Origin of the sequence: Tumidithrix elongata BACA0141, assembly GCF_036349135.1 — a bacterium.
Classification (GTDB): Bacteria; Cyanobacteriota; Cyanobacteriia; order Pseudanabaenales; family Pseudanabaenaceae; genus Tumidithrix; species Tumidithrix elongata.
Genome location: NZ_JAZBJZ010000038.1, coordinates 1 through 43,213 on the forward strand (window position 1 = coordinate 1; position 43,213 = coordinate 43,213).

Annotated in this window: 46 protein-coding genes and 1 pseudogene; 23 read left to right on the plus strand and 24 right to left on the minus strand. The window is 45.4% G+C overall.

The window, feature by feature from the left end; translation table 11 throughout:
- The first annotated feature begins 640 nt into the window (after positions 1-640).
- Positions 641-2,251: a TROVE domain-containing protein gene (locus V2H45_RS11035; RefSeq protein WP_330483700.1), complete on the plus strand. Its 1,611-nt coding sequence runs from the start codon at positions 641-643 to the stop codon at positions 2,249-2,251.
- Between the two features lie 59 nt (positions 2,252-2,310).
- Positions 2,311-2,871 (plus strand): DNA-3-methyladenine glycosylase, encoded by a 561-nt coding sequence (locus V2H45_RS11040; RefSeq protein ID WP_330483701.1) that lies wholly within the window; start codon positions 2,311-2,313, stop codon positions 2,869-2,871.
- 57 nt (positions 2,872-2,928) lie between these two features.
- On the opposite strand, the gene V2H45_RS11045 is transcribed toward V2H45_RS11040, so the two are convergent.
- The 4 genes from V2H45_RS11045 to V2H45_RS11060 form a co-directional block, all read right to left on the minus strand.
- Entirely contained in the window at positions 2,929-4,272 is a 1,344-nt protein-coding gene (locus tag V2H45_RS11045; RefSeq protein WP_330483702.1) for a BaiN/RdsA family NAD(P)/FAD-dependent oxidoreductase, read from the minus strand.
- Between the two features lie 29 nt (positions 4,273-4,301).
- Complete coding sequence (locus tag V2H45_RS11050) at positions 4,302-4,652, minus strand: hypothetical protein (protein WP_330483703.1); 351 nt, start codon at positions 4,650-4,652, stop codon at positions 4,302-4,304.
- Between the two features lie 88 nt (positions 4,653-4,740).
- Positions 4,741-5,742: a tryptophan--tRNA ligase gene (trpS, locus tag V2H45_RS11055; RefSeq protein ID WP_330483704.1), complete on the minus strand. Its 1,002-nt coding sequence runs from the start codon at positions 5,740-5,742 to the stop codon at positions 4,741-4,743.
- Between the two features lie 41 nt (positions 5,743-5,783).
- Positions 5,784-6,446: a hypothetical protein gene (locus tag V2H45_RS11060; protein ID WP_330483705.1), complete on the minus strand. Its 663-nt coding sequence runs from the start codon at positions 6,444-6,446 to the stop codon at positions 5,784-5,786.
- A 171-nt stretch (positions 6,447-6,617) separates the two neighbouring features.
- On the opposite strand from V2H45_RS11060, the gene V2H45_RS11065 reads away from it, so the two are divergent.
- Positions 6,618-6,989: a ferredoxin-thioredoxin reductase catalytic domain-containing protein gene (locus tag V2H45_RS11065; RefSeq protein WP_330483706.1), complete on the plus strand. Its 372-nt coding sequence runs from the start codon at positions 6,618-6,620 to the stop codon at positions 6,987-6,989.
- Here the strand turns inward: V2H45_RS11065 and hisF are convergent.
- Positions 6,986-7,762 carry an imidazole glycerol phosphate synthase subunit HisF gene (gene hisF, locus V2H45_RS11070; protein WP_330483707.1) on the minus strand — a complete coding sequence of 259 codons (777 nt, stop codon included), beginning with the start codon at positions 7,760-7,762 and terminating at the stop codon, positions 6,986-6,988. The two genes, V2H45_RS11065 and hisF, sit on opposite strands and share 4 nt — an antisense overlap.
- Here hisF and V2H45_RS11075 point away from each other — a divergent pair.
- Together V2H45_RS11075 and V2H45_RS11080 are read left to right on the plus strand one after the other, a co-directional pair.
- Positions 7,752-8,480, plus strand: a complete 729-nt coding sequence (locus V2H45_RS11075) for a hypothetical protein (RefSeq protein WP_330483708.1) — start codon at positions 7,752-7,754, stop codon at positions 8,478-8,480. The genes hisF and V2H45_RS11075 overlap by 11 nt on opposite strands.
- Positions 8,481-8,712: 232 nt before the next feature.
- On the plus strand, positions 8,713-9,231 hold the full coding sequence (locus V2H45_RS11080; RefSeq protein WP_330483709.1) for a gamma carbonic anhydrase family protein: 519 nt from the start codon (positions 8,713-8,715) through the stop codon (positions 9,229-9,231).
- A 110-nt stretch (positions 9,232-9,341) separates the two neighbouring features.
- On the opposite strand, the gene V2H45_RS11085 is transcribed toward V2H45_RS11080, so the two are convergent.
- Both V2H45_RS11085 and V2H45_RS11090 read right to left on the minus strand, forming a co-directional pair.
- Positions 9,342-10,232 carry a LysR family transcriptional regulator gene (locus V2H45_RS11085; protein ID WP_330483710.1) on the minus strand — a complete coding sequence of 297 codons (891 nt, stop codon included), beginning with the start codon at positions 10,230-10,232 and terminating at the stop codon, positions 9,342-9,344.
- A 62-nt stretch (positions 10,233-10,294) separates the two neighbouring features.
- Positions 10,295-12,250: an ABC-F family ATP-binding cassette domain-containing protein gene (locus tag V2H45_RS11090; protein ID WP_330483711.1), complete on the minus strand. Its 1,956-nt coding sequence runs from the start codon at positions 12,248-12,250 to the stop codon at positions 10,295-10,297.
- A gap of 244 nt (positions 12,251-12,494) precedes the next feature.
- Here V2H45_RS11090 and V2H45_RS11095 point away from each other — a divergent pair, with 244 nt between their 5' ends.
- The 9 genes from V2H45_RS11095 (at position 12,495) to V2H45_RS11130 (ending at position 22,081) form a co-directional block, all read left to right on the plus strand.
- A complete protein-coding gene (locus tag V2H45_RS11095) occupies positions 12,495-14,393 on the plus strand; it encodes an alpha/beta hydrolase (RefSeq protein ID WP_330483712.1) in 1,899 nt (632 codons plus the stop codon).
- Between the two features lie 3 nt (positions 14,394-14,396).
- Positions 14,397-15,536 carry a hypothetical protein gene (locus V2H45_RS11100; RefSeq protein ID WP_330483713.1) on the plus strand — a complete coding sequence of 380 codons (1,140 nt, stop codon included), beginning with the start codon at positions 14,397-14,399 and terminating at the stop codon, positions 15,534-15,536.
- Between the two features lie 20 nt (positions 15,537-15,556).
- The gene (locus V2H45_RS11105) at positions 15,557-16,489 is read left to right on the plus strand and encodes an AAA family ATPase (RefSeq protein WP_330483714.1); all 933 of its coding nucleotides are present in this window, start codon (positions 15,557-15,559) and stop codon (positions 16,487-16,489) included.
- Positions 16,490-16,496: 7 nt separating this feature from the next.
- Entirely contained in the window at positions 16,497-17,609 is a 1,113-nt protein-coding gene (locus V2H45_RS11110) for a hypothetical protein (protein WP_330483715.1), read from the plus strand.
- Positions 17,609-19,321, plus strand: coding sequence for a formylglycine-generating enzyme family protein (locus V2H45_RS11115; RefSeq protein ID WP_330483716.1), 1,713 nt, complete (start codon positions 17,609-17,611; stop codon positions 19,319-19,321). Before V2H45_RS11110 ends, V2H45_RS11115 begins: the two co-directional genes overlap by 1 nt.
- Before the next feature lie 185 nt (positions 19,322-19,506).
- Positions 19,507-19,629 carry a hypothetical protein gene (locus tag V2H45_RS25600; protein ID WP_408648768.1) on the plus strand — a complete coding sequence of 41 codons (123 nt, stop codon included), beginning with the start codon at positions 19,507-19,509 and terminating at the stop codon, positions 19,627-19,629.
- 171 nt (positions 19,630-19,800) lie between these two features.
- Positions 19,801-20,148 carry a diversity-generating retroelement protein Avd gene (avd, locus tag V2H45_RS11120; RefSeq protein WP_330483717.1) on the plus strand — a complete coding sequence of 116 codons (348 nt, stop codon included), beginning with the start codon at positions 19,801-19,803 and terminating at the stop codon, positions 20,146-20,148.
- Positions 20,145-21,152, plus strand: coding sequence for a reverse transcriptase domain-containing protein (locus V2H45_RS11125; RefSeq protein WP_330483718.1), 1,008 nt, complete (start codon positions 20,145-20,147; stop codon positions 21,150-21,152). Before avd ends, V2H45_RS11125 begins: the two co-directional genes overlap by 4 nt.
- Before the next feature lie 44 nt (positions 21,153-21,196).
- A complete protein-coding gene (locus V2H45_RS11130; RefSeq protein ID WP_330483719.1) occupies positions 21,197-22,081 on the plus strand; it encodes a formylglycine-generating enzyme family protein in 885 nt (294 codons plus the stop codon).
- A gap of 223 nt (positions 22,082-22,304) precedes the next feature.
- Here the strand turns inward: V2H45_RS11130 and V2H45_RS11135 are convergent, their stop codons facing one another.
- From V2H45_RS11135 to V2H45_RS11145, 3 genes are all read right to left on the minus strand, one after another.
- On the minus strand, positions 22,305-22,745 hold the full coding sequence (locus tag V2H45_RS11135) for a SufE family protein (RefSeq protein ID WP_408648769.1): 441 nt from the start codon (positions 22,743-22,745) through the stop codon (positions 22,305-22,307).
- Positions 22,746-22,790: 45 nt separating this feature from the next.
- Positions 22,791-23,171: a hypothetical protein gene (locus V2H45_RS11140; protein WP_330483721.1), complete on the minus strand. Its 381-nt coding sequence runs from the start codon at positions 23,169-23,171 to the stop codon at positions 22,791-22,793.
- 64 nt (positions 23,172-23,235) lie between these two features.
- Positions 23,236-23,397: a hypothetical protein gene (locus V2H45_RS11145; protein ID WP_408648767.1), complete on the minus strand. Its 162-nt coding sequence runs from the start codon at positions 23,395-23,397 to the stop codon at positions 23,236-23,238.
- Positions 23,398-23,437: 40 nt separating this feature from the next.
- On the opposite strand from V2H45_RS11145, the pseudogene V2H45_RS25605 reads away from it, so the two are divergent.
- Positions 23,438-23,539: pseudogene (locus V2H45_RS25605) on the plus strand (DNA-binding response regulator); the annotation flags it as partial.
- 16 nt (positions 23,540-23,555) lie between these two features.
- Here V2H45_RS25605 and V2H45_RS11155 read toward each other — a convergent pair.
- The 3 genes from V2H45_RS11155 to V2H45_RS11165 are packed head-to-tail and all read right to left on the minus strand — an operon-like array spanning position 23,556 to position 25,291.
- Entirely contained in the window at positions 23,556-24,191 is a 636-nt protein-coding gene (locus V2H45_RS11155) for a pseudouridine synthase (protein ID WP_330483724.1), read from the minus strand.
- A complete protein-coding gene (rsmD, locus tag V2H45_RS11160) occupies positions 24,179-24,730 on the minus strand; it encodes a 16S rRNA (guanine(966)-N(2))-methyltransferase RsmD (RefSeq protein ID WP_330483725.1) in 552 nt (183 codons plus the stop codon). The genes V2H45_RS11155 and rsmD overlap by 13 nt, the downstream gene beginning before the upstream one ends.
- Positions 24,731-24,748: 18 nt before the next feature.
- A complete protein-coding gene (locus V2H45_RS11165) occupies positions 24,749-25,291 on the minus strand; it encodes a hypothetical protein (RefSeq protein WP_330483726.1) in 543 nt (180 codons plus the stop codon).
- 501 nt (positions 25,292-25,792) lie between these two features.
- Between V2H45_RS11165 and V2H45_RS11170 the strand changes: the two genes are divergently transcribed.
- The 4 genes from V2H45_RS11170 (at position 25,793) to mutL (ending at position 29,478) form a co-directional block, all read left to right on the plus strand.
- Positions 25,793-26,410 carry a 7-carboxy-7-deazaguanine synthase QueE gene (locus V2H45_RS11170; RefSeq protein WP_330483727.1) on the plus strand — a complete coding sequence of 206 codons (618 nt, stop codon included), beginning with the start codon at positions 25,793-25,795 and terminating at the stop codon, positions 26,408-26,410.
- Between the two features lie 89 nt (positions 26,411-26,499).
- A complete protein-coding gene (gene queC, locus V2H45_RS11175) occupies positions 26,500-27,174 on the plus strand; it encodes a 7-cyano-7-deazaguanine synthase QueC (RefSeq protein ID WP_330483728.1) in 675 nt (224 codons plus the stop codon).
- Positions 27,175-27,256: 82 nt separating this feature from the next.
- Complete coding sequence (locus tag V2H45_RS11180; RefSeq protein WP_330483729.1) at positions 27,257-27,526, plus strand: hypothetical protein; 270 nt, start codon at positions 27,257-27,259, stop codon at positions 27,524-27,526.
- Positions 27,527-27,735: 209 nt separating this feature from the next.
- Entirely contained in the window at positions 27,736-29,478 is a 1,743-nt protein-coding gene (mutL, locus tag V2H45_RS11185; protein WP_330483730.1) for a DNA mismatch repair endonuclease MutL, read from the plus strand.
- 27 nt (positions 29,479-29,505) lie between these two features.
- Here mutL and V2H45_RS11190 read toward each other — a convergent pair whose 3' ends face one another.
- Positions 29,506-31,458: a PAS domain-containing sensor histidine kinase gene (locus tag V2H45_RS11190; RefSeq protein WP_330483731.1), complete on the minus strand. Its 1,953-nt coding sequence runs from the start codon at positions 31,456-31,458 to the stop codon at positions 29,506-29,508.
- Positions 31,459-31,775: 317 nt separating this feature from the next.
- Entirely contained in the window at positions 31,776-32,504 is a 729-nt protein-coding gene (locus V2H45_RS11195) for a sirohydrochlorin chelatase (protein WP_330483732.1), read from the minus strand.
- A 64-nt stretch (positions 32,505-32,568) separates the two neighbouring features.
- On the opposite strand from V2H45_RS11195, the gene V2H45_RS11200 reads away from it, so the two are divergent.
- Positions 32,569-32,733, plus strand: coding sequence for a hypothetical protein (locus V2H45_RS11200; RefSeq protein ID WP_330483733.1), 165 nt, complete (start codon positions 32,569-32,571; stop codon positions 32,731-32,733).
- A gap of 41 nt (positions 32,734-32,774) precedes the next feature.
- Here V2H45_RS11200 and sigZ read toward each other — a convergent pair whose 3' ends face one another.
- Complete coding sequence (gene sigZ, locus V2H45_RS11205; protein ID WP_330483734.1) at positions 32,775-33,392, minus strand: RNA polymerase sigma factor SigZ; 618 nt, start codon at positions 33,390-33,392, stop codon at positions 32,775-32,777.
- Positions 33,376-34,029, minus strand: coding sequence for a DUF2703 domain-containing protein (locus V2H45_RS11210; protein ID WP_330483735.1), 654 nt, complete (start codon positions 34,027-34,029; stop codon positions 33,376-33,378). Before V2H45_RS11210 ends, sigZ begins: the two co-directional genes overlap by 17 nt.
- Positions 34,030-34,204: 175 nt before the next feature.
- Between V2H45_RS11210 and V2H45_RS11215 the strand changes: the two genes are divergently transcribed.
- Both V2H45_RS11215 and V2H45_RS11220 read left to right on the plus strand, forming a co-directional pair.
- The gene (locus tag V2H45_RS11215; RefSeq protein WP_330483736.1) at positions 34,205-34,798 is read left to right on the plus strand and encodes a MerR family transcriptional regulator; all 594 of its coding nucleotides are present in this window, start codon (positions 34,205-34,207) and stop codon (positions 34,796-34,798) included.
- 38 nt (positions 34,799-34,836) lie between these two features.
- Positions 34,837-35,823, plus strand: coding sequence for an aldo/keto reductase (locus V2H45_RS11220; protein WP_330483737.1), 987 nt, complete (start codon positions 34,837-34,839; stop codon positions 35,821-35,823).
- A gap of 91 nt (positions 35,824-35,914) precedes the next feature.
- On the opposite strand, the gene V2H45_RS11225 is transcribed toward V2H45_RS11220, so the two are convergent.
- From V2H45_RS11225 to V2H45_RS11255, 7 genes are all read right to left on the minus strand, one after another.
- Positions 35,915-36,670 (minus strand): molybdopterin-dependent oxidoreductase, encoded by a 756-nt coding sequence (locus V2H45_RS11225; protein WP_330483738.1) that lies wholly within the window; start codon positions 36,668-36,670, stop codon positions 35,915-35,917.
- Between the two features lie 68 nt (positions 36,671-36,738).
- Complete coding sequence (locus V2H45_RS11230; RefSeq protein WP_330483739.1) at positions 36,739-37,323, minus strand: cytochrome b/b6 domain-containing protein; 585 nt, start codon at positions 37,321-37,323, stop codon at positions 36,739-36,741.
- 143 nt (positions 37,324-37,466) lie between these two features.
- Positions 37,467-38,156 (minus strand): cytochrome c biogenesis CcdA family protein, encoded by a 690-nt coding sequence (locus tag V2H45_RS11235; protein WP_330483740.1) that lies wholly within the window; start codon positions 38,154-38,156, stop codon positions 37,467-37,469.
- Positions 38,157-38,173: 17 nt separating this feature from the next.
- Positions 38,174-38,797 carry a thioredoxin family protein gene (locus V2H45_RS11240; protein ID WP_330483741.1) on the minus strand — a complete coding sequence of 208 codons (624 nt, stop codon included), beginning with the start codon at positions 38,795-38,797 and terminating at the stop codon, positions 38,174-38,176.
- 146 nt (positions 38,798-38,943) lie between these two features.
- On the minus strand, positions 38,944-39,372 hold the full coding sequence (locus V2H45_RS11245; protein ID WP_330483742.1) for a hypothetical protein: 429 nt from the start codon (positions 39,370-39,372) through the stop codon (positions 38,944-38,946).
- A 127-nt stretch (positions 39,373-39,499) separates the two neighbouring features.
- Complete coding sequence (locus V2H45_RS11250; RefSeq protein ID WP_330483743.1) at positions 39,500-40,969, minus strand: glycoside hydrolase 100 family protein; 1,470 nt, start codon at positions 40,967-40,969, stop codon at positions 39,500-39,502.
- Positions 40,970-41,000: 31 nt separating this feature from the next.
- Complete coding sequence (locus tag V2H45_RS11255) at positions 41,001-41,924, minus strand: cation diffusion facilitator family transporter (RefSeq protein WP_330483744.1); 924 nt, start codon at positions 41,922-41,924, stop codon at positions 41,001-41,003.
- 82 nt (positions 41,925-42,006) lie between these two features.
- Between V2H45_RS11255 and V2H45_RS11260 the strand changes: the two genes are divergently transcribed.
- Positions 42,007-42,762, plus strand: coding sequence for a sucrose-phosphate phosphatase (locus tag V2H45_RS11260; protein WP_330483745.1), 756 nt, complete (start codon positions 42,007-42,009; stop codon positions 42,760-42,762).
- Positions 42,763-43,213 lie beyond the last annotated feature (451 nt).

Genomic DNA, 43,213 nt, shown 5'->3' on the forward strand with positions numbered 1-43,213 from the left:
AGTTTTAGGCTCTTTTTTTTCTCCACTTTCTCTCCCTGATGAATTATTCAGGCTATGTCGTCAGTGGATTTACCCATCGTTAACTGTCGTCTCACTCGGCAATTCAGTGAATACAAAGCGTTTGCTTGATGGCGCGATCGCTACAGATTCATAGGATTAACGTGAATTCGGGATAAGGTCTTGAGAACGAAACATAAGGATTAAAAAATTTTGGGTTTGGGGCTTGTAGTATTTGTAGTATATATGCTACATTGAGCGTAGCGAAGTAGTTCAACAGCATAGAACGCTCTGATAAAGAGAGATACAGGTTTAAGTCCTGTCTTTTATTCCTTAATTCACTCCTTGTCTTTTAGACCGAAGGATTGAGGGTTATCGCCACCACAAAAGGGATATTGCGAGGATTCCTTGTAGTATCTCTAAAAATTCATCATCTACTTGGGGTAGGTAGCTCAATTGGTAGAGTACCAGACTTTCCCGCAAGGGACGACAGAATGAAGGTTATCGCTCTTTAAAACGAATACCCCCTTTATTCACCCGAGATACGGGTTCGATTCCCGTTCTACCCCCTTCTATTGGGTATTTGCCGATAGAACGTTCAACGCCATTTATATCTTTCCCGCAAGGGACGGGAGGTTCATCCATGAACTACAAGTTCTTTACCCAAAAAGTAAACCAGAAGCGCACGCCGCAGACCCAAGCGATCGCAGGTCGCAAATCTGAAATGATTCAGGGTCGCTCAGGCGGTTATGCCTTTGATGCGGGCATCTGGGCGATGTTACACCGATGCTTGCTGATTGGAACTGCTAAGAGTGCCTACTATGCAGGTAAGCAAGAATTGACTGAAGACTTTACCAGAACAGTAAAAAAGTGCGTTTGTGAAGATCCTACCCGCGTGGCGCAGGAAATTGTCTATGCTAGCGATGGTCATGCGATTAACAACAGCGCACCTATCCTTGCTCTCGTGCTCTTGTCTATGGGAGAAAGCCCAGAAGCGAAAACAGCTTTTGCCGAAATCTTTGCTCAAGTGGTGAGAACGGGTAGTCATTTTTACGAATGGCTGAGCTACACCAAGTCTTTGCGAGGCTTTGGCAAGATCGTGCGTCAGTGCGGTCGTCAGTGGCTGACAAGTCAGGACGTGAAAGGATTGGCATATCAACTGTTAAAGTATCAGCAGCGGAATGGGTTTACCCACCGCGATGCTTTGCGTCTATTTCATGCGAAGCCAACTAGCGAAGACCATCAGGCGCTCTTTAACTGGGTTGTGAAGGGTTGGCAGGAACTACCAGCCGAAATTCCTACGCCACCACTGGCACAGATCTGGTGGTACGAATGGCTCAAGCGGAATCCCGACCAGACCCATGAAGCGATCGCCAAAGGTCATCTCACCCATGAAATGGCAGCGCCAGTTGGCAAGATGGATAAGCAGGCATGGCAGTTACTCTTTGATGAAATGCCCATCGGTGCGATGTTGCGGAACTTAGGTTCGCTGACTGAACTGGGTGTGTTAAAGGTAGATGGACGCAAGAACCTAGATCGGGTTGAATCTGTGCTAAACAGCAAAGACCATCTCCGTAAGGGACGCATTCACCCTATCGATGTGCTCAAAGCACTGAAGACCTATCAGTCAGGTGGCAGTTTGGGACGCAGCCAAAAGACTTGGATACCTGTGCCTCGGATTGTGGACATTCTCGAACGGGCTGTGGAACTATCTTTTGATACCCAAGAGCCAACAGGAAAGGCGTTCATGCATGCCGTGGATGTCTCTGGTTCTATGTCTGCCTCTACGGTTAGTTCTATTGGCTTGACCTGTTGCGAAATTGCAGCAACGATGGCGTTAGTTACAGCCAAGGCTGAAAAGAACTACATGATTCGTGGCTTTGCTACGGAGTTTCGCGACCTAGGGATTACTGCAAAGGATTCCTTCCAGTCTGCGATAAAGAAGGCCTCAAATCAGAACTTCGGTGGTACAGACGCATCGGTTGCCTACGACTGGATGATTAAGCATAAGTTCAAGGCAGATATTATCTGCTTCTGGACAGATTCAGAATCATGGGCTGGTAACAAGCATCCCAGTCAAGCACTGGATGAATATCGTCGCAAGGTAAACCCTAACATCAAAGCGGTGTATATCACCCTTGCTCCTTATCAGTTCACGCTAGTCGATCCAAAAGATCCGCTATCTTGGGATATGGGAGGCTTTGACCCCGCCGTACCTCGCGTGATTCAGATGCTAGCAACGGATGATATGTAACTTAAAAAGGGATATGGTAGATTGTGCCGTATCCCTTTTTTGTAAGTGAAGAATGCGAAATGGATTTAGCTTGGTATGCTCGCAAAGCTCAGGAAGTCGCGCCCGATTTAGTGGGATGCACGTTAGTGCGTCGCATTGATGGCGTGGACTATCGAGGACTGATTGTGGAAACCGAAGCCTATAGTTACGGCGATCCTGCCTGTCATGGCTATGCGGGGAAGACCGATCGCAATGCAGCAATTTTTGGCGTACCCGGCTCAGTCTATGTCTATCTAATTTATGGCATGTACCATTGCGTCAATATCGTTACCGAAGCTGAAGATGTTTGTAGTGCTGTGCTATTACGTGCTTTGGAACTCGATCGGATTCCTACTTGGGTTTCGCAAACCGAGAAGCCATCTCGAATTGCCGCAGGACCGGGAAAAATCTGTCGCGCTCTCAAAATCGATCGCAGTCTTAACGACATAAAGTTAGAACGCGATTGCCCCTTGTGGATAGAACCTCGCAATCCTAATTTCTCAGAGACCCTCCATCAAACCACTCGAATTGGCATTACTAAAGGTGCGGAGATTCCTTGGCGATGGTATCTCAAAGGACATCCATCCGTGTCGAAGCTATAGTATGTGGGAGCGTTACCCGATCGCTTTCTTGAATTTTATGAATTTTTAGCAATCTGGTTAGGGGGCAAGCTGAGATCTTGCCCCGATCGCTTGTCCCGCTAACCATGAAGTTGTCCAAGCACTTTGAAAGTTAAACCCGCCCGTTACCCCATCAATGTCTAAAACTTCACCAGCAAAGTATAAACCAGGGCAAATGCGGCTTTCCATTGTTTTGAAGTCTACTTCCTTGAGATTCACTCCACCACAGGTGACAAATTCTTCTTTGAAAACGCCTTTACCCGCGATCGCGTAAATACTGGCAGTAAGCGCGATCGTAAGCTCGTTGATCGCTTTATTGGGAAGTTCCGACCAGCGCTTGTCTGATGCGATCTCAGTTCGGGCTAACAAATATTGCCAGAGGCGACGGGGTAAGGCAAAAGGGCAGTGACTACCCAGCGATCGCTTGAAGAATTCTTGTTTGCTGTCTAATAGAGTTTGTCGCACCATCTCGGAATGGAACTGTGGTAGCCAATTTACGCGCAAATTCATTTGATAGCCGCATTCATGCAGCGTTCTTGCCGCCCAAGCCGAGAGTTTCAACACCGCAGGTCCACTCAAACCCCAATGGGTGACGAGCAATGCGCCCGTTTGCTCCAATTGATTTTTTGCTTTCTTTCCAGCTTTTGATTCCACCTCTTGGGGAACCAGTTGTAATTTAGCAGATTCCACGCTAACGCCCGCAAGTTCGTGTAGTTGCGGATCGTTGATGTTGAACGTAAATAGCGAAGGTACTGGAGCCTCAATCGTGTGTCCTAGAGCCTTAGCAATCTGATATCCCTTGGGATTGCTTCCCGTTGCCAATAGGATGCGATCGCACCAAATTTGTTTGCCCGATTTGAGCGTTACTTCAAATTTCTGTCTACCTTCTTCTGTTGTAAAACGTTGGACTTCAAGCACGGGCTTTCCTAGATCGAGCATCACCCCTGCTTTTTTAGCCTCCCAGATCAGACATTCCACAATCGTGTTGGAATCATCGGTAATCGGGAACATCCGACCATCCGCTTCAGTTTTTAATTCCACATCTTGAGCTGCGAACCATGCCACGAGATCGCGAGGTTGAAACCGATTAAACGCACCAAGTAGGGCTTTCCCACCTCTGGGATAGTTTTGAATTAAGGTGGTAGGCTCAAAGCAAGCATGGGTAACGTTACACCTGCCACCCCCAGAGATACGTACTTTCGCTAGGGGTTGGTGAGCAGCTTCTAAAAGAGTAACTTGGAGCGGAGGAAAACTTTGCTTGGCAGCATTAGCTGCCTGAATTGCACCAAAGAATCCCGCTGCACCGCCACCAATGACGACAACATGAAGCGATTCCCTATTTCCTTCGGAAACGCTTTGCGATCGGAATGTGTTCCACTGCACGATTTAATTCTCTGCTCCCATCATTTGCATCAATTACTTGTGTTATTCGTATGTTTAGCCTGACAAGATGTAAAAATTTCTAGAACTTCATTCGGTAGTTTCTTGGTTTCTCTTGCCTCTGCATCAATTTTTCTGAAGTTTTCAAAAGTATAGGTGGTTTGCAATTTGTCTAGGGAGCAACTACAAAAGCTTTTGTCATTCGTAATCTGACACCCCTTCATAAAGGTATTAACGACTTCGTTAGGATAGGGATTTTTGGTTGTCTGTTCGGCGCTTTTGACTGACTGAGTTGGGAGTAGTAAGAGCAAACCCGTAGCAATAGAGAGCGCAAGCGATCGCGTATATTTTTTGTAAATAGATGGAATCGGTTGGATAGACATAATTACTTACGTGAAACCCTCATGTATTTATAGTAGTTGCAATCTGGTTAAAGACCGAGTGAATCTCTGAAAGTTCCTCGTGCGATCGCTAAGGCAGCAAGAAACCTAAGGCAGATTTAGCCGATTTTAGGGTTTGCTCAGCAATTTCACCCGCTTTTTGTTGACCGTTCTTAAGAACGCGATCGAGATATCCCACCTCTTGGATAACTTCAGCATACTTGGCACGAATGGGACGTAAATGCTCGATTACTGCCTCGGTCAAAACGGGTTTAAAATCTCCCCAGCCGCGCATATCAGCACATTCAGCAATCACCGTATCTTTGGTTTTGTTTGCCACGATCGCATAGAGACTCAACAGGTTATGACATTCTGGGCGTTCGGGATTGTCAAATTCTAAACCTCGAATTGCGTCGGTCTTACAGCGTTTAATTTTTTTGGCGATCGCATCGGCATCATCCAGTACGTGAATCCGACTCAACTCCGAAGGATCGGATTTAGACATTTTGCTCGTGCCATCGGTCAAACTCATCACCCTTGCCCCCTCTTTGCGAATTAGGGGTGCGGGAATCTTGAATACAGGCGTTTGGTAGCGATCGTTAAAGCTAGCGGCAATATCGCGGGTCAGTTCCAAATGTTGCTTTTGATCTTCTCCCACAGGAACGAGATCGGCTTGGTATAGCAAAATATCCGCTGCCATCAGCACAGGATAATCGAGCAGACCCACATTTACGTTTTCTCCCTGCTTGATCGCTTTTTCTTTAAACTGAATCATCCGCTCCAACCAATTCAACGGTGTGTTGCAATTCAACAGCCAAGTTAATTCTGCATGGGCTGAGAGGTGCGATTGAATGAAGATTGTGGAGATATCTGGGTCAATGCCACAGGCAATATAAATTGCGGCAACTTGGCGGGTGTTTTCTGCTAGAGCTTTGGGATCGTGGGGCGCAGTGATCGCGTGCAAATCTACCACACAAAAATAGCTCTCATATTCAGCCTGACTTTCTACCCAATTGCGAATTGCCCCTAAATAGTTACCAATATGTAGATTTCCAGTGGGCTGAACACCTGATAGAACGCGTTTTTTTTGCATGGGTAAGTTAGAAAATTGAAGTAAAGAGCGATCGCTAAAATTTAAGAATTTTGGCTACAGGTAGACAAAACATTCAAGGGTACAGGGGAAGGAAAAATAACTGTCCGACAGAAAGGCAGACTGACACGTCCTAAGTCCTGTTTAAAATCATCTGGTATTTTACCAATAAGCGTCTCTACTACGGACTGTCTAGGGTCAGTCGGAATTACCTGATAAATCACGCTGAGTACATCGTCTGGAAACCAAGCTCTCACCAAAGTTAGCAATTGCGGAGCTGTTAGGCTTTGATCGCGCGCATCTCTCGTCAGTCGAATCCCCACCAAACGTCCCTGTTCAAAATAGACATCCGCCACAAAGCCTCTGGCATACACTAACTCTTGGTTTGGCAAAGCATATAGACCCTCTCCACCGGGTTGCAATCTATGCACAGTAGCTTGAGCGCGGTGGGTTGTTGCGATCGCCGCCCAATTATTTTCTCGGGCATAGGCAAAAAACTGCGTTTCCATCATGCCAATATGTAGAGTCTCAGGCTGTAATGGAGGACGGGCACGGGTTTGAAGAGGGGGCAAATTGCGCGAACCGCCAATTTTCTCGTCACTGGGTTCGGCAAACGCTGATTTTGTTAGCCCCAAATTAAGCACCTGTAGCCCTAGCAATAGCAAAAATATGGAAAAAACATAAATAGCCCTTGGAGTTATTTTCATTTCGCTATTGACACCCAACACATGACACCCAAAAATTTCGATCGAAAATCTATTCAATTATAGAATTGTGAATGATATCGCACTGTTTATATTCTAAATCAGCAAAAAATTTAGAGCGATACCTGATTCATGTTATAGGTAGTTTTGGTCAAATAAATTTGTTACAAAGTCATGACAATTGAGTTACAGCAAGAAGATACACGCGGAAAAAACAAAGGTTCATCCAAAAGCTTTGAGGCAATGCGTAAGTTTGCCGAAACCTATGCAAAGCGTACAAATACTTACTTTTGCGTCGATCCGAGCGTGACCAATGCTGTGATTGAAGGTCTGGCAAAACATAAGGACGAATTAGGCTCTCCGCTTTGTCCTTGCCGCTATTATGAAGATAAAGAGGCAGAAGTAAAAAACACCTATTGGAACTGCCCCTGCGTACCGATGCGCGAACGGAAGGAATGTCACTGTATGCTGTTTTTAACCGAAGAAAGCCCGTTTGTCGGGGACAAACAAGAACTGGAAATTGTTGAGATTAATTACGAAGCTTAAATCGCCAGTTTGCGGGTCGGGATATTGTGCCCAGCGAGATATTCTTTAATCTCGGCAATTGTGAGTTGTCCGTAGTGCAACAACGAAGCTAGTAAAGCAGCTTCGGCTTTGCCCTCCGTTAAAGCCGTGCGAATATGCTCGCAGGTTCCCGCACCGCCCGAAGCTATAACTGGAACTTCTACCGACTCGGCAACTTGGCGCGTGAGTTCGAGGTCGTAGCCTGCCTGCGTACCATCAGCATCCATACTGGTCAATAAAATTTCCCCTGCACCCCGCCGCACGGCTTCCTTTGCCCATGTCAAAGCATCTAGACCCGTATTTTCGCGTCCGCCACGCACGTACACGTCCCATCCAGGGCGTTGCGGGTCTAGGCGGCGACGGGCATCGATCGCGACGACAATGCACTGATTACCAAAGCGATCGCTACTGCGATTAATTAAATCTGGATCTTTGACCGCAGAGGAGTTCATACTGACCTTATCGGCTCCCGCTCGCAGCAGTTCGCGAATCATATTCACGTCTCTGATGCCACCGCCGACTGTAAGCGGTATAAAAACCTGCTCAGCAGTACGATAAACTACGTCTAGAATAATGTTGCGATCTTCATGGGTAGCCGTGATGTCTAGAAATACTAGTTCATCTGCACCTGCTTGGTTGTAGACCTGCGCTAGTTCTACGGGATCGCCTGCATCTTTTAAGTCAACAAAGTTGACGCCTTTGACTACTCGACCAGATTTCACATCTAAACAGGGCAAAATGCGCTTGGCTAACATAGTTAATTATCGGAATCTTTTCTGGGTTTTCTATTGTACCTTCTGCGTTCTATTCTCCAGCATTTTATTGCCGATCGCAGAGGCAAGTACAATTTGGAAAATTTCTGGGCAAGAAGTTTTAAAGTTTGAATATAGCGACGATCTGGCAAAGGCTAAGATTAAGCAGCTCGATCGGCGGTTAGCACAAATCGTTGCTACGCTCAACCCCGATCAACCCTGGGCGATCGATATTCTGCCCTATCCCAGCGCTGCGACGAATCCTACAATACCTCCCTCTCCAATTCCACCCGAGCAAGTGAAGTCCGCTGCGATTCGCTTACAGGGGCAGGTGTTGCTCGAAGTGACGGAAGCAGATCTACGCTTGCATCAAGCCAGTTCGGTGATGGAACTTGCGAATACTTGGGCGCGATCGCTGGCAAACCTATTTAGTCAGCCAATCGTCAGACAAGTGCTGGTGGCAGCAGGTGAGATGCCAGCTCAGGTTAACTTTAGCGGCATCACCTATTACCTCAAGCCAGAAATTGCATTAGATCGCGGTCTATTTCGCACGACTGGCAAGCGCGTGGATGGACGATTTGTGTTTTGGGAAGTGCCTCCAGACAAAAAAGCCTACGAAGTCGGAGAGACCACAATTAAAGAACCGAAAGCACCTCTAACAAAAATCTATCTTTTAAATCGATATTTGCAATTCATGCCCTATCTCCATCAAGAGCATTAGATTCGTAAGGTCTAAGAGAGTGTTTGAGAAGTCGAGCATCTCGTATAAATTTCTACTTTTACCCCCCTTAATCCCCCCTTGCAAAGGGGGGAAAATCCTCTTCCTCCCCTGCGGGAGGAAGCTCGGAAATCCAGTTCCCTCCTCTTTGCAAGGGGAGGGCTAGGGTGGGGTAATCCTCTTAAATCTTTAATCCGATCTGAAGTTAACGAATCGCTGACATCTAATTGATTCCATGAGTTCTTCTTTTTTCCCAACTCCTGATTTATCCTTAGCCGCATTTGTCGCACCTGATGCCGTGGTGATTGGAGATGTCAAAATCGCTGCCCAAACGAGCATCTGGTATACCGCCGTAGTGCGAGCTGATGTCAATCCCATCCATATTGGTGAATGCAGCAATATTCAAGATGGTGCGATTTTGCATGGCGATCCAGGCTTACCCTTGGTAATTGCAGAGTACGTTACGATTGGGCATCGCGCTGTGATTCATGGTTTAGAAATTGGTAGAGGTAGTTTGATTGGCATCGGAGCCATCATTTTAGAAGGTGTAAAAGTCGGCGCAGGAAGCATTGTTGGGGCAGGCGCAGTAGTGACCAAAGATGTGCCTGCGGGTGTTGTGGTCGCAGGGGTTCCAGCCAAGGTGATGCGATCGCTTTCTGAGGCTGAAATTCAACACCTGATCGAACATGCGGAGAACTACTATAAACTAGCCCTAGTCCATGCTGGGAAAGGAATTGACAAGGGATTTCACTAACCTAGATTTGGGATAAGGATGTTAGGACGAAATATTTGGCACGCAACATCCATAGCCACTACGGAAATTGGGCAAGACCTGAGTGAATGCCAGTGGGAAATTCCCGAAATTTAGAATAGATGACTGAATTCCTCGACGAGGAACTCAATGAAGCACTTGACTTTGGCTGATTGAAAGCGGCTGCGGCGATAGACGGCTCGAATTGGTAGAGGCTCGGGTTCGTAACGCTCAAGTACGACCTTAACGGTTTGATTTTTAATCTCATTGCAAAAAGCCCAGATCGGAGATGTGCCAATGCCAAGCCCTGCCAGAACTGCTTCGCGCAAAGCTGCCGAATCGTTCACTTGAAGATTTCCTTTTACAGCCACAGCGATCGCTTCGCGCTCGAATTGATAGTTCCAAGCGGTTCCCGTAGCCTGTCTTGTATAGATGATGCAATTGTGCTGCAACAGATCGGCTGGAACTTGGGGTTCACCCGTTCTTTCAAAATAGGAAGTCGTCCCCACAGTAATCAGTCGAGTCATACCAATGGGCTGAGCGATCGTGGTACTGTCGAGAAAATTGCCGATTCTAATCGCCAGATCGATACCTTCTTCGACCAAATCGATATAGGAGTCATTCATCGTGAGGTCGATTTTGATATCTGGGAAGCGATCGAGAAACCTCTTTAGACGTGGCACAACTTGCATTTGTCCAAATGCAACGGAGCAATTGACCCGCAATATCCCAGAGGGCTTTTGGCGTTTCCCGACGCTAGATTCGGCTTCATCGAATGCTGCCAAAATTTGTTGGCAATGCTCGTAAAAACGCATACCTTCGTCGGTCAAGCTGACTTTGCGCGTCGATCGCACCAGTAATTGCACATCCAGATATTCTTCTAGGGCTGCGATCTGTTTGCTAATCGTTGGTTGGGTCGTATCCATCTCTTTGGCCACGGCTGAGAAACTTCCCGTTTCTACTGTTCGCACAAAACTCTTCATGCAGGCAATTCGATCTAGCATTTGGATTTAGACATAGATAGCTTTTGTAGAGTCAAACGTGGATCGCAGACTAAAAGAAGTTTTTACTGAAGTTCGGCAAGTTTTAGCCATCGTTCCGTTGAGGTCTCGATCGCTTGATTTAGCTCGGCTAAGCGTTGCGATAGCTGCTGCACTTGGCTAAAACCTGCGGGTGGGTTGTGATAGATCGTATGCTCGATTTTAGCTTTTTCGGCTTCCATTTCGGGAATTTTTGCTTCTAGGGTCTCAAATTCGCGCTTTTCTTTAAAAGAAAGCTTGCGTGATTTTGCAGATTTAGATTCGGGTTTTATTTCTAGAATAGGTTCGGGAGCTTTCTCCAGAACTGGATTTGATTTGATTGCAGTTGGCTTTGCGAGTTCTTTATTCGCCTCCGCTTCTTCAGCTTTTTTGCAATCCAAATAAACGGAATAGTTGCCTGGATATTTGCGCAGTTTGCCTTCTGCTTCAAAGGCTAAGATCGTGTCAACCGTGCGATCGAGAAAATAGCGATCGTGGGAAACCGCAATTACGCATCCTTTGAAATCTTCGAGATAATCTTCTAGAACCGCAAGAGTTTGAACGTCGAGATCGTTGGTCGGTTCGTCTAAAATCAGGACATTCGGTTCGCCCACCAAGATTCGCAATAGAAATAAACGCCGCTTCTCGCCACCCGATAATTTGTGGATGGGCGCATATTGCTGATTGCCGGGAAATAGAAAGCGTTCCAACATCTGCGAGGCACTAATCTGCATTCCATCGGCAGTTTTGATAAATTCACCTTCTTCTTTAATGTAATCGATCACACGCTGATTCTCATTGCCAGCGTCGAGTAAATCTTCGGAATGCTGATCGAAATAACCAATCTTAATCGTGGAGCCCAGCTCAACCGTACCACTATCGGGTTGTACGTTCCCGATAATCATATCCATCAAAGTGGATTTGCCCATGCCATTGCCGCCGATGATGCCGATGCGATCTTCGGGACCAAAGATATACGAGAAGTCTTGAATTAACGTGCGATCGCCGTATCCTTTGGTCACATCAATTAGATCGATGACTTTTTTACCGATCCGCCGTCCTACGGTCGAGATATCGACTTTGCCTCCGCTCGTCTTAAATTCTTGGTCGCGCATAGCATGAACGCGATCGATTCTAGCTTTTTGTTTGGTGCTACGTGCTTTTGGCCCCTTTTTTAGCCATTCCAATTCTCGGCGCAACATGCCTTTGTGTTTGCGTTGGCTGCTAGCTTCTGATTCCTCTGCTAGGGCTTTTTTCTCAAGGTAATAGGAATAGTTGCCGCTATAGGTAAATAGTTCGCCTTGGTCAATTTCGAGAATGCGATTGGTGACGCGATCGAGAAAGTAGCGATCGTGGGTAATCAGCAATATCGCGCCGCGAAAACGATTGAGATAACTCTGCAACCATTCCACGGACTCGGCATCGAGGTGGTTGGTCGGTTCATCCATTAGCAACACATCAGGATCGGCTAACAAAGCGGTGGCAAGGGCAATACGTTTGCGATAGCCGCCTGACAAGCTGGCGATCGGGGCATGGAAATCATGGATTCCCAATTTGGTCAGAATAATTTTTGCTTGCGTTTCTAATTCCCAAGCTGAGATCTCGTCCATGCGGTGCATTACGTCTGTCAGCCGATCCATCAATTTTTCACTATCTGAGGGGGATAATTTCTGATCGGCTAAGCTCTCGGATAATTCCTCGTATTCGCTGACTAGTGCCATAGCTTCGCCGCTATCGGCAAAAACCTGCTCGATTACGGTGCGGCTCTCGTCTAGCTCTGGCTGTTGAGGCAAATAGATGATTTTCACGCCAGAGTTGACTAAAATTTTCCCATCGTCGATGTGTTCCAGCCCTGCAATCATTTTAAGCAGGGTGGACTTACCCGAACCGTTTCTACCGATTAGCCCAACTTTGTCTGTACTGTCAAGGCTAAAGTCCGCATCCTTGAGAACTTCTTTGATGCCAAAATCTTTCTTGACAGATTGCAGAGTGAAAATGCTCATAGGTTCGTTTTCAAATTGAGTTTGAGAGAATATTTGGAGATCGCTTACCTACTATAGCAATTATGCTGTTAGCTTTTTTGAAAGCCTTATGATATAAAAGGTTCAGGGTCTTAATTCATACACTATTTTGTGCTTTTTAACCTACAGGCTATATTCTTGTGATTGTTGCAAATCTGAAATAGGGTTATTTTGGACTTCAGGTTTGAGTTGTAAATTAAATCAGAGTTGATAGGTAACACCGTTAATGAACTATAACCTTGCTGATATTAGAAAACTAGTCAAAAATGCTTTACCTAATCAGGATTTTGATAATTTTGTTTTTGACTATTTCCCTTCAGTACGCGAACAGTTTACAGATGGACAGCTACTGGATGCTCGGATAAGACTTTTGCTCGACTATGCTAATACACGTAGAGAAATCCCCAAATTATTAAATGCCATTCAGGAATGTAATCCTACTGTCTATCAGGAGTTTGCGTCAAAGTTAGGGAATTCCATAAAGCCAGATACTGATTTAGCTCAAAGCAACCAAGAAGTTAAGCAATGCGATGTTTTGGTTCTTACTGCCAATCCTATCGGCACAAATCTACTGAAATTGGAACAAGAAGCTAATCTAATCAGACAGCGCCTGCAAGAAGGAGCGGTGGGAAAGAATCTTGTGGTTAAGGTTGAATGGGCTGTACGAATAGAAGACCTGTCTAAGCACTTACTTCAATCTGAACCACGCATCATTCACTTTAGCGGTCATAGCAATTCTAGTGGCGACATTATTTTGCATAATGCTCAAGGACAGGCTCAGACAGTTTCTCCAATAGCTTTGGCAGAATTATTGCCGATCGCTTCGGGACGGGTAGAATGTGTGGTGCTCAATACCTGCTTTTCCTTAGAAAAAGCTGATGCCCTAGCAGAACAAGTTGGCTGCGTGATTGGAATGGAAGCTGAAATTGATGATGAATCTGCCGTGAGATTTGCGGCTGGCTTTTATCGAGGTTTGGGATTTGGACGGGGATATTACTCAGCTTTTGAGCTAGGTTGCAGTGAAATTAATTTATTAAATTTGCCCGATCGCAACATACCCCATTTCATTACCCGCGACAGCTCGTATTCTGAGCCAGAAGCTGAAACACCAAGAGTTACGCGCACTTTTCCGACACAACAAAATGCCACGGTATATCCACTTTGGTTTGGCACAAATAGAAGACCAAATGATATGCAAAATCTCGCGAAAGGGTTTTCAAACGATCGCGATCGCCAAATTCACTATGGCACTTGCGAAGTAACGGTTCCTAGGTCTCATAAAATTGGTTCGGTTGGAACTCCTTGGTGGAAGTTTGTGTTAACCGACGATCGCCTCAAACTTAAACGAGACAGTTTATGCTTGCTGAATGCGGCAGATTTTTTAGCTGGCATCAAGCAAGCGCTGCAAAAAGAAGGATTGGACGATCGCTCGGCGCTGGTATTTATTCACGGGTTTAATGTTAGTTTTGAAGATGCGGCTCGGCAAGCAGCTCAGATGGGAGTCGATTTGCAAATGAAGGGAATTATGGCTTTTTATAGCTGGCCGTCTCAGGGAAACCTAATCGGCTATACCGCAGATGAGGCGACGATTGAGGCAAGCGAACAATATATTGCTGAATTTTTGCTTAATTTGGCGCAAAATAGTGGGGTCGAAAAAGTTCATATTATTGCTCATAGCATGGGAAATCGAGGTTTGTTGAGAGCGATGCAGCGAATAATCGCTAAAGTGCAGACTGAGACGAGTACTCTGTTTGGACAAATCTTTTTGGCTGCGCCTGATGTTGACCCTGATGTTTTTCGAGGCTTGGCAGAGGCTTATCAAAAATTAGCGGAACGCACAACTTTGTATGTTTCCGCCAAAGATAAAGCCTTGTTTGCCTCAAGAATTTTGCACAACCATACTCGTTTGGGGTTTTTCCCTCCGATCGCTGTGGTTGATGGCATAGACACCGTGGAGGTCTCTAATATTGATGTCACATGGCTGGGTCATGGCTATTTTGCCAATGCTCGCCCTTTATTAGAAGATATCTATGCGTTGTTGAAGCATAATACCCCACCAGAGCGACGATTTGGACTGCGATCGGTAGTAGATGGAACTCAACATTATTGGAGGATAGGTAAATAAGGAATGGGAATTGATCTTGGTGCGATTCGGAAATTAATCAATGATGCTTTAAACAAAGATGACTTTGAGAATATACTCTTTGATCATTTCCGTGATGTGCGCGCAAAGTTTACGGATGGGCAATCGCAAGATGCTAGGCTCAGAGAGCTGCTTGACTATGTAGATAGACAGCAAGAAATTCCTAAGTTGTTAAAAGCGATCGAGGAATGTAATCCTATTGTCTATGAAGAATTTGTCAAGCGACAGATAAAAATCTTAGAGAACGAAATTGATATATTAATCAAGAAGCAGTCCGAGTCATCTGACGGACACAAACGGGCGCAAATAATCCAAGAAACGCAAGTAAAAATTTCTAAATTGGAAGCGCTTAAAAGATCTCTTGATAAATCTCAAAAAACAATATTACAAAAATGCAATATTAGGAAAATTGATCTTGCAAAAATTAATTTTGAAGCGGCTAGAAAACAAATCGATCCTCAATGCGAGATTCTGAGAAACAAAGGTGGATTTATTAGCTTAATTGTTGAGAATTGTCATAATTATAAAGGCGATTTATTGATTGATGAAATCCGCGATCGCTTTAAAAACGGCAAGCCCAATTTCAAATCTATTTTAATCGATCCAAAGTCTGGGGGATGGTCTGACGAGCAAGGTTTATTGGCAAGCATCTCAAATGGGCTAAATATTTTAGGTGAAGATATTCCTCTAACTTCAGAATATTTGATTGACAAAATTATTGAGCAGTGTTGCCCAGCTAAAACATTTTTCTTTGAGTTATTAAATTGGGGAGAGCTACAAGATCGTCAAAGCGATCTCTTGATCTGGTTTTATAATTTCTTTTGGAATTCTTTAATCCAAAAACAAGGTCAAATTGAAACTAAAGCAAAGAAAGTCCGTTTTATTAGTATTGTGAATAGTAGAGGTCGATTGGACAAAGAATGTTTTAGTTTAACTTGCTCAGAAGTTTTAAAAGTGGAATCATGCATATGGAAAGAGGAAGAAATTGATAGCTGGTTGACAGAATATGGTCAATTTAGATCGAATGATGAGATTACAGCAAAAGCAAGAAGAATTTTCGATTTATCAGAGGGGCTACCACTATCGGTTTATGCGGCATTGCAAGAAGATTTTTGCTTTATATAGAATGAGAAAAGAGGAAAGTTATGACTATTGAAAAACCACATTTTTACAACGATCGCAACATAATTCCCAATATCCCCCATAAAGACTCGCCCAAGATGCGGGAACCTTATGTCGCAGATGACGAACTCATACAGGCTGTAAATCTTGCCATTTTGCTAGAGCGACCTCTACTGATAGAAGGTGAGGCGGGCTGTGGTAAGACCTGTTTGGCAAAAGCAGTCGCCTATGAATTAGGTTATCCATTTTATCGATGGGATGTTCAATCTACGGCAAAAGTTCGCGATGGATTATATACCTATGATGCTGTGCTGCGTTTGCATGATGTGCAGACCCGCTCGGTTGATGTAGAAAAGAAGCGCGATCCGAGTAAATCAGGAGATTATTTGGGCTATGGACCATTGGGAAAAGCATTTGTTTCCGATCGCCCTGCGGTAGTATTGATTGATGAAATTGATAAAGCCGATCTAGATTTCCCGAATGACTTACTGGGCGTTTTAGAAGATTGGAAATTTTCGATTCCCGAAACCAAAGCTGAGATTTCGGCAAAGCATAAACCGATTGTGATTATTACGAGCAATAAAGAAAAAGGCAATCTACCTGCGCCATTTTTGCGCCGATGTTTATATTTTTATCTTGAGTTTCCGAAGACAACAGAAGCGCTGGAAAAAATTGTGAATGAACATTATCGAATGGATAAAAAAAATCCCGCGCGACCGCCAAATCCAGAACTGGTTAAAGTATCTGTTGACGGTTTTCTCAAAATTCGAGAAAATCAGAGCCTCTATAAAAAGCCCGGTACGAGTGAATTTCTCGATTGGCTAAAATCTCTACAGTTCTACCTCACTGAGGCAAATCAGCTCAAAGAGCAACTCCAATCATCTGAAACAGTTCCTTATCGCGAAGTCTTATTTAAACATCGCAACGATTGGCTCAAATATCGCCCAGCTCAGTAAATACTTTATGAGTACTTTTGACGCACAATCGCTTTTAAGACGATTATTCACACACCTCTGCAAGCGGGGATTTCGCCCTGGTGTGGGTAAATATCTGGCGGCGATCGCAGCGGTAGAGCAGGGTTATTTTGGCAGCAGCCCCGACGATCTCAAATCGACCTTGCGCTTGCTTTGGTGTCAGTCTCGCGATGAATTGGTATTGTTTGAACCACTTTGGGATGAGATTTGGCAAGCCAGCCAGCGCGAACTGCGAGATGCTAAAACTGATGAACAAAATAACACTCAGACTCATAGCGATATTGAAATTATCGAAGATAAGTCTGATGTTTTGATAGAGCCGACGGCATCAAATCCGATCGCCCAAGCCAAAAAATTGCAGCCTAAACTTGATTTTGTGCCTGTGCGTGCGCCAAAAGTAACCGCGATCGAAACCGAAGGCAGTGGAGAGTTGCAAGAAGACTTCCCGATCTCGCGGCGCTATATGGTTTATGCCTGGCGGCATTTGCGCCGACTCGTCCCTTTTGGGCGACAAGATATTTTAGATGTAGATGCCACTGTTTCAAGCGTTGCCGAACGCGGCTTTTATCTCAGTCCCACCTATCGGCGGCGAGAAGTTAATCGCACTCACTTATTACTATTTGTCGATCGCGAAGGTTCGATGACTCCTTTTCACCGCTTTGTTAGGCATTTGGTCGAGACCGCCCAAGACGAGAGTGGGCTAGAGCGCGTCGATGTTTTCTATTTTCGTAACGTTTTTGAAGACATTGTTTTTTGCGATCAATACCTCACGCAACCTTTGGCGTTAAAGCCGATCGCCACCACAAAAGCCGCCCTAGCAGAATGCGATCGCGATGCCATTGCGATCGTAATTAGCGATGCTGGTGCAGCCAGAGGGCATGATAGTTTTGAGCGATTTCATGCTTGCACTGAGTTTTTGTATACGTTGCGCCAAGAGGTCGATACTATTGTTTGGCTCAATCCATTACCCCAAGAACGCTGGCGCAATACATCTGCCGAAAAAATTGCTTACTTTGTACCGATGTATGCTTTAGAACCCGAAGGGCTAAGCGCCGCGATCGATCGGGCAAGGGGACAAACAACCCGCAATCAGAGGTCTTGATGGATACAACCGCACTCGATCGCCAAATTGCCCAACAGACCATTGCAAGTTTTTGCGATCGCTTTGGCATCGAGCATCTCAGACTCGCCCAATATGCAGCCTTGCCCCTGATTCTTACGCCTGAGTTGGTTGGTTTTTTGCGATCGCGTTTTTTACGCGGTGAAGTGCGTTGGATTGCCGAAGCCGATCTTTTACTATCGGATCTATGCCGTCAAGTGGGTTACGAACGATTTGTGATGGAGCCAGCAGTCAAAGCGCAGCTATTGGGTAGTTTGGGGGCGGAAGCCAAGCAAGAAGTTGCATCGCTGTTACTGCACTATATTGCCTATCTCGTCAAAGAAAAGCGCTATCTCACTGCCACCGAACTAGAAAACCAACAGTGGGCGGCGATGTTTTATCTAAACAATCACCGCGAAACCGCAGTCAGCCAGATTATGGAAAGATTTCGTCAACTGGTGGCAGAAACTCCTACAAAGGGAGAGCGCAGCCTATATGCCGAGATAAATCGACTAGCAGCACTTGTGAATGAGAATATGCCCGAATTGCAAGATTATCCCGAAATGCTTGACTATGCTAGGCAGGTAAGTGAGGCTATGAGTATTGCTGACCTAAAGCAACTCTCGTTACCGCTGTTAAGTGAAAAGCCGCCCACTGTAACGCTACCTGAAACAGATATCAAAGATTTACCTTTCCCAGAGTTACGCACTTTTGAGTTTGAAATTGAAACCATTACCTTCCAACCAGAACCAACCTCGTTAGTACTAAAATTGGAACCCTTTAGCTATGAGGTTAAAACGCTAGAGATTATAGAATCGCGCAGTCTTTTGCGGCAAAAGCACAAGAAATTACAAATACGCCAGCAAAAGCAAAAAGGGCAGCAAGTTATCGAAACCCTGCCAAACGAAGTAACACTAGAGATGGTGTTAATCCCTGCGGGGCGTTTTATAATGGGTGCACCAGAGAGTGAGAAAGATAGTTCATCGGATGAGCGACCACAACATGAGGTGACGATTTCCACTTTTTTAATGGGTAAATACCCAATTACCCAAGCACAATGGCGAGCGGTGGCAACGTTGCCGAAAGTAAAGCAAGACCTCAAATCCGATCCTTCAAGATTTAAAGGAGAGAACAGACCCGTCGAGCAAATATCATGGTACGACGCAGAAGAATTTTGCGCGAGGCTATCGGAATATACAAAACGAGAATATAGACTACCAAGCGAAGCAGAATGGGAATATGGCTGTCGAGGCATGACCTCACCCCCAGCCCCTCTCCTTTTAGGAGAGGGGAGTAAAAAGATTTATCCGCCCTTCCATTTTGGCGAAACGATAACGCCAGAACATGTTAACTACAACGGGGAATATCCCTATGGCGACGCACCGAAGGGTTTAAATCGAGCAGAAACCACAGATGTCGGTAGTTTCTCCGCCAATGCCTTTGGTTTATACGACATGCATGGGAATGTATGGGAATGGTGTGGCGATGACTGGCATAAAAATTACGAGGGAGCGCCGACAGATGGAAGCATTTGGCTAGCAGAAAACGAGCAAAAAGATATTAAGAATAATGAAGGTCGCGAAATCCGAAAGCTGCTTCGCGGTGGTTCGTGGATCCTCCTTGCTCGAAATTGTCGGTCGGCTTATCGTAATCCTTACGTCGCGCGCAATCTGAACCACGGCAATGGGTTTCGGGTTGTGTGCCCTCTGCGGTGAGGACTCCCCTTCTTTTCCCCTTTAGCCCTTTTCCCCTTTACACTTCTTAACACAATTCGCCACACGGCGATCAAATTTTTTTCCAGATTTACCCCAAATATCTCGCGTAGGTGACATACTACAAAAGCCTATCATTTTTAACAAGTCTCAGAACTTGTGGAACATAGGTTGGGATTGGCACAAAACTGCTTCGCGGTGGTTCGTGGATCAACAATGCTCAAAATTGTCGGTCGGCAAATCGTAATCACAACGACGCGCGCAATCAGAACAACAACAATGGGTTTCGGGTTGTGTGCCCTCTGCGGTGAGCACTCCCTGCGGTCAGAATTGGTGAATGGGAATTCATCGAGCGTACATTTGGGAGTCCAGACCCGTTCCAGCGATATCGGTGACGATATCCAAATATAACCCTAGGTAGAGCAGCTTGGTAGGGTTTCCGAACAGTCGCTCTATCTTACAAATTTTTAACTTTACACCCAATGACCGAGCTTCCTATAGTTCAAAAAACTTACGACCTGATTAAGTGGTACGTGCCCATTCTCAATCGCCTACCGCACAGTCATAAGTTTAATCTGGGCGATCGCACGATCGCAGGTTTATATGACCTATTAGAAGGGCTTATTCAAGCACGTTACGCCAAAGAGAAACTCGGATTATTGGAACCTCTCAATGCCAAATTAGACTTACTTCGCCATCAGACTCGATTAATGCTCGACTTTGACTTAATGAAGCCCGATCGCTATGAGTATGCAGGTAAACTAATCGCTGAAATTGGCTACCAACTAGGCGGCTGGATCGACCAACAAAAACGCAAAGCAAAACCATGAAACGATTTGGTCATCTTTGGGAAAAAGTTACAGCCTTTGAGAACTTATTGTTGGCAGCCAAACAAGCCCAAAAAGGTAAGCGCTTTCGCGATAATGTGTTGACATTTAATTACAACCTAGAATCGGAATTGATTTGCCTGCAAAGAGAACTAGAGACACAAACCTATCGACCGGGTGCATACAAAACTTTTGAAATTGTCGAACCCAAACGTCGCCTAATTTCGGCTGCGCCCTATCGCGATCGCGTGGTTCATCATGCCCTTTGCAATGTCATCGTTCCCATCTTTGAGCGTACTTTTATCCACGACTCTTATGCTAACCGCACGGGTAAAGGTAATCATCGCGCCCTTAAACAATTTGTCGCCTTTTCTCGTTCAAGCCGCTATGTTTTACAGTGCGATATCTGCAAATATTTTCCCAGTATCGATCGCAAAATTCTCAAAGTCCTACTCTCTCGCAAAATCAAATGTCCCGATACGCAATGGCTAATCGATGCAATTATTGATAGCAGCGACCCACAAGAAACTACAGATGGGCGCATACGAGGCTTACCCATTGGTAATTTGACCAGCCAATTTTTTGCGAATGTCTATCTCAACGGCTTCGATCGCTTTGTCAAAGACCAACTAAAAGTTAAAAAATATTTGCGCTATGTCGATGACTTTGCCTTGTTTAGTGACGATCGCAGCTTTTTGGTCAACGCAAGACATGAAATGGAAGCCTATCTAGAAGCGCTCCATTTACAGATTCACCCGATCAAAAGTCAGTTATTTGAAACCAAGCAAGGTGCAAATTTTGTCGGTTTTCGCGTCCTTAGCGATCGTATCCGCGTTCGCAATCAGAACCTCAGACGAGGAAGACGGCGGTTGCGACTCAATCTATCGGCTTGCCAACAAAACAAGATAAGAATAGAACAAGTCGAACATTCCCTTAGAAGTTGGTTTGCCCACCTCGCGCATGGTAATACATGGCATCTGCGCCAGTGCATCACAGCACAGCTTTAACGCAACGAAGTTTATGATTTATTTCTGACTATGAGGTTTGAGTCATGAATGCATCTAAAGTACCGATAATTACCCGCCGTCGCGGTATAGCCCAATATTTTATTGAAACCCTGCCAAACGAAGTAACGCTAGAGATGGTGTCAATCCCTGCGGGCAGCTTTGTAATGGGTGCGCCAGAAAGTGAGGAGGGTAGTAGTGATGACGAACGACCACAGCATGAAGTAACGGTTTCTGCCTTCTTTTTCGGCAAGTTTCAAGTTACCCAAGCACAATGGCGAGCGGTGGCAACGTTGCCGAAAGTAAAGCAAGACCTCAAATCCGATCCTTCAAGATTTAAAGGAGAGAACAGACCCGTCGAGCAAATATCATGGTACGACGCAGAAGAATTTTGCGCGAGGCTATCGGAATATACAAAACGAGAATATAGACTACCAAGCGAAGCAGAATGGGAATATGGCTGTCGAGGCATGACCTCACCCCCAGCCCCTCTCCTTTTAGGAGAGGGGAGTAAAAAGATTTATCCGCCCTTCCATTTTGGCGAAACGATAACGCCAGAACATGTTAACTACAACGGGGAATATCCCTATGGCGACGCACCGAAGGGTTTAAATCGAGCAGAAACCACAGATGTCGGTAGTTTCTCCGCCAATGCCTTTGGTTTATACGACATGCATGGGAATGTATGGGAATGGTGTGGCGATGACTGGCATAAAAATTACGAGGGAGCGCCGACAGATGGAAGCATTTGGCTAGCAGAAAACGAGCAAAAAGATATTAAGAATAATGAAGGTCGCGAAATCCGAAAGCTGCTTCGCGGTGGTTCGTGGATCCTCCTTGCTCGAAATTGTCGGTCGGCTTATCGTAATCCTTACGTCGCGCGCAATCTGAACCACGGCAATGGGTTTCGGGTTGTGTGCCCTCTGCGGTGAGGACTCCCCTTCTTTTCCCCTTTAGCCCTTTTCCCCTTTACACTTCTTAACACAATTCGCCACACGGCGATCAAATTTTTTTCCAGATTTACCCCAAATATCCATACAATCCCAACTTTCATGTGAATGCTTTAGTCCCATTTGGGGATAATGGGACCGAATGGATTGCCGATCGCTTCAATAAAATCCCATTTATGTTTGTGGAGCTAAAGCGATCACTCAATTACAAATCAGGCAAGTCTAAGCCAGCGGCTTTTGCCTGCATGGTTTTGAATACATTATAAAAACCATTGGCACGGGAAGGTGTGAGGCTTACCGCTAAGCCCGTGTCTTTTATAAAGTCTGGCGAAAGCAGCTCAATTTCTTTTTGGGTTAGTCCATTCATGCCGATCGTTAATAAACCAACGAAACCTTTACTGATCAGGGCGTCTGAATCTCCTTGAAACACGACTCTTTGATTTTCGTCCCAACTGGCAGTGACATAAACCTGAGAAACACACCCTGGTACTTTATTTTCTGGGGTTTTATCTTTCTCGGGAAATGCCTCAAGCTTTTTTCCATAAAGGATTAGCTGCTCGTAGCGTTGCTTAGGATCAGCTAGCCTTTGAAAACGCTTGACAATGCGATCTAAAGAGTCGGGCAAACTGGCTGATGTTGACTGCATGATGACAATAGACATGATTTCCTGATCCAGTCTAGCTTGAGTTTGCTAATGCACAGCCATTAGATCGTTGGGATTTTGAGTTAGGTGCATTACTAGATTTAACCAAGACTTGGTTCTTTTGGCAGGAGAGGCAGATTCGAGGGCGATCGTTTCCTGTTTATCTAATGCAGTGGTCATCTTATGGAGATTGATATTTACCATCTTGGGTAACACGCACCACAGGCTAGCTCCTTCTTTTTCATTGACGACGATTGAGTTGAAGCCAGAGTGTAGATCTCTTTGACAATCTGCGATCGCATCATCAATTAATTTGTATGTTTCAGTTTGGACATACATATGGTCTAGCAAGTAAATCAATTTTTCGTCACCCCAAGGGGTTGAGACATTGAAAACTGGCTCGATTTCAGTATTTAAGATAATAAGCATAATTTCACCAAGCCTTAAGATATGGAACTTAGACTGACTAGGTCTAACTGACTGTATTTAATATCTAAGATTGACGAAAATCTGTCCGTGATGGTTCGCGCTCTATGCCTGTGATAAATTTAACGAAGTTGTGCGATCGCGATCGCATCCAGTTACTCGTGAATAGACTAGGCGCAAACAGTAGATTGCCTACTACCTTACTTAGGCGATCCAAAGACAGCATCAAGACGACCTTTCCAAGTGCGGGCGTTCCATAGATCTTGAAAACGGTTAGGAACAATATCACTAATATTCTCGGTCAGTTGGGACTGCGCGATCGCACGCAAGCAGCGATTTGGATGCACTCAGTCTTACCTGAATTATTCTGAAATTGACATATCTCAATTAAGGTGTCTTTTTCTTGCCTGTCCGTACATCTTTAGCACTACCTGTCAATTTATAGAGTTCTTTCAATTCGGAATCTGTCAGCGATCGCCACTGTCCCAATTCCAAACCATCTAAGCGCAAATGGGCGATCGCCGCTCTCACCAATCGCAGTGTGGGGAATCCTACTGCCGCTGTCATTCGGCGTACTTGGCGATTTTTGCCTTCGGCCAACGTGATTTCTAGCCAAGTTGTGGGAATTGCGGCGCGATAGCGAATGGGGGGATCGCGAGGGGGTAAACTTGGTTCCATTTTCAATGGTTTTACAAGGGCAGGTCTGGTTTTATAATCCTGTACATTCACACCCTGTTGTAGTGCCTGTAAAGCTTCGGGAGTTGGAATTCCCTCCACCTGTACCCAGTAGGTGCGAGGATGTTGGAATTTAGGATCGCTGAGGCGATGTTGCAGTTGCCCGTGATTGGTTAATAACAATAGACCTTCGCTATCGCGATCGAGGCGACCGACAGGATAAATATCTGCGATCGGAATGTAGGATTTGAGCGTTGGGTGAAGCGTTTCACTGCGATCGCTAAATTGGGTCAAAACCCCATAGGGTTTGTAGAACAGTATGTATTGATAGGAATTTACTGTTCGCATTCAGGTAGGCGTTGATAGAAGGTAATGGCAGTCTGACCGTAACTGCGTCGATCGCTGACGCAAAGCCCCCCAATGCGATCGGGCAAAGTACGCATACGATTATGTTCGGCAGCAACGATCGCTTCCGCTGACAGCAGATCGGAAATAGTTCCCAGAACTGGCTCGTAGAGATCGCTCTGATAGGGGGGATCGAAGTACACCAAATCAAATTGATAGGACTTCAGCTTCGGTAATATTTTGATCGCATCGCCCTTGTAAACTTTATGAATTTGATCGGGTTGGGCGATCGCTTGCCAATTTTGCTGAATTACGCGACAGGCAGCACCCGACAACTCAACGCCAATGACACAGGCTGCACGCCGTAGCAACGCCTCTGCGCCCATTGCTCCCGAGCCAGTGCAAAGGTCTAGCCAATTGGCTCCCGCCACTTTACCTTGCCAAATATTAAAGATTGCCTCTCTGACTTTACTGGGTGTGGGACGGGTAGCTAATCCTCGTAAGGTTTTTAACGAGCGATCGCCATGCACTTTGATTGCCATGGGTTTAGAAATTAGCAGCTAAATCAAATGGCTTGTAAATGACTGCCCCTCAACTTGATCGACAGGAATCATCCAAATCTTATTTTGATAGGGTCGCCATACTGCACTAATTACATAATTGTTACGAATTGAAATAATATGCACATGGGGAACACCTGAATATTTTGAGCAAAGTCTGAGAAAGTCTAACGTATGGGTTATTCTTGTGTGCAAAAACGTTGCCATTTCTTCGCTACAGTTTTGCCGATACATGGGTACAGTTTGAGGTGGGGTATTGCCACGCAATTCATAGATCAAATGGGTTTTGCCCTTAAACTCAATCTTGCGAGACTTGACTTCCCAGTTACATAACACACCAAATCCGAGGACTGCCATCCCTAGATCGATATGAAAGTCACGCATCTGAAATTTGGTACTGCTGCTTTGATCGGTATGCGTGTTATAGCCTGTCCACTTGTGAAACCGCTCAAGATTTTCATCGTTAATGTCGATCGCAGTTCGATAGGGCGAACCTAGATGCAGTTTAATTTGACTAATATCAATCGAGGGTTCTGATGACATTTTGCTTGTCCTAGGAGGCAACGTATTGGGATCGGTAAGCCTGAAACGTACCGCAAACGCGAACGGTCTGAAATTTTAACAGAATAATAGCCCAGCTTTGCGTCCAACCAATCGTTTCTTATTTGAATCGTTGCGATTAGATAAAATATCTTTATCTATTAAAATTATACTGTTTAGTTGATATTTCTATACACTTAGGATTGCAAACAGAAATCTCTATGAAATCCTCTCGCTAAAGCTACATCTTCACGTATTTCGATCTATTTAGGAATTCTCCTGACCTGTAGGGCAAGTAGGATCACTCTAAAATTTAGCTATTGTATTTGTTGGAAATCTTCACAGATATAACGTTCTTAAATGATATGTAAGAGATTCTTACTTCTGCATAGATCTGCATAGAATTGTAGGGACAATTTATGAATTGCCGCTACATGCTCCTTCACATACAAGAGACTCACATCCTAATTGTTTTCAGGTAATTTGAACTGCGATCGCATCATCATGAATCAATCTTTGCCTGTTGTAGAAATGTTTCATTCTGTTCAAGGAGAAGGGGTCTGGCTTGGTACAAATGCATTTTTTATCCGTCTAGCGGGCTGTGATGTTGGCTGTCCTTGGTGCGACACCAAAATTTCTTGGAATGCTAAGCGTCATCCGCAACGTTCAATTTCCGACCTTGTGGCAGAAGCCGTAAAGGCTTCTCCTTGGATGGTTGTGATTACAGGTGGAGAGCCTCTCATGCACGATCTCACAGCGCTGAGCGCAGCATTAAAAGAACAGGGTTTACGCGTACATTTAGAGACATCAGGAGCCCATCCATTCACAGGGGCATTTGACTGGGTAACATTCTCGCCCAAACAATTTAAGCCACCCCATGCCAGTATCTATTCCCATGTTAATGAGTTAAAGGTGGTGGTGAAGTCTCCCGAAGATTTGGTATGGGCCGAACAAAACGCACAACAGTTATCCCCTAACATGAATCAACATAATCAATACATGCAATATCTTCAACCCGAGTGGGATACACCCAGTAGTAAGGATCTGATTTTGCAATATGTCCTCCAGCATCCCCAATGGCGAGTCAGCTTACAGATGCATAAATTTTTGGGTGTGAGGTAGAACGTTGGCTGAGCGGAGTCAAATCCATAATTAATCACTTTAGGCACTTTAGGATAATCAATTCAGAATATTAAATTCAGAGGAGTGATATGACGATAAAAGCTGTGGTTTTGCTATCGGGGGGATTGGACTCATCTACTGCTGCGGCTCAAGCGATCGCGGATGGCTATCAACCGATCGCCCTCTCTTTTCGTTACGGACAAAAGCACGAACGGGAACTGATGGCAGCCGTACAAATTGCCAAACATCTCGGCATTCAAGAGCATTTCACAGTGGATATCGATATGGCACAGTGGGGTGGCTCGGCATTGACCGATCGCGCGATCGGCGTACCCACGGAGGGTACTTCGCCCGATGTGATTCCCGTTACCTATGTGCCGGGGCGAAATACGGTATTCCTCGCGATCGCGCTATCTCTTGCCGAAGCCAAAGGAGCAGAAACAATTTATTTGGGCATCAATGCTGTGGACTATTCTGGCTATCCTGACTGTCGTCCTGAATATTTGGAAGCCTATCAAAAGTTAGCGAATCTCTCGTCTAAGGTGGGAATAGAAGGGAAAGCTCCCCGTTTGGTTGCGCCTTTGATTATGGATTCTAAAGTGGATATTGTGCGTCGGGCTTTACAGCTAAATGTTCCGATCGCCCAAACGTGGTCTTGCTATCAGGGTGGTGAGAAACCATGCGGTGTTTGCGATTCTTGCCGAATCCGCGATCGGGCATTAATTGAAGCGGGTAGACCCGATCTTGCTACTTGTCGTAATTAGCAATATCGTGATCTTTCCATCAATCTCGAACATCGCGGTATAATGATAAGCAAGAAAGCTAGGAAACGTTTGGGGTTACCTGATGCTGCAAATAAATCGCCAAAACTTGCCAACCAGCGATGAATTACTAGATTCTGACGATACACCTGTGGATAACGAAGACCAGAATTTTGTACCCAATGTTCTCTTATTCTTGCTGGAATATATTTGGAAGAGTCGCGACGACTGGTTCTTTGCTGTAGATATGGGGGTATACCATCCTGTGCGATCGCGATCACACATAGCATCGATAACGATCGCAGGAAACATGTACCGCGATCGCATAGCTAACCCCTCGAAAAGGCAACAATAGGTCTACTAGCGACGTATCTACAAACGTCTAGCCCGCAAGGTAACTCCTGCGGGCTTTTTGTTATTCCCATTTAAATTATGTTGTAGTCCTCCCAAATGGCTTGTGAGGTTTGGTTTGCGATCTTTCATGGAAGACTAACGTTAAAATAGCTTATCGAGCGTAGTTTTTAAAGCCAATCCCAGCAGAACACAGCCAAGACACACTACTTAATGCCATTGATTCAAACCTTACCCACAGAAGTCATCCATTTAATTGCAGCAGGAGAGGTAATTGACTCTCTGGCGGCGGTGGTACGGGAGTTAGCAGAAAATGCGATCGATGCCAAAGCTACCCGTTTGGCAATTTCAATTTGGACAGACACGCTTAGCCTTCAGGTAAGTGACAATGGTTGTGGCATGGACTTAGCCGACCTCAAGCAAGCTGCTACCCCCCACACCACCAGCAAAATTCATGACAAACAAGATCTGCAACAGATCGACAGTTTGGGCTTTAGAGGCGAAGCGCTACATAGCTTGGCACAGTTAGCCGATCTGCAAATTTGCAGCCGCAAGCATACCGACAACGCAGGATGGCAAGTTCGCTACGACCATGCGGGAAATCTATTGGGTGAACCTAAAAACGTAGCGATCGCACTGGGAACAGTGGTTACGGTCGATCGCCTCTTTGCCACATTGCCCTCACGGTTACAGGTACTGCCTGCGATCGCGCAGCAAGTTCGCAAAATCCAGATTTTGATTCATCAGATGGCGATCGCCAATCCGCAGATTACATGGCAGGTCTCCTTAGACGATCGCGAATGGATTGCCATTTGGGCAGGTAGGAATGTTCGGGATATTTTGCCCCAAATCATCAGTGCGATTCAGTTTACAGATTTAGCCACGGGTAGCGAAATCATTAGCGAAATCGTTACGGAATCCTCAAGTTCCCTTCAAGCAGCGAACTCTTTATCTGACCAATCCGCCCAATACAAAACTCGCACCAACTCTCTGGATTCCCATCGTCAAACCTCTACAGCTCAAATTGAAGTTACGCTCGGACTGCCGGATCGCTTGTCTCGCCGCCGTCCTGAGTGGGTGAAAATTGTCGTAAACGGTAGAATGGTTACCTTCCCTGAGATGGAGCAGATTGTCCTCTCTGCTTTTTCCCATACCCTACCGCGCCATCGTTACCCAGTCTGTATCGTGCATCTGCATATCCCCCCCGATCGCGTCGATTGGAATCGTCACCCCGCCAAGAATGAAGTGTACCTGCAAAATTTGAGCGATTGGCAAGCTCAAGTCAGTAAATTAATTTCGCAGGTTTTGCACGCGCCTGAGACCGATCGAGAGGTAGGCAACTCGGCGGGAGCTAGAACCCTATTACGTCTGGCTGAAGGACAAAAACGCTATCTCACCCATTCGCCCACTTCTGAACCCTCGATGCGATCGGTAAAGGCGTTGGCTCAGGTACATAACACCTATATTCTTGCCGAACATGCGGCGGGAATGTGGCTGATAGAGCAGCATGTCGCCCACGAGCGGGTCTTGTTTGAGGAAATAGAACAGCAGTGGCAAATCGTCGCGATCGCGCCACCCATTGTCTTAGATCGAATCTCCCCAGAAGGTGTAGAGAGACTTCAAGCCCTTGAGATCGAGATCGAACCCTTTGGCGACAATTTGTGGGTAGTGCGATCGCTACCAGCAATTCTTGTGGGGCAAACCGATTGTGCAGCCATATTATTAGAACTCAGCCAACAACCCGAACCACAGGGAGCGAGAGCAACGGCAGCCTGCCGCAGTGCCATCCGTAATGGCACGTCGATGGATTTATTAGAAATGCAAAATTTACTCGATCGCTGGCAGCAAACCCGCAATCCTCACACCTGTCCTCACGGTCGTCCCATCTGTTTGTCTTTAGAAGAGTCTGACCTTGCACGGTTCTTTCGCCGTAACTGGATTATTGGTAAAAATTAATCAGTGGAACTTCAACTGAGGTCACTTCTAGATAATTGGGATAAAGAATGAGAAAGTACTACCTCTTCCAAGTTTGCTTTCCACCCAGATTTTGCCACCATGATGTTCAACGATCTCTTTACAAATTGGTAACCCCAAGCCAGTACCCTTTGGTTTGTTGGTCAAAATATCACCAACTTGCTTAAACTTTTCAAACACCTTGAGACGATCTTGTTCGGCAATGCCAATCCCCTTGTCTGTAAGCTTCACAAGAATTCTATCTCCATCGCACTGAGCCGAACAGGTTACAGTGCCAATGTCAGTAAACTTCACCGCATTTGAGAGCAAATTAGACATAACCTGTACGAGGCGTTGCTTATCTCCATTAAGTTTGGGCATTTCTGGAGCTAGATCCACCGTTAGCTCTATGCCTTTTTGTTGGAATAAGGGATTGGTGTCAGCGATCGCTTGTTCGATCACTTCTGCGATCGCTACAGGCTCCATATTCCATTCCAACTTACCAGACTCCATATTGGAAATATCTAGTACGTTATTAATGATTTCAGTTAATCGTTTTGTCTCTGAAACAATAATATTGAGATTCTCTTCTACCTGTCGAACCGAACGCTTTACCTTTTTATCTTCGGATAGAATTAGTGGGAACAAATTGTCTACTAGCTTTCTATCTATGACTTTAGCAAACCCTAAAATTGAAGTTAATGGCGTGCGAAGTTCGTGGGAAACATTAGAAATAAAGTCGGTTTTCATCTGATCGACTTCTTTCTCAGCCGTAATATCGCGGATCAAGATTACCGTGCCAATACAAACATAGGAATCGCTTGATTCTACAGACATGCGATTGATTGCGGTTGCAACTGCCTTGCCAAAACGACCTTTAGGCAATTCAATCTCTGCCGTAAAAACTTCGCGAGGAGATTGGATAGTTTGATCCACTAACGTTCCCAACTCAGGATTAAATTTATCGCGATAGTGACAACCAATTAAATTTTGCCCATCATCATATAGGGCATTTAGCGCAGGATTGATGCGATCGACACAGCCATTGATATCAATCACCATCAGTCCATCGCCCAAGTTGTCAATAATGGCATTGAGGTAGGCATTAGCTTCTAACAGTTCAAGTTCTATACGCTTACGTTCGGTAATATTGTGAATGGCAGCAACACTTACAATTTTGCCTTGATAGGGTATGGCTTTACTCCTAACTTCGGAAATAAATATTGAGCCATCTTTACGCACAGATGTAATTTCGTAAAGCTGACCATGGTGCGATTCAATGCTTCCCTGTACTAATTCACGCGACTCTGGCGTTACCAAATCTAGTGCATTCATGCCGATCAACTCATCTGCCTCATAACCTAACATCTCAGCTAAGCGGGCATTTACCTCAAGAATGATTCCTTGTTCGTGAATTACAATTCCTTCAAAGGTTGAGTCTGCTAAAGTGCGGAATTTTGTCTCGCTTTCCTGTAGGGCTACTTCTGCTTTTTTTCTTTCGGCAATTTCCTCTTCAGTTCTCTCAGAGGTTATCTCTGTGATATTTTCGATCGCCATGAGATATTTTTCTTCGGTTAGTTGCTGAGATGTTTCGGCGGCTTTGGCGATCGCCATCAGATTACCGACATTATCAGACAATAAAGCGAGTTGATCTTGGCTGGCAGACAATTGCTGCTCTTTTTGAGCTAAAGCTTCTAACAAAACATGGATTGTCGTGGCAAGTTCAGGGTTTTGCTCTTCAATTTTTTCGGATAATCGTTCAGAGAACGTTCCTTTTGCCAAGATTTCTGCAACTTCTAAACTGAGATTTTCGCTAAGCTCGTCTAACTCTGTGGCAGTTCTATTTTTTTGGATCAGTAGAGCAAAAAACCCTACCATAAAACCAGTTAATAGTGGAAATATTGCGGCATCTGTATTGAATGTACCAACTGTGCCAATCAAGGTGATGCAGATTAGAATGAGAATCTTAGGGCTTAGTCTCACAAGTACCTACGTTGGCTACTACTATCATTTCAAAATCGACGAATCACACACAACCCGCACTTCATTTCTGGTCACCCGCAAATCCAGAAATTTCAGATCGAAATTTGGCTGAACAGTAGGATATCAGAATCACCAATTATTGCAGTTTATTCTAAGAACGTTACTTTGAGTTCATCCTGTTTGCTTGATTTTAGATTACTTGACCATGCTTAGGATCAAGCCTACCAAAATTTAAGCTGAAATTATAATGGGACTATTATAATTGCTAAAAATTATCACTTTAATATATTTATATCAGCCCCAGTAATATCGTGATTTCAGCCCAAACTAAGCCCATCGGAAATTGCTAGATCGGCAATTTGTACTAAAGATAAGGGGACAGACATAAAGTGAATCTGCGCTTGATAGGGGGAATCGAGGATTTTTGCAGCGATCGCTTCAGTAATTCCACCTGGGGCTAAAAAATAGGGCATTACGGCAATTTTCTCTGCTCCCTGCGCAATAGATACCTCAATCTGGGTTTCGAGGCTGGGTGGTACTGACCAATAGGCAGCGATTGCCCCCGCCTGTTGCGCTAATTTTTCGATAGGTAGATTTGCACCTTCGCGCCGACTACCATGGGCGATCAAAATTCTCGCTGTCTTATGTTTTTGGGCAAGTGGAATATTCCGCTCAAAATGGGTTTGAATCAATTGGGGAATTTGCGGAGACTCGCCAAGATAGGGTGCAATCTGAAACTGGAGGGTGGCAAAGTGCTGCTGCGCGATCGCGACCTCTTTAGGAATGTCCTGATTCACATGAACGCCTGGGATTAAGAATAGGGGTTCGATTATAATTCGATTACATTCTCGCGCTTGTGCCTCCTGCCCAAATTTTTGTAGCTGTTGCGCCAAGCTTAGAGGTAATCCCTCCAAGCAGCCCCAACCGATAAATATCGATGGTTCCTGTTTCTGGGCTAAGTTGGCAATCTCTTGTAATACGCTCCAGGATCGCGGATCGCGACTACCATGCGTAACCAAATAGTAAGCAACATTGGAGGTTCTCATATAAAAATATTCGTGGTGGGCAGGCTGAAGAAAAAGCCTTTGCGCTCAGCGTCCATGGGTTTACATGTTTGACATCCTACCACTGCTGTATTGTCTGTCCAACTACATGACTGACACAGCAATCTATCAAGTGAGCATCACGATCGCTGCAAGGTTAGCGATGCGTGGACGGATGACAATGTTGGGCATTAGGAAAGAAGTCACTACCTTTTGCCTTCCTCGAAGATAGCGATTCTTAGACCACGTAGTGAGTGCTTTCGGATACTGAGGCTAACAGCACGAAGTTTTTAGTATCTTTTCTGAACCGCACTTGGTTTCTTGCATCTTGTAAGCTAGGACATTACCCCTAGCATCTAATTGGACTTGGCAACATTCCAAGAGCAGGGCTTTCAACTTTTGCCGACCGCGTTGAACGCGTGATTTTGCTCCCGATAGGGAGAGACCTAGATTTTTGGCAGCAACTCTTTGCGATTGCCCATGAATTTCGACTAGATCGAGCGCTTCTCGGTAAGATTCGGGTAGTTCTTGAAGCATAGGTTTAAGACAAGCAGAAAATTCTCGATTAAAGTTAGGCGGCTCGCATTCCAAAAGGAATTCCTCGATTTGAGGATTTAGCCCATTCAGATCCAGATCTACCCTATCTCCTGCATTCATTTCTCGCTGTCGTACTGGCGATCGATAGTAATCTATAACGACATTGCGCGTAATCTGGAACATCCAAGAAACAATACGATCGCTGTCCCTAAGCGTAGAGAGACGCAGATAAATGCGGAGAAAAACTTCTTGCAGGATATCATCGGCATCACTGGGATTTTGAACGCGTTGCAAAATAAATCCACGCAATCGATGGTGAAATGTCTGCCAGAGATAATTAACCTCGTTTGCCATGTTTAGCACTCTCTACATTCAAAGTTCTTAACGACTGGCAGCCGCAGGTTGCTGGCGTTGCCACTTGGGTTCCACAGCATTCCGTTTTTTTGTCCGCGTCACAGCAAGTAGCTTGCTCATTCACCGAGCAACAAGCTGAAGATTGTTCGGCTTTAGAATTGAAAAACTGCTTCAGATTATTGGGCACATCGGCATAGGTGTTTGGTAACACAATAGCGGGTTGTTGATGGTTGTAAATTGTCCCTAAGATAGCATCTACAATCATACCTACGGGGGCTTCGGTATATTCCTCGCCTTGATAGCGCCACACTCGGCAGTTTATGCCCTCGCATCCACATAGGTCTGTGCAGGAATCACATTGGCGCTCCAACGTTTCGAGGGCAATATCTGCCCCATTGATTCGGATAGTTGGAGAAGTTGCAAACTGGAGTTGCCGAGCTTGTGACTCAGATTCAATCACGATAGGACGTACAGAGATGGTCATACCCATCGTCTTAAGGAGATCTTGCAGGAGCGCGATCGCCTGCTGAATATTTGCCAAAGTACCTACACAGGGGGTGCAGGTACTCAGGTCTAAAGCCAGTAATTCCAAGTCAAGGGTTCGAGGGGGATGATTCATAACAGGACTAATATTCATGACTGATTTCTCCAGTTTGATGGTGGCGTAAGTGATGTCGTCAGCGATGCACCCTAACGATGCCGCTTAACAATGTACTTACACATAAGACGGAGATCTCCAAAAAAGGACGCAAGCTAAATTGTGGGCGATCGCCCTTGACTTAGAGTGCACTCTAAGGTTTAGAGTTGGTTTTATGGAAAGGACATTTACGATTCAAGAAGCCGCAGAGCAGACAGGCGTGAGTACGCATACATTGCGATACTACGAACGTATAAATCTACTCGATCCGATCGCGCGGGATTGTAGTGGGTATCGTAAATTTACAAATTACGATCTGGACTGTGTCAGATTTCTGACCAAGCTTCGCGCAACTAAAATGCCTATCCGCCAGATGCAGCAGTTCGCGGAACTACGCAGACAGGGAATATCTTCGGCACATCAAAGACGATCGCTATTGGAAGAGCATTACGATGCGGTGACTGCTAGCCAGCAAGAACTCAATCACAGCCTTGAAGTAATTCGCAAGAAAATTGCCTACTACAAGGAACTAGAGGAAAAGAAGATTACTAGCGAAGCAGAATCCTATCAACTTCCGACCTATATCGCAATGGTTCGAGGAGGAACGAGCGAGGGTTCAATTCACCTGCCCTTAGATCCAGAAATTGCCGCACAAAAATTAATCGAACATCTCGATCCAGCTAGTATATCCAAGCTAATCGAACAATTGCAACGCTCGAATAACAATCCAAATGCTAGGATGGGCGACACGAAGCATCGTTCGTCTTAGCCCTAAAATCTTGCGAAAATAACAAAAGGAGTCAATCCATGAAATTAAGAAAACTGGGTAATCAAGGACTAGAAGTTTCCGAACTCGGTCTTGGCTGTATGGGAATGTCTGAGTTTTATGGCAGTGGAGACGAACAAGAGGCGATCGCGACGATTCATCTTGCCCTAGACCTTGGGGTTAACTTCATCGATACCGCAGACATGTATGGCCCTTTCACGAACGAACAGCTCGTTGGGAAAGCGATTAACGACCGACGCGATCGCGTCGTCTTAGCCACCAAATTTGGCAATGTTCGCAGCGCTGATGGTGGCTGGCTGGGCATTAGCGGCAAACCCGAATATGTTCGTCAGGCTTGCGATGCGTCGTTACAGCGTTTGGGCGTTGATGTCATCGACCTCTATTATCAACATCGCGTGGATGTCACCGTACCGATCGAAGAAACCGTTGGCGCTATGGCAGAATTAGTCCAACAGGGGAAGGTCAGGTATCTCGGCTTGTCGGAAGCTGCCCCCACAACGATTCGCCGCGCCCAAGCTATCCATCCCATTTCGGCACTGCAAACGGAATATTCCCTTTGGAGTCGCGATCCAGAGGATGAGATTTTGCCAACTCTGCGAGAATTGGGCATTGGCTTTGTTCCCTATAGTCCCTTAGGCAGAGGTTTTCTAACGGGTGCGTTCGCGAGTCCCGATGATTTTGCCCCCGATGACTTTCGACGCCGATCGCCTCGCTTTCAAGGTGAAAACTTTGTTAAAAATCTACAAGTTGTGGAGCAGGTAAAAGCGATCGCTATCGAAAAAGGAATTACCGCAGGTCAATTGGCGCTGGCTTGGCTCTTGGCTCAAGGTGAGGATATCGTTCCCATCCCTGGAACCAAACGCCGTACTTATTTGAAAGAAAATATCGGAGCGGCAACAGTAACGCTGACTGCCACAGATCTGAGCCGTATCGATGCTGTCGCACCTCAAGGTGTTGCCGCAGGCGATCGCTATCCCGCCCAAAACATGAGTTCGCTCAATCGTTAATCTTCCTTTCTAGAAAACTTGACGGGTTGCATCGTTATAGCGATCGCCCGTCTTTGCTTTCATAGCAGGAGCAGTGGAGCTTTTGGACTAGTTATAGTCCAGCAAACCATTCATAACCTTCATCCACCCAATATCCCTTACGAGAAGGTAATTCGTTGGTAAAAGTAATGCGCGTCACCCATTTCGACTGTTTGTAGCCCAATTTGATCGGAGAAGCCAGACGCAAAGGCGCACCATTCTCAACGGATAAGGCTTGACCGTTTTTTTGATAGGCAAGCAGGGTTTGTGGATGCAATGCAGAGGCGATATCCCAGCTCTCATAATATTTGTCGCCAGATTCAAAATAGACGTAACGCGCTTGGGGTTTGGGCTGGACTAATCTCGCCAGATCGTATAAACGCACTCCACCCCATTGCACGATCGCCGACCAACCTTCCACGCAAATATGGCGAATTACCATCGCAATGAATGGCATGGCTTGCAACTCAGGCATGCTCAACTGCAAAGGATGGCTCACTTCGCCATCAACGATCAATTTATAGGTAGCTGGATCGATTTGAGGCGTAGCGTCATAGGTGTTTACCAGTAGGGCATTGGGTTCGATCGCACTGATAGGATATTCAGGTGCAGGGGTTTGCGATTTGAACAGCAATTCCTCTATGCGTTGGTTGAGCGGCTCAAAGGCATTTCTGACGTTATCGGTTTGCGAGTGAAGCGGAGAAAAAATTGAAGTGAATTTGCCTGAGGGACTGCAACCTCCCAAAGCCAAGCCCATACCAGCGAGACCAGTATATTGCAGTAACTGACGACGAGAGAATCGGCGATGTATGGTGCGATCGAATTGCATTTTTATGACCTTTATAAATAACTCGATAGAATGGATTGGTATCTGTCCGCGCTAGATAGACCTTCACGCTAAATAAACATAGAGCGAATGATTCTGAGACCACCCACCCGAAAGGATAGAAAGATATGAACGATTGTAAAAATCAGGACGATCGGAATGGTTAGGAAATGAGCCACGCGGAGATTTTGCCAGCTTCCAAACAAGCCCGAAATCCAAGCGAATTGAACGGGCTTATACATGCACAGACCCGATAGGATCGCGATTAAGAGAATTGGGATAATTGCGGTATAGGCAATACGATGCCATGCGTAGGTTTTGCGCTTGGGATTGGTTGCCTGAAGTGCTTGAATATCCTTGTCAGAGGCAAATCGGTGTTTCCACCGTCGTGTCAGAAAGATATAGATGCCATAGATCAGCAAGCTCATAGAAAACAACCACATAGCGGCAAAATGCCAGTTTCTGCCAGCCCCCAGCCAGCCCCCTAGTAACATAAATTTAGGGAAATGCCATCCCTCTCGTCCGCCAAAGACAGGATTGGCATTGTAAATTTGCAGACCGCTAGCAGTCATCAAGATCAGCGCGATGATATTAATCGAATGAAATATTTTGACAAATATCGCTTGTTTAGGTGAGGGAGAAGGTTTCTTGCTCATAAAAAACTTTTAGTTCTTATAATCCTTACAAAGAGACTCAGTTCTCTCCCTTTGGCAAGGGGAGGGGTAGGGTGGGGTGAATTCTAAACGATCGATATCCTAAAGCGATCGCATGACAAATTCTACAATTACTAATAGACAGATTATAGAGGTACGGTAGGAAAGAAAGGGGCTAACCAAAGCTGAATTTGCAGATCCCAGCCTAAAAGAATGGCGATCGCGGTCAGCGCTACGATCGCACCACCGATTTTTTGTAAGAGTTGGCTATGTCCGCGCAATCGTACAAACGATTTGCCAAAGTATCGACTGGCATAGGCAATCAGCAACATCGGCAATCCTGCCCCTATGCCATAGACGAGCAGCAAAACAAAGGCGCTGAGAATATCGTGCTTGGCGGCGGCTAAAATCAAGATGCTGCCTAGTACAGGGCCAGCGCAGGGAGTCCATAACAGCCCCAGTTGGGTTCCTAACGAGAATTCGCCGATTAAACCGATGCGAGTGGGTTCCCTCAGCTTGATTTTTGGCAATTTACTTTGTAAAAAGTAGCTCCATTTTGGGAAAATCGCGAAGAAGCCTAAAATTAGTAAAACCGCGATCGCGACGATCCGCATGAAATTTGCGAACCCTGAGATCCAACTACTAGCAGCTCCCAGCAGACTCCCTGCGACAGCAAAGCCAGCAATCAAGCCAGCCACCAGAGCGAGAGGGCCATAGCGATGGGTTGTGAGCGATCGCCCGACGACAATCGGCAAAATCGGCAAAACGCAGGGAGAGAAAGCCGTCAGCAGTCCACCTAACAGGGCTAAAGCGATCGATAGAGGAGAAAGTGCCATCATTCAAATTCTCACTTTTAGCCCAGCAGTTGCTGGATCGTTTGTTCCGTGCGATCGTAAGCGCCCTCACCGATGTGGTCGTATCGGATAATTCCTTGGCGATCGGCGAGAAAGAGATGCGGCCAGTACTGGTTGCTGTAGGCATTCCAAGTTTTAAATTCGTTGTCAATCGGGACTGGATAGGTAATTCCATGCTTCTGCATGGCGTCTTTGATATTGTTCGTTTCTTTCTCAAAGGCAAACTCAGGGGTATGCACGCCAATAACCTTCAGTCCTTTCGCTGCATATTGTTTGTGCCATTGGGTTACGTAGGGCAGAGTACGCTGGCAATTGATGCAGGAAAAAGTCCAGAACTGCACCAACACAACGCTGCCTTGTAAATCTTTAACAGTCAAGGGTTGGGAATTTAGCCATTGAGAGATTCCCTGAAATTCTGGTAGTGGGATGCCACCCGAAGAAGTTGCCACTTTGGTATCCTCAACATTAGTCTTGGCGCGATCGCGTTCCGTACCTGTTACTTTTGTAGGTTCTATGGGGGCTGTCGTAGCTCCAAATTGGGCGGCACAGGCGGCGCTACTCATGCCTAATGCCCCTAACCCCAAATAAGTTAAAAATCGACGTCTTTGCCAAATTTTATTCATGGTCTGATTTCTGGATCGCTCAGGCGATCGCTAGGGTAATTTTGCAGGAGGGTATCTTCCTCCAATGCTGCGGGCAAATTGAACGAATGGAAAGATTTGCCCCTAGAATGCAAGGGGCACGACTATAACGAAGGAGCTAGAAGTATCTATGGTTTCTTCATGGCATCGCCATCTTTTTTCATGGCATCGTCTGGTTTCATTGCGTCACCATCTTTCTTCATGGTGTCAGCAGGTTTCATAGCATCGTCTTTCTTCATGGTGTCAGCAGGCTTCATCGCGTCGCCATCTTTTTTCATGGCATCACCAGACTTATCCTTCATGGCATCGTCTTTCTTCATGGCGTCAGCGGGTTTCATTGCGTCACCATCCTTCTTCATGGTGTCAGCAGGTTTCATAGCATCGTCTTTCTTCATGGTGTCGGCTGGTTTCATGGCATCAGCGGGTTTAGCGGTAGAGGTGGCGGGAGTCGCACTGACTGCGGGAGAGGAGTTAACGGTCGGAGTAGCGGTAGAACAAGATACGAGTCCAACCGTCATCGACAAACCAACAATTAATCCAAGGGTTTTCAAGTTCATGATCGTCTGCTCGCTGAATATAGGGTTAAGTTGAGAGGAAGCAGTAAATAGCTCGCTCAAGTTAAGTACGAACGACCTTTCAATTTGGATGAATTATCAAAGCGCAACGATGATGTGTTCATAATATTCAGAAAAGAGATAATTCCTTGAGCGTAGGCAAATTCATAATATTGACATCTTCAGAACTTACTTTTAAGAAGTGATGGGTTAAGAGAAATCCCACAATAGTCCAAGTTTGGTAAAGTCGCGCTTGTTGACCGATCCAAACGCCATTGGGTCCATCAAAATATTCTGCCCAATTTTGTTGAGGGAGTCGCTTGAGAAATAGTTCGTAATTATTTTGAAGTAGTAGATGAATCTCCTCGCCATCAGCATGGGATAGACCGTAACGCTGCTTGTACCTTAGGGTTGCGATCGCAAAGAACCAGAACAGACATGGCCAATGACCGCCATTGTGATAGCACCAAGGCAAATTCTTGCGATCGTAGCCAGTCTTCTTGCGCCATTCATCATTGTCTAAGGGTGGATGGCAGATGCGGAGAGGCATTTGGGCAAATAGCGCTGTTTGATTTTGGTGCATGAGATGAAACAGCGATCGCTGTTGGGCAGGACTAATCAGGTCAAAAATTGCACCAAGGCAATTTCCTAAGGTAAAGAAGCGAAAATCAGGTCTGCCCGTGCGAATGTTGCCAACGAGATATCCACCCCGATCGCCAAGCCAATCTTGGAGCCAGTGGGGAATCATCTCTGTTTGAATGTTGTATTCATTGGCTACGCGATCGCCATATTCTTCGGTAGGACGACGACGCAGGGTTTGGATGATTTTGGAATTGACCCAATATTGTTTGAGCATATAGTTTCTAAGCCTCGTCAACCAAGCGATCGCATAGGAACGTTGGTGAATCTGCTGAGCCTCAAAAGAATTTTCCAGATCCCCCTTAAGAACTCTCGATTGAGGCGTGACATAGCCTTTTTCAGTCAAATCGATTTGAATCAATCCCACCGCACTCAAAAGCGCACCATACAAAAGCACCTGTATTTCTAATGGATTGCCCCAAACATCTAAGGCGCGATCGATCATAAATGCTCCATCAGGCACAAATAGCGTGGGAGAGTCCCGAAAAGATGGATGCAGAATTAGATTGAGGAATTTCTGGATTCCTATTTGTACTTCCGAACTCGCTGCCCAAGCGCGATCGCCCGATCGCTTGACATAAATGTAAGCTAGAATCACCCACCACAAACTGGCATCCACCGAGCAAACTCTACCGATCGCCCTTTGTCCGTAATCTGCAACTAACTTCCCTTCTATTTCGACAAAACTGGTTGGAAATATTCCCTGCGTTTGAAAATGGTTACTTTGCAATTTTAAGCAGGTATTTAAGAAGTGCCGCACAATCTCATGCTTGCCATCAAGCAGCAGATAGATCATCACAGGAACATTGTCCCGTATAAAAATCTCGCTATAGTTCAAGTCTTGGGCATTAGCATCTTTGGGAATTGAAGCGATCGCCCCGACATACGCTCCATCTACTTTAACTAGCGCCTTCTCATAAAACAGAGATCGAGCCAATTGAATTACTGATTTTTCTTTCATGAAGTCGTGTTGTATTCCTAATTAACCATTCTTAAACGATATGATCTGGAGCCAGCGTGCAAGTATGATGCGAGTCCCCCAACTCGATTTGGATGGTGGCATGGTCGATATCAAAGCGATCGTGCAGATCGTGACAAAGTTTATGGAGAAATTCATCACCTGGATGCCCTGTGGGTACAATCAGGTGAGCTGTAAGGCAATTTTCAGTGGTACTCATCGCCCAGATATGCAAATCGTGAACCTCAGACACTCCTGCAAGTTGAGCCAAATAAGTTCGTACTGCTAGCGGATCGATCGCATCGGGAACTGCATCGAGGATCAAATTGCTAGATTCCTGAAAGAGATGCCATGTGCCAGAAACAATAACTGCAATCACAAGTAGGCTCATAACTGGATCGATCCAATGCAACCCCGTCAACACGATCGCAATTCCAGAAATTACAACGCCCAGAGACACGAGAGCATCGGCGGCAAGGTGGAGAAAAGCTCCTCGGATATTCAGATCGCCCTTACGACCGACAAAGAACATGGAAGCACTGATCGCATTAATTGCCATTCCTATCAATGCCACGATAATCACCGTGTTTCCAGCCACAGTGGGGGATTCGTGTAGCCGTTGAATTGCCTCCCATGCCAACCCACCCGATACGATCAGTAAAAAACTAGCATTGAGGAGGGCTGCCAAAATCGAAGAGCGTCGCCATCCAAATGTACGGTGTGGGGTCGGTAAGCGACGCACCAGAATACTCGCTCCCCATGCCAGTAGCAACCCCAGAACATCACTCAGATTATGTCCTGCATCGGCAATCAATGCTAGAGAATTTGCCAGAATTCCATAGATAGCCTCAACAATCACAAATCCGATATTGAGTGCAATACTCACGCCAAAGGCTCGGTTAAAATTCTTTGGGGTATGGTGATTATGATGACTATGGTGGCTATGGGAATGAGTCATTTGTTCTGAGGTTCTCGACTGGTAACGTAGGATGGATGTGGCTTCACTATAAACAGTTTAAAACATCCTTTTAACCAACGGTATGAAATTTCTATTAGCCACAGACCTAGACAATACTTTAATTGGCGACGATCGGGCAACGATCGCCTTAAACCAGAAACTAGCTTCTGCTCGCGAGCAAGTCTATCTGGTCTATGCAACGGGGCGATCGCTGGTTTCCTATCAAGAACTTTGTAAGGATTTTTTAAAAAGAACGGGTCAATCCCTGTTAGAACCAGATTACCTTGTGACAGGTGTTGGTTCGCAAATTTATTTTGAGAATACTTTAGATCGGAAATGGGCCGAGCAGATATCACGGGGTTGGGAACGAGATGAGATCGCGCTTCTTACTAAGTCTATGCCCGAACTGTTACCGCAACCTCAAAGCGAACAAAATCAATGGAAACTTAGTTACCTATTGGACTCCGAGAATAATGATGCGATCGTTAAGGAATTAAAGAATCGACTAGACCAAACGGGAATTAAAGCCCAGATAATTTTTAGTAGCGATCGCGATCTGGATATTTTGCCGAAGGATAGTGGAAAGGGGAAAGCCGTCAATTATTTAAGAGATAAATTGCAGATCCCCCATGAGTCTACGCTTGTATGTGGAGACTCAGGGAATGATATTGCTATGTTTGAACAAATGACATTGGGTGCGATCGTTCGTAATTCTCAACAGGAGCTTCTAGCGTGGCAGCAACTTCATTCTCATCCCTATCGGTATTTGTCGCCATCAGCCTACGCTTGGGGAATATTAGAAGCGATTGAATATTTTAAGATCCCTCTTTTTGTATAGCGAAGTACAGAAATTTGATTTTTATCGATTGGCAATTTAATTGAACCTGAGTTCGGTTAAGGATTTCGGAACAAAGTAAGCCGCGCCGACTTGCTGGAACCGAGGGGTTTGATCCCCCTGCCCTATCGGGCATACAAGTGGGTTCTCCCCCCTTTTTTCAAGGGGGGTTGGGGGGGATCCTTGGGATGTATAGCGTTTCAGGTTTTCTTATCCCGAACTGACATTAATTAAAAATTGGGATACCTTAAAACCATAGATAGGGCGGTAACCCGCACTATCGCAATAGCAACTTCTCAGTTAGGTTAGGGTTCAGAGGCATAGAAATTCGATTCTCATATTGAATTCATCCCTGTAGCAACAAAGAATTGCATTTACTTTCTCGATTAGCACCAACTTAACAATAGACTTGTTTGGAAATAATAGATAATAACAAAACAGTTAGAAGGCGAGA

Excerpts from the sequence above, each read along its gene's own strand:
- V2H45_RS11125 (WP_330483718.1), top strand. The coding sequence starts at position 20,145 with ATGAAACGATTTGGTCATCTTTGGGAAAAAGTTACAGCCTTTGAGAAC.
- V2H45_RS11100 (WP_330483713.1), top strand. The coding sequence starts at position 14,397 with ATGGGAATTGATCTTGGTGCGATTCGGAAATTAATCAATGATGCTTTA.
- V2H45_RS11090 (WP_330483711.1), bottom strand. The coding sequence starts at position 12,250 with ATGAGCATTTTCACTCTGCAATCTGTCAAGAAAGATTTTGGCATCAAA.
- V2H45_RS11220 (WP_330483737.1), top strand. The coding sequence starts at position 34,837 with ATGAAATTAAGAAAACTGGGTAATCAAGGACTAGAAGTTTCCGAACTC.
- hisF (WP_330483707.1), bottom strand. The coding sequence starts at position 7,762 with ATGTTAGCCAAGCGCATTTTGCCCTGTTTAGATGTGAAATCTGGTCGA.
- queC (WP_330483728.1), top strand. The coding sequence starts at position 26,500 with ATGACGATAAAAGCTGTGGTTTTGCTATCGGGGGGATTGGACTCATCT.
- V2H45_RS11255 (WP_330483744.1), bottom strand. The coding sequence starts at position 41,924 with ATGACTCATTCCCATAGCCACCATAGTCATCATAATCACCATACCCCA.
- V2H45_RS11240 (WP_330483741.1), bottom strand. The coding sequence starts at position 38,797 with ATGAATAAAATTTGGCAAAGACGTCGATTTTTAACTTATTTGGGGTTA.
- V2H45_RS11115 (WP_330483716.1), top strand. The coding sequence starts at position 17,609 with ATGGATACAACCGCACTCGATCGCCAAATTGCCCAACAGACCATTGCA.
- V2H45_RS11040 (WP_330483701.1), top strand. The coding sequence starts at position 2,311 with ATGGATTTAGCTTGGTATGCTCGCAAAGCTCAGGAAGTCGCGCCCGAT.
- V2H45_RS11215 (WP_330483736.1), top strand. The coding sequence starts at position 34,205 with ATGGAAAGGACATTTACGATTCAAGAAGCCGCAGAGCAGACAGGCGTG.
- V2H45_RS11230 (WP_330483739.1), bottom strand. The coding sequence starts at position 37,323 with ATGAGCAAGAAACCTTCTCCCTCACCTAAACAAGCGATATTTGTCAAA.
- trpS (WP_330483704.1), bottom strand. The coding sequence starts at position 5,742 with ATGCAAAAAAAACGCGTTCTATCAGGTGTTCAGCCCACTGGAAATCTA.
- V2H45_RS11180 (WP_330483729.1), top strand. The coding sequence starts at position 27,257 with ATGCTGCAAATAAATCGCCAAAACTTGCCAACCAGCGATGAATTACTA.
- V2H45_RS11135 (WP_408648769.1), bottom strand. The coding sequence starts at position 22,745 with ATGCAGTCAACATCAGCCAGTTTGCCCGACTCTTTAGATCGCATTGTC.
- V2H45_RS11170 (WP_330483727.1), top strand. The coding sequence starts at position 25,793 with ATGAATCAATCTTTGCCTGTTGTAGAAATGTTTCATTCTGTTCAAGGA.
- V2H45_RS11260 (WP_330483745.1), top strand. The coding sequence starts at position 42,007 with ATGAAATTTCTATTAGCCACAGACCTAGACAATACTTTAATTGGCGAC.
- sigZ (WP_330483734.1), bottom strand. The coding sequence starts at position 33,392 with ATGGCAAACGAGGTTAATTATCTCTGGCAGACATTTCACCATCGATTG.
- V2H45_RS11035 (WP_330483700.1), top strand. The coding sequence starts at position 641 with ATGAACTACAAGTTCTTTACCCAAAAAGTAAACCAGAAGCGCACGCCG.
- V2H45_RS11200 (WP_330483733.1), top strand. The coding sequence starts at position 32,569 with ATGTTTGACATCCTACCACTGCTGTATTGTCTGTCCAACTACATGACT.
- V2H45_RS11250 (WP_330483743.1), bottom strand. The coding sequence starts at position 40,969 with ATGAAAGAAAAATCAGTAATTCAATTGGCTCGATCTCTGTTTTATGAG.
- V2H45_RS11210 (WP_330483735.1), bottom strand. The coding sequence starts at position 34,029 with ATGAATATTAGTCCTGTTATGAATCATCCCCCTCGAACCCTTGACTTG.
- V2H45_RS11085 (WP_330483710.1), bottom strand. The coding sequence starts at position 10,232 with ATGCTAGATCGAATTGCCTGCATGAAGAGTTTTGTGCGAACAGTAGAA.
- V2H45_RS11155 (WP_330483724.1), bottom strand. The coding sequence starts at position 24,191 with ATGCGAACAGTAAATTCCTATCAATACATACTGTTCTACAAACCCTAT.
- V2H45_RS11110 (WP_330483715.1), top strand. The coding sequence starts at position 16,497 with ATGAGTACTTTTGACGCACAATCGCTTTTAAGACGATTATTCACACAC.
- V2H45_RS11060 (WP_330483705.1), bottom strand. The coding sequence starts at position 6,446 with ATGAAAATAACTCCAAGGGCTATTTATGTTTTTTCCATATTTTTGCTA.
- mutL (WP_330483730.1), top strand. The coding sequence starts at position 27,736 with ATGCCATTGATTCAAACCTTACCCACAGAAGTCATCCATTTAATTGCA.
- V2H45_RS11130 (WP_330483719.1), top strand. The coding sequence starts at position 21,197 with ATGAATGCATCTAAAGTACCGATAATTACCCGCCGTCGCGGTATAGCC.
- V2H45_RS11095 (WP_330483712.1), top strand. The coding sequence starts at position 12,495 with ATGAACTATAACCTTGCTGATATTAGAAAACTAGTCAAAAATGCTTTA.
- V2H45_RS11105 (WP_330483714.1), top strand. The coding sequence starts at position 15,557 with ATGACTATTGAAAAACCACATTTTTACAACGATCGCAACATAATTCCC.
- V2H45_RS11225 (WP_330483738.1), bottom strand. The coding sequence starts at position 36,670 with ATGCAATTCGATCGCACCATACATCGCCGATTCTCTCGTCGTCAGTTA.
- rsmD (WP_330483725.1), bottom strand. The coding sequence starts at position 24,730 with ATGGCAATCAAAGTGCATGGCGATCGCTCGTTAAAAACCTTACGAGGA.
- V2H45_RS11050 (WP_330483703.1), bottom strand. The coding sequence starts at position 4,652 with ATGTCTATCCAACCGATTCCATCTATTTACAAAAAATATACGCGATCG.
- avd (WP_330483717.1), top strand. The coding sequence starts at position 19,801 with ATGACCGAGCTTCCTATAGTTCAAAAAACTTACGACCTGATTAAGTGG.
- V2H45_RS11235 (WP_330483740.1), bottom strand. The coding sequence starts at position 38,156 with ATGGCACTTTCTCCTCTATCGATCGCTTTAGCCCTGTTAGGTGGACTG.
- V2H45_RS11245 (WP_330483742.1), bottom strand. The coding sequence starts at position 39,372 with ATGAACTTGAAAACCCTTGGATTAATTGTTGGTTTGTCGATGACGGTT.
- V2H45_RS11195 (WP_330483732.1), bottom strand. The coding sequence starts at position 32,504 with ATGAGAACCTCCAATGTTGCTTACTATTTGGTTACGCATGGTAGTCGC.
- V2H45_RS11080 (WP_330483709.1), top strand. The coding sequence starts at position 8,713 with ATGAGTTCTTCTTTTTTCCCAACTCCTGATTTATCCTTAGCCGCATTT.
- V2H45_RS11140 (WP_330483721.1), bottom strand. The coding sequence starts at position 23,171 with ATGCTTATTATCTTAAATACTGAAATCGAGCCAGTTTTCAATGTCTCA.
- V2H45_RS11065 (WP_330483706.1), top strand. The coding sequence starts at position 6,618 with ATGACAATTGAGTTACAGCAAGAAGATACACGCGGAAAAAACAAAGGT.
- V2H45_RS11165 (WP_330483726.1), bottom strand. The coding sequence starts at position 25,291 with ATGTCATCAGAACCCTCGATTGATATTAGTCAAATTAAACTGCATCTA.